The sequence below is a fragment of the Paenibacillus lemnae genome (genome assembly GCF_012933385.1).
Classification (GTDB): domain Bacteria; phylum Bacillota; class Bacilli; order Paenibacillales; family Paenibacillaceae; genus Paenibacillus_AQ; species Paenibacillus_AQ lemnae.
On sequence record NZ_JABBPN010000001.1, the window covers coordinates 230,687 to 288,357 of the forward strand.

Genomic DNA, 57,671 nt, shown 5'->3' on the forward strand with positions numbered 1-57,671 from the left:
GTTGCAGCGTCTGCCGCTTCAATCGATACGTTGACATCGCTGTTGTTCCACCCTTCACTGTTCGGCTGAGGATTAACCGTCGCTCTCGATACCGGAGCAGCTTCTTCTTTAATATTGACGAAGAAATCATCATAATAAGCGGTTGCCATGTTGTAGCGGCTGGTTACGGCGATCAGCCGGGCATGTGTCGCATTCTCAGGCGCAGTTCCCGTAAGCTTCACCGTCTGCCATTGACCCAGTCTGGTTTCATCCAGATGCTTCTCCCAGGTCGTGATGGTGGCATTGTTTTCGTCATAGAATCGGAACATAAATCCAGGCTGACCGGATTCAATGTATACCTGCACACCGGCTTCCGTCTCCAAGCCGCCTTGGACCGGTATCTTGTCACTTTGCAGGGCTACAGAACCTGTGCGGATCCGATCTACGGTTTTCAAGCTCTGGCTGCCCTTGTAAACTTTCTCGCTGCTGATGCTGTAGAAGGTGTCGGCACCCGCTGCGAAGAGAGGGCTCCATCCCGGAATCGAAGTGCCGGATCCTTCCTCAAAACCGCTGTTTGGGACCGGCTGCGGTGTGCCGGGTTCCTCCGGAATGTACTCGCCATCAATTTGGATGCGGTACAGAATCGTGTTCGTGGCGGAGTCTGTAAAATACAGATGTCCGTCCATACCCAGGTCGAATCTCGACGTATCAGCCAGTGTACGGAAATCCAGCGTTTCCGGATCGATGACCGTTAGCTTATTGTTGAACAGTACATAAAGCAGTCCATCTTCAGACCAGCGCATCGGGTGATGATGCCAGTACGTGTAATACAGTTTTGGATAGATTTTTTTGCTTTTTACAACTTCATACGTATCCGGGTCAATCGCGAAAATGTACTCATATGAAGCGCCCCAGATCAAACCGTCAGGTCCCAGGGAGAGGTCCCCGATAAAGATCGGCTTCTCAGTCATGCCTGGCAGGTTCAACGAGAACTCCGTAACTTTCTCTTCATTCTCTACATCCCAGACAAAAATTTTGGCTTCTTCTTCAACTGGCTCGGAACCCAGTCCGCCGCGAATGGTGGTAGAGCCGAACAGTTTTCCGTCTGTATAGGCAGTGCTCAATACACTTTGATTCTCTACAATATTGCGGTGCACTTTCGTCTCGCCGGTAGAAGGATCATAGACGGTAACCGATCCGCCAAGTGCGCCATACCCGGAGATAGTCGAGATGAACAGCTTGCCTTCTCCTTCGGACATATGAACCAGACGTTCCTGCTGGTTACCAAGAACGGACAGCTTCTTCGGATTTCCGTCACCCGGCTGTTTGGTCAGGTCATACTCGAACAGGGCACCTTCAGGGTAAACACCCATGTACACCTTATCGCCGATCGCATACACGCTGTCCGCCTGGCCAATGCTGAACGGCTGTGCCGTCATGGTGTTCAGATCCACAAGGGACGAACGCGCCTGCGATCCAGTCGTGATCAGCTGGGTCTCGGATACACTCTGCACGCGGTTTACAACACCCGGGAGTCCAGGAATGACCGGCGGCTTTACATGTACCTGTTTGGTTTCGATATTCAGCATAGCTACTCCGCCGTCATAGCGGACAGTTACCAGTGTTTTGCCCGGAAACTCCGGATCATCCAGCTCAATCCAGTCTGCGCCGCGGAATCCGCTGCCGTAGGTCATACCCGTTTCCTCGACAGCATAAGTCGTCAGATCAAATGTCTTCAGCTTCTGGTCAGACATATAGTAGAGCTTACCGTCCACGGAATCCGTCGCATGCAGACCTGTGACGTTCTGCAGCTCGACATCCAGCCAGGCTTCAGTCTGGGTGTCATAGATATATCCTTCGCCCGGAATACCGCTGCCGTCTGTGTAACGGGCAAACAGGTAGCGGTCATCAATCGTACTGAGATCGTATACCGTATCCTCCTGCACCGTCAGCGATCCTGCGATATTGGTTTTTTCACCCGTTTCAAGATTGACCCGGACTATCTGCTTGTGGGCGGTTCCTGCGTAAACATTGCCGCCCTGGTATGCGATCGACCGGACGTATTCTTTGTCCTGTACACCGATCACACGCCCATAATCCCGGGTTTCCTGAGTAGCCGGATCATATTGAAATACTTTGCCGTCCGGGTAGGTACCGACATAGACCCGGCCCTGCTCATCGGTTGTAATACTGTTAGGTACGGACTGCCCCTCAAACTGGGTAACCTGTACCGGTGTTTTGGTTTCCGGAGAGTATGCCCACAGGCGTGCCCCTCCGCCGTCAGCGGCCAGGAACAGTGTGCCGTCAGGAGCTACGGTATGCGCCCAGGAGCTCTCGGAAGGCCCGATCGGAATACTCCGCAGGAGCTTGTAATCTTCCAGGTCAATGACATTCAAATGTCCGGGCTTGCCTTTACTTGTAGCGTACATCACATACGTGCCATCTTCTTTACCTACAGCTCCGTTAAATACAGCAACGGTATAATTATTAGGTACAAGCAGTTCTTCTGGAGTGCCAAAAACTTTTTGATCCAATCGGCTGCCGTCGGCGGCAGCGGAAACGCTTCCAAAAGCAGATGCAATCATCATTAAAGTCAGGATGGTAATCAGGACTTTATGGCGGCGTGAACCTGGTTTCATAAGGTACCTCCTGGTCTGTTTTCGATTTTTGACCTATTCTTAATAGGGAAGTGACATAACACAGCGCTTTTCTGCAAGTCCTCCTTTCTATAAGTTCCTGAAATGGGTAAATAGAACAAGACGTCATACGTTAGAGCTCAATCTTTCTTCTGGTATCTTTCTGGTTACTATATTAAGAAGTTTAGGCAGCTATGTCAAAGGACTTTTGGCTTAATTTGGATTATTGGTATCCACATGGTTCATATAATAGATCGTATGGAGGTGACAAGGGTTATGAAACACTTCCCTGAAGGGATAACATTCCGCTATTCCTGGCGGTCCTATCAACAGCGGATCCTGGATCAACTGGATGATCATTTATCCAACCGTCATCTGCATCTTGTGGCACCTCCAGGCTCTGGCAAAACCGTGCTCGGGCTTGAGGTCATGCTCAGATTAAATCGTCCTGCGTTCATCATTGCGCCAACGCTTACGATCAAGAACCAGTGGGCTGACCGGTTCCGGGAGCTTTTTCTTCAAACCGGACAGCTGCCGGAGTGGGTGTCCACGGACATCAAAAATCCTGCTTTTGTGACGGTAACCACATATCAGGCACTTCACAGTCTATACAAAACAGCGGAACAGCCGGAGACAGATACGGAACTGGAGCTTACGCGGGAGACTGAAGAAGAAGATTCAGGCAATATGCTGGATGAAGAGGCAGTAAACGGGACAAGGGAAGCCCGCCGGATTCAGGAGAGCATTCGTTCGATGTCCTTTCAGACCCTGATCCTGGATGAAGCGCATCATCTGCGCTCTTCCTGGTGGAAGAGCGCCATGGCGTTCCGGGCTGAACTGCAGAATCCTGCTATTGTTGCGCTGACGGCTACGCCGCCATACGATGTGCACCAGGGAGAGTGGCAGCGTTATATGGAGCTGTGCGGGCCAATCGATGCCGAGATCAGCGTACCGGAGCTGGTGCGGGAGTCCGAGCTGTGTCCTCATCAGGATTATATCTGTCTGTCACTGCCGAATCAGGAAGAATTCGAGCCGCTGCGGGTATTTCGTCAACAGACAGGGACGCTGCGGCAGGAGCTGCTCCAGGATGAACAGCTAAAAAAAGCCATTGAAGAGCATCCGTGGATTGGCAGGACGGAGACCCACACAGAAGACATACTCACAAACCCTTCTTATTACTCCAGCATGGTCATTTATTTGAAGGCAGCGGCCTACCCGGCCTGGGAGCAGGCGGCCGCTGTCCTGGGCGTGAGCGGATCGGAAGTGCCCGAACTGACAGACGAGTGGCTGGAAGAGCTGCTGACCGGGCTGCTGTACCGTGATGAGGAAGCAGATCAACGTCACCATGCGTATTTTGACGCCCTTCGCCGAAGGTTAAGAGGAATAGGAGCGGCAGAGAAGAAAAAGGTGTATCTGCGATCCACACCGCAGTTTGATAAAATGCTGATTCAAAGTGCATCCAAACTGCGCAGCATTCGGGACATCGTATCTTTTGAGCACAGTAACCTGAAAGAAGAATTAAGGATGGTCATTCTCACGGACTACATCCGCAAAGAATCGTTTCCAGACGCCACAGGAAAGACTAAGCCGCTCACCCGGCTGGGTGTTGTGCCGATCTTTGAGACGCTCAGACAAGGTTTGCCGGAAGAGATGCCCCTGGCGATCCTGACCGGTTCGCTGGCAGTTTTTCCAAGGGACTGTGGAGCATTGATGGAGGAGGCCGCAGCAAGAAGAGGACTCTCTCTGGAGTACAAGCCGCTGCCTTTTGATGATCGCTATGTCAGTCTGGATATCCGCGATTCCAACCGGTCTGGACTGGTAGCGGTCATGACAGAGGTCTTTGCCCAAGGGGGGTTCCGGGTTATGGTGGGGACCGCTGCGCTGCTGGGCGAAGGGTGGGATGCTCCATGCATTAATTCTCTAATCATGGCTTCCTATGTGGGATCGTTTATGCTGTCCAATCAGATGAGAGGCCGGGCTATCCGTACACAAAAAGAAAATCAGGACAAAACCGCCGCAATCTGGCATCTGGCTTGTGTCGATACGGTTCTGCCGGAAGGAGGACGGGATCTGGAGATGCTGAGCCGGCGATTCCGCGCACTGGTTGGTCTGGCTGTGGACCGTAACACGATTGAAACCGGGATGCGCCGGATGAATATTCTGCAGGACCGCTATGAGCACCGGGATATTGAGTCTCTGAATCAGGAAACCTTTCTCCGGGCGTGTGAACGCCACAGGCTGAGCCAGCGCTGGATCGATGCCATCGCTCTGCATGACCATATGACAGAAGAACTGGCGTCAGATGGTGAACGGGTGCCAAGACCGCTGTATATGCAGCATACGATCCGGGGCTTGATCTATGCAGGGATTGTGGCCTTAATATTAACCGCTATAGAGATGTTTGTAAGTCCAGGAATGATCTATGGTGATATGCCCATTTTGATGAAGCTGGCTGTTTCTCTGATTGTGGGCCTGATTGCTGGAGCAGGACCTCTGTACAAGGGTATTCGGCTCTATATGAAGCATCAATCGCTGGAGTCGAGTATGGCAGAAGCGGGGCAGGTGGTGTATGAAACGCTGTATGGCATGAAGCTGCTTACACCCAAGCCCCACAAGCACCGTCTGCAGGCTTCTATGGAGGCGGGGATGGTCGTGTGCCGGATGGAGGGAGGAAGTACTCAGGAACAGCTCCTCTTTCTGGACTCCCTGCAGCAGCTGGTGGCTCCTATCAACAATCCGCGCTATCTGATTTACCGGGAATCACGTGCCGGCCTGCTCACAAGAAGGGATTATTATGCTGTGCCTGAAGCCATCGACCGCCGCAAGGAGGATGCCGAACGCTTTTATGCGCTTTGGATCCAGCGAATCGGTCCTGCAGAACTGATCTATACGCGGACCACCGAGGGCCGGAAGATGCTTCTTACCGCAAGACTGAAGGCTATGTCGGCTTCTTTTGTACCGAAATCAGAGCGGATCAGCGCGTGGAGGTAATTCGCCAGTTTGTACGTCATGCAGCATCGTGCTATCTTAGAGGATGGAAGGCAGGCCGCAAAGGGTCTGCCCAGCATCCCAAATTTTCGGAGGTGTACACATATGAAAGCGCTTTTTATTGGAGGAACAGGCACGATCAGCTCGGCGATCACCCGCTCGCTGCTGGAGCAGAACTGCGAGCTGTATCTGCTGAACCGGGGAAACCGGAATGACGAGCTGCCGGAGGGAGCACATCTGCTGACCGGTGATATCCACGATGAGAAAGCCGTGGCCGACCTGATTCGGGATCTCGATTTTGATGTAGTCTGCGATTTTATTGCTTTTCATCCATCTGATCTTGAGCGGGACTTCCGTCTCTTTCATGGCAAAACGAAGCAGTTTATATTTATCAGCTCGGCCTCGGCGTATCAGACCCCGCTGTCCCATTACCAGATTACCGAGGGTACGCCGCTGTCCAATCCATATTGGGAGTATTCCCGCAACAAAATCGCCTGTGAAGAGTATCTGATGACCCAGTATCGGGAACAGGGCTTTCCGGTTACGATTGTCAGACCCAGCCACACCTACGGTGAACGTTCTATACCACTGGGCGTACATGGCAGCAAAGGAAGCTGGCAGGTGGCCAAGCGGATGCTGGAAAACAAGCCGGTGATTATCCACGGGGATGGGACCTCATTGTGGACTATGACACATAACCGGGATTTTGCCCAAGGCTTTATCGGGCTGATGGGCAATATTCATGCGATCGGTGAAGCGGTGCATATTACATCGGACGAGAGTGTGACCTGGAATCAGATTTACGAGATCATCGCCGATGCGCTGGGCGTTAAGCTGAATGCAGTACACGTGTCCTCCGAGTTTCTGGATGCCTGCAGCCAAGAGGATTTCCGCGGATCACTGCTCGGTGACAAGGCCAACACGGTTGTCTTCGATAACAGCAAGCTGAAAAGACTGGTGCCCGGATTTACAGCGACAACGCGTCTGGATCAGGGAATCAAGGAAACGGTGCAGCATATATTGGCACATCCGGAGCTGCAGCAGGAAGATGCGGAGTTCGACGCCTGGTGCGACCAGATCATCAGTGCACTGAACGCTGCCGCACAGACGTTTCAGAGATAAGGCGAGAAATCAATTATATAAAATATGCAAATATAAAGACATGGCGCCAGCAGGGATGATTCCCATGGCTCCATGTCTTTTACTGTGTTCCAGCAGTCTATCGCCGCCTTGACCAGATCATTTTCTGCCAAAATAAAATATACCGAGACCTCCCCATAAAATCATCAGCACAGCTGCCGCGATCAGCACAGAAACAGGGCCAAAGGCTTGAATCAGCGGCAGAGAGGCCGCGGTGAACAGGCCTCCGCCGAGAAAAGGTTCAAAGATGACCTGTTTGTATCCAAAGCTGTCGAATGCAGGCGTCTTTTTATCAGGATCGACCATTTGCAGCAGCAGCATGCCCGTGGTCGTCATAGCCGTAGACTGACCATATTCCACGATGGAGCGCTCTGCCCAGTGGTTCGGCATCATCTTTTTGGCCAGTACGAGCGCGCCGAAGATATTCCAGGACATCCCGAAGAACAGCAAAATCAGAAAGACGTAAATATGCTGCCCGATTTCTGATAAGGAGATGGAGGCGATTGCAGCCACAATCAAGATGTCCAGTGCAAAGCCTTGGATCCGCAGGATCAGCCCCCGGTCAATCAGCTTATACGGAAGGAAGCGTCCATGCGCCCATTGGAGCAGTACGCCTCCGACAAGAGCCAGCGGAAACAGCGGGATATGCTTGATAATATAAACATCATAAGCGCTGCCCCAGGTTACTTCCTCCAGCCAAACCATACCCCACAGAAGGAGCATTCCGATCCCGATGGCCAAAAATACAGCAATCAGATTGGTTGTCAGAGAGTCCAGGGACTCTGAGCGGGTGGTTTTATGTCCGGCTGGGATATCATTATCATCAAACCGTCCTTCCTTTTCGGGACGGGAGCGGTCTTCGGGTTTTGCGGCCGAATTCGTCAGCCCTTTACGTACCGCCACATTCACAAATAATACGCCTGTCACAAGACCCAGAATAATGCTCGAAGCGGCAAGGCCCATAGCCAGATCGGCACCTTCAGGAAAGCCTACACTTTCGAAAGTGCTTCTTAAACCCGCGGCAGTGCCGGTCCCGCCCTGAAAGCTGATCTCAATCAACGCCCCTGCCATGGGGCTGATCTGAAAGAAAGGCCCCAGGATCAAAAGAAACAGGAGCAGCCCCACCACGTACTGTCCCCAGCCCATCGTCATCCCGTAAGAGACATGGGGGCCGGCATCCTTCCACATTTTTTTGACTGCCGGAATGGGGCTGCCCAGAAACAGGGCAGCAAAGATAACCGTGATCGCAATATCGGGAATTCCTTTCATCACCTGAAATACACTGTCTGTGTACACACCAGACGATAAACCATCTATGCCTAACCAGGATGCGGCCTGTCCCAGGATGTCTTTGCCGGCAAGCAGTCCGATCAACCCGCCGATCAAGGAAGCGGGAATAAAGAAATTTTGCAGCACCTTCCAGCGAATTCGCAAAGTTTTGCCAGCCGCCAGCAGGATTCCAACAAGCACGAGTGCCAGTAATACCGGATGAAGCTCCATAGAATGTGAAAACCTCCCTTAACAAACTGGGCAGCAACGACACAGTGTCCTCCCACTTGACCTATACCCGCTCTCTGACCATGCAAACAGAATAAATGGAATTGTGACTTATATATCCAGAGAAATGGAAAAAGCGTTTAAGACAGCAGCATCCCGGGTACAGAAAAGGCAAGGAAATCTTTAGGCAGAAAGGGAGCGATGATGATGGAAACACCGATTCAATCTTTTTTCATGAAGGATGACGGCGAGGTTCCGAACCACCCGGACCTGCCGGTCATTGTGTATAAAGGCGTGTTTAAGGATGGCCCTGGCGGGATCGAGTCTGCCTTTAACCGTCACGGGTGGACAGGCAGCTGGAGCGGCGGTGTGTACGACTACCATCACTATCATAGCAATACCCACGAAGTGCTTGGCGTAAGGTCAGGCAGCGCGACCGTGCTGGTCGGCGGAGATGCCGGGGAACGGCTTGAGCTGGCGCAGGGTGATGTGTTGGTCCTGCCCGCAGGCACAGCACATAAAAAACTGGAGAGCAGCCCCGACTTTGAGATAGTAGGCGCTTATCCAGGAGGCGGTACGCCAAATATGAGAGAACGTAATCCCACCGACCGGGCTCAGTCGATCGCAGAAATCCGGAGTGTCCCGGTTCCGGACAAAGATCCGGTATTCGGGGATGAAGGACCGCTGCGTCATAAATGGGTGAAATAAAATATGAAAAAGCCGGGTACAGAAGCTAATCAGCTTCTGTACCCGGCTTTTGTGTTGTGCGTCTGAGTCTGGGGCCAGACGATAAGGCTCAGACCGCGCAGGTCCGCCTTATTGCAGGCTGATCACTCCCGAGGCATGAAGCAGCACGAGGAGCACCAGTATTGGCGCGATAAAGCGCATCATGAACAGCCATACCTTGAACCATCTGGCTTTAAGCCCTGCAGCCTCGGCTGCATTCTTCCAGAAGTAGCCTACGAACACGGTCGTCGCCAGCCCGCCGAGCGGCAGCAGAATGTTGGAGGCGATGAAGTCCAGCCAGTCAAAGAAAGACTTGCCGCCCATCTTGGTAAGGCCTTCTACCAGTCCGAACGATAGCAAAGAAGGCAGGCTTACCAGGAACACCAGCACCGAAACAAGAATTACAGCTTTTGTTCGTGCCAGCCGCAGCCGTTCCATAACATAAGAAACCGGCACCTCAAGCAGCGATACCGTAGAGGTCAGGGCAGCAAATGCCAGCAGGACGAAGAACAGCCCGCCGAAGAAAGACCCGAGCGGCATGGCCGAGAAGGCTGCCGGGAGGGCCATAAAGACCAGGGAAGGCCCTGCATCGGGAGCAATGCCAAAGGATGCAATCGTAGGGAATACGATCAGCCCTGCAATAAAGGCATAGATCAGATCACCGACGCCGATGGCGACGCTTGCTGATCCCAGCGACTGACGCTTGTCCATATAAGCCCCGAAGGTCAGCATAATCCCCATGCCCAAAGACAGGGAGAAGAAGGCATGTCCCAGAGCAACGAGTGCGGACTCTGCGGACAGCTTGGAGAAGTCAGGGTTCAGGAAGAAAGAGATACCTTCTCCCGCGCCGGGCAGCGTCACGGCACGGATCATCAAAACGATCAGCAGCACGACAAGTGCCGGAATCAGCACCTTGTTAAATTTTTCAATGCCGCCGGAAATTCCTTTCAGGACCACAACCGCCGTAACCATGATAACAACGACCTGCCATACAAGCGGCATATAACCGGATGTCAGCGCGCTGAACTGCCCCTCAAAGTCTGTATTGCTGTACAGCTCACCGCTGAAGGACAGCACCGCATAATGCAGCGTCCAGCCCGCAATGATGAAGTAGAACGACAGAATGAGAAATGGTGCCAGAACCTGCATCAGACCGAACAGGCGGAATGCTTTCGGGCCGCCCGCTTTACTGTAGGAGGAGGCGGCACTGCCCCGTCCGCTGCGTCCGATTGCCAGCTCGGCTACCAGAACAGGCAGGCCAATCAGAATCAGACAGATGATGAACAGCAGGAAAAATGCCGCCCCGCCGTTCTCACCGGTAATGTACGGAAACTTCCACATGTTGCCCAGTCCGACGGAGCTGCCGATGGCCGCCAGAATGAAGCCCCTGGAGGAGAATCGTTCTGTCTTGTCAGATATAGTTGAATTTGGCTTCGAATTCATAAATAACCTCCAGTCTGTATTATTAAGTTTTATCATTATACTTCATATTATAAGTTGAAGTCATGAAGAAGAATCAGGCAGAAGCTTATCCGAACCGCTGCGTCTTGTACCAGGTGCTCTTGCGCCCTGTGATCCGGTCTCTCAACATGGAGTAAAAGGCTTTGATGGAGATGACCAGGAATAACTGCGCATAGGTGAAATAGGACACACAGGACAAGATAAAGTTTCGCGTGTTGCTCTGCCCGATATCACTGGCCAGCGCGAGATTGATCTGGAGCACATAAAGATAATACATCAGCGCCCAGGCAATAATCAGATATACATAGACATCCCCCTGGAACTGGAACGGCGAGACGATATCTGGATTAAAGAGGTTCAAAATCCAGTACACAATATTGGCTACAAAAATAATATCTGACACAATAATCGCAATCATGAACCAAAAATAACTGGAGGCATAATAGAGCACATGCAGCTTGATCCGCCAGGTGGACCGGTCAAACAAATGATGGAAATTATCGGTCACTACCCGGTAATTTCCCTTGGCCCAGCGTTCCCGCTGTTTCATATAGACGCCAACGTCCTCAGGTTCCTGCTGATAGGCTTCCGCCTGGGGAGCGAGGGCAATCAGCTGGCCGCGGGACAAGATCTCGAATGAGATGGCGGTATCCTCTGTAATGGCTTCTTCATCCCAGCCGCCGATGTCCCGCAGCAGTGAGCTTTTCACAATGAAATTAGTGCCGGGAATTGTACCCAGCTTAAACAGCTGCCATAGTCCGGTATGATGCACGCGTTGAATCGTGACCAGCTCCAGATTGATGCAGCGGGACAGGAAGTTCTGTCCTCGGTTGCGTGCTTTATTGCGTCCGAATACTGCGCCGTACTTCTCCGGCTGTTCCATCGCTTTTTGAGTCAGGAATAACAGCGCGTTCTTCTCTGGCGCAGCATCGGCATCATAGATGCAGATCCAATCCCCTGTGGCATGCTTCAGGGCATCATTCAGTGCGCCGGACTTGCCCCCGGTGCCTGTCCGCTCGAGGATAAAGAGATCCCGGTCTTCATAGCTGGTACGCGTCTTCAGCTCATGAAGTTTGGCGGCCGTTTGATCCGTACAATTGTCTGCCACCACAATGACCTGCAGCTTATGGGCAGGGTAGTTCATCTGCAAAATATGCTCCACCGTCGCTGTAATGACCAGCTCTTCGTTATGGGCCGGGACCATAACCGTAACTGTGGGGAACTCCTCCAGATTGACAGGCGATTTCAGTACTTTACGATTCTGTTTGCGAAGATACAAGATGGCTCCCGACATAATAATGATGGATTCAAACACCGAAATCCAGATACTGATAATCGAGACGACGAGCAGAATATCAGCCACTGAATTTCCCCCTGTCATATTTTTTGTTCACCTTTGAACGGAAGCTTAAAGCAGCTACGGTCAGGGCGATAATGGAAATGCCGAACAGGATGCTGATACCAATACATAAAGGGATAAACCAGGACAAGTAATTCATCGGCCAGCCTCCTTGGTTTAAGAGATTAACGATAAAAGATTAGATATACTCCCCGATCAGGTCAGTCTCCGTGTTGCGCTCCAGTGCAGCAATGACGGCATCAATATCACCGTATTTGCTGAACTGGTCTTTCTGGAATACGAGGGCGCCGGCGCGGATCACCAGCTTCAGGGGACGGCCCTTTTTATCGGCAAAAGTAAGCCCCATCATCGCCGCCTTAATCCGTTCCGTCAGGCTCTTGAAGTGTTCCGGCTTGGTCAGCGGACACAGGATAATGAAACGTCCCTTATCAATGGAAAATTTATAATCCTCGTAACGGATCTGTTTCTGGATTGTGTCTGACAATTCCAGCAGCAGCTGGGCATAGCGCCGGGATCCTAACGACTCCCGGACAAGCGGCAGGAAATCCAGCTTGAACATCGCCATACAAAACCCGTACTGATCACCATAGCGGTTCGCCAGGTTGGACTGCTTGACCACGGTTTCTGCCAGTGATTCTTTATTGCCGAGTGTGGTATCAAGATCAACGTCCGGATTTGTCTGCTTCAAGGCTTCCAGCCGTTCGATAAAACGTCTGCTGCGAACCAGCCCGCTCCTTATAAATGCCGCAATGATGATATTTGCCGGAATCATGAGGATCCAGGAGAAGGTCAGCACATTCAGCGGGGCATAGGCAGACAGCCACACAAAATAACTGACCAAGAAAACAAATACGATCACGGTTGAAATGCCAACTGGCAGAAAGAAACCTAGAAGCAGAGCGACAAGGGTCGACAGGCTGAGCCCAAGATCCAGCGCCGTGAAGGAAGAATCCAGGTATATTTTCAAATAGATGAGCAGCCTCTGGACCATGACCAGGACAATCAGAAGGAAGTACCCCAGTTCCACGTTCCGCATCGGCGTCTTGTGTTTCATAGCATCCATCCTTTTCCCATTCACCTTGCGTTATTGCGAATGATTTGAATATATTAGTATATTAGATCATTTTAGTCGACAAATTTTGCAAAATGTAGAACAGAATATTGCTATTTTTGTGAAGGATTGTGTGATTCCAGGGTCTTTTCTGCCAACAGAGGAAACAAATTATCAAACATATGCGTATTTCCACCCGATACATATCCACCGGGGTATGCAGGATCTCCATCTCGGAACATCATCATCCGGCTGTACAGCTGCTCAGCCCACACCGTATCCCCGGTTTTCAAAGACAGCAGTATCGCAAGTCCGTATACGGAAGGGGATTCATAGGATACATCCGGGGTGCGGTTTATTCGGTGATAACGGCCATACAATGTACCTTTAGAGCGAAATTCCTCTTTCAAAAAAGAAATGAGCGGCTCGGGCGTCTTGAGTTCAGCCAAGTGCATGCCGGTAATTAGTTGGTCGATTAGATTCACTGAATCGTCATACCGGTACTTGCCTGTTGTGACCAGCACGTCTTTGGGATAAAATACTCCGTCATTCGGCATGTCCAGTAGTAGCTTTTTGTGCAGGTTGTAGTTATGCGGTGTCAGTAGTCCATGGTCTACCATGGCCTGCATCGCTGAAATATCCACATATACGAGACTCAGCCGGTCCGGGGACTGTCCATGCTCAAAGTCGTGAAAGTCCACGAAATAATCGTTCACTGTAACAGAATCCTGCAGCGTACGGCTGATCTGTTCCGCCAGCTTCATATAACCCGGATTGTCCCATATCTCATGGGCATCCAGGAGCGCTTTGATGATCCGAAGGTCATCCCCCAGGGCATTCGTGCTTACTTTGGATTGACCGTCTGCCTGCAGCTTCCAGCGCACATATCCTTCAGGGGCCATAAAGTAGGTGTTAAGGTGCCCCACACTTTTATCCACCTCAGGCCTGTCCTGCGCCAGAACCGCAAACTGCATCCACAGTCCGAGCGATTCCGACAAGGCCTCTCTGCCTGAGACGATATCAGGATCTGTCGAAGCGGCATCCCTCAGGTATGTAGCCAGTGTACCGTTTTCGTTGCGCATGAATTGTTCGATGAACTGATCGGTCATGGTGTGATGCTCCTTGAGAGGTTTGGAAAGCATGATTTTTGCCAAAACGACAGCTAACAATAGCGATAATACGACAATAATTATGAATATATACCAGTTTTTAACCAGTTTTTGCATGTTTGCACCCCCGTTTTACAGAATGATGACGACTTGCCGCGACAATAAAGCTTCTGTTACGATAGGGCCAGCAAAATGAACAAAGAGCCTTGTACCTGTCATGGGGATACCTTTAGCCATCCTTTTTTTGGTATAACCCATATCGCATCTGTAATGAAACGGCAGAGCTTGTACTGCAATTCATGTATATCCAGAAGATGAGCTGGAGCAAGCGAAGTAGCTTTGTTATCAAGGCCGTACCCCAGTCTGCATGTACCTGCAGGCAAAAGGGTACGGTCTTTTTGAGATCAAGAAGGGGTAATCCGGGAAGAGAGGGTCAGCTTTTTGGAAGCGCCAGGCACCACCATCGCATCTTCCGCCCGGATTTCACGCTGAATGTCAGCGGCCGCCCGGCTGATTTCGGGAAACAGATCATGTTGTGTAAGTCCGTAGTGTCTCAGCTGTTCGTTGATGGTGACACGGGCTTCTTTCTCCAGCACGATTTTGTACAGATACTTGTTGGCATCCGGCAAGAGGTTCAAAGCTACCGTTCTTCGGGTCACCGGGTAGACGGTGAAGGTGCCGGCCTGTTTGATAATACGCGGGTTATTCAGTGGACCGATCGCAGCGGCAGCTTTGACGTTGTCCGTCTTGGCGTCTGGACCGAAGCGGGTGTTGAAAGCAGGTTCCGTTGCATTCGGAATATATCCCGGCTCCAGAAAGTCGTAAAACTGAAACGCCTTGTTCAGCTCTACGGGATTCAGAAACCATACAGCCGGATCATTCTCCGCTTCTTCCTCCGTAGTATCTGGATCCACAGCGAACAGCAGACCGATGAGCGCTTCACGCGACCAGTCCAGCAGACGTGTCGGTACACCGTAATGCTGCATCATAAAAAGCCATCCCCAATATGAATCCCGGTCCTCGGAAAATGGGAAATACGGCACGTCGCCCACGTAAGGATAGGCAAGGGAGCGGAACTTGGATAAGTATACAATTTCAGCCTGGACACCAAGACCTCGGGCGATCGTCGGCTCCAGGTTATAGTTGGTGTTCTTGACGCCGCGGAACCAGAGCTCATGCTTCAGCGGCTGGCCCGGCGGACAGATCAACGCATATATTTCATCCACGGCACGCAGATACTGCTCCACCGTACGGACGCCTGTGATTTCCATAATTCCATTCGGACTGGAGATACAGGCTTTGGCAGCCTTCGTCATTGGCGTAATCTCCTCTCGTATTGGCTCTTGATATCAGGGTATGTGCCTATGCCCGGCTTTGTTCCTGTCTATCAAGAACATTTGCCTATGCCCAAGCATACGGTATAGCACCACGTTTCAATGATGAGAGGGTGTGGTCTTACAATGGGCATTTCATTAATGGGAATTCATTATGTGTATCTGGCGTTTATCGTGTTGATTCTGGCGCTGATGATCCGGCGGCGGGATACTACGATGATCTGTGTGACCGGCATTTTTGCTCTGGGCCTGCTGGCTGCACAGACCCTGGTCGGGTCGGTTTCGGGTGTGTTTAACTCTTTCATCTATGCTACAAAAGAGCTCATGGGCACGATCATGATCATCTCCATCATTGTCGCCATGAGCCGGGTGCTGATCAATACAGGCATCAATGAGACGATGGTGGCTCCCCTGACCCGGTTCATCAAAACACCGGCCATGGCTTTCTGGGGAATCGGCCTGATTATGATGCTGACGTCCTTCTTCTTCTGGCCCTCTCCTGCGGTCGCTTTGATCGGCGCTGTGCTGCTGCCGGTAGCGGCGCGTGTTGGGCTGCCGGCTCTGGGTGCAGCGGTGGCGATGAATCTGTTCGGCCACGGAATTGCCCTATCCGGGGACTACATCATTCAGGGCGCACCGAAGCTGACTGCGGATGCTGCCGGTATCCCGGTGGCCAGTGTCATGCAGGCGAGCCTGCCGCTGGTTGTCATTATGGGCCTGGTCACGACGGTGGCCGCATTCTGGATGATGCGCCGGGATATGAAGAACGGAACCTGGCGGGATGGTCTGCTGGCCGAACGGTCAGCAGCAGGAGCACTTCGGGGAAGTGACAGCGAAGAGGGTACGCCGCCTGCCTTGTCCCCGGCCGTACGGCGCTGGCTGGCCGTTATTATTCCGCTTCTGTTTCTGGCCGATGTGGCCGCCATGTCGGCCCTTAAGCTTCAGGGCGGGGATGCGACAGCATTGGTGGGCGGAACCGCGGTCCTTATTCTGGTGGTCGTCACGCTGTTGGCACACCGGAATCAGGGGCTTGAAAAGGTGACGTCCTATATGATCGACGGGTTTGTATTCGGGTTTAAGGTGTTCGGGCCCGTCATTCCCATTGCGGCCTTCTTCTACCTTGGCGATGCGGCGTTTACCGAGTTGTATGGTGCTGTGCTGCCGGAAACTTCGCATGGTATCGTGAACGATCTTGGTGTCGCTCTCGCCGGTATCGTGCCGCTTAATGGTGCGGTTGGCGCGGTGACGCTGACGATCACCGGAGCAATCACCGGCCTGGACGGCTCCGGATTCTCCGGCATTTCCCTGGCCGGGTCGATCGCCCAGCTCTTTGCGACAGCCACCGGTTCGGATGCGGCGACATTGACGGCATTAGGCCAGGTAGCCGCCATCTGGGTCGGAGGCGGAACGCTCGTCCCGTGGGCGCTGATCCCTGCGGCTGCCATCTGCGGCGTCAGTCCCTTCGAGCTGGCACGCCGCAATCTCAAGCCGGTGCTGATCGGGCTGCTGGTCACCACAGCGGCTGCGGTATTTCTCATCTAAAAAAACCCGCAGGATGTTCTCCAAGAAGGAGACGTCCTGCGGGTTTTACTTGGCTCTTTTACCGCTCGTATAAAGCAGTCAGCATACTGCTGATGATGACCGCGGCCTGTGCCCGCGTTGCGTGCTCTTTGGGAGCGAAGGTGCCGTTACCCATGCCTGCGATAATACCTGCACGCTGGATCGTGGAAACCGCATCCGACGCATAAAGGGAGATCTGCCCGGCATCTTTGAATACAGCAGGTTCGGCAGTCTGATCATCAAGGGTCAGTCCTGTCATGGTGACCGCCTTGTTCAGCATGACAGCCATGTCCTGCCGGGTAATGGGCTCCTGGCCCGAAAAGCTTCCATCCGGCTTACCTTGTACAATACCCAATTGCTGTGCACTTGCAGCGGCGTCGTGGTACCAGATATCAGCCTGAACGTCAGTGAAGCTGCTTGCTGCGCCAGTCTGCACAAGGCCCAGAGCATGCATGAGCATCTGAATGAATTGGGCGCGGCTCACCTGTTTCTGAGGTGCAAACTCGGTGGTGCTCATGCCTTGGATAATGCCTTTGGCCACCAATCCTTCGATCTGGTCTTCAGCCCATGCGTACCGGGCGATATCAGTGAAGCGGACAGGCTCGTAAAGGGCTGTATACATGCTGAAATGTGGTGCCTTGAAAGAAACCGTCTTGACCTGTGCATCATAGCGGACGTGGTTGATTGCTTTAAACTGTCCATCTGCTGTCACATGGTAGATGACGATGCCGCTGGCCTTCTGTCCCGGCTGCAGTGTAAATGGCATGGATACTTCCACCTGGCTGCCCTGCCACTCGAGATTACGGCCATCGAGTGTCATCTGGAAATCATAGGCCGCCTGACGGGCGAGCTTGCGCTGAGCCGCTGCCGGCAGGTCTGCATGGTTAACCTTCCCTAGGATCAGATTCAGCTGTGAAGCTGCCGTCACTTGGCCGTGAATCAGATCTGCTGACAACCGGATGCTGACCTCCGGAGTCTGAATCCGTACAAACTTTACATTTACGTGATTCTTCAGTTCCTTCAGCCAAGCAGCCGGAATCTGAACAGCCACGTTGGCAGCCCCCGCTGGTGGAGCGATCAGCAGCTTCACTTCCTCGTCTGTGGCAGCCTCAGCCGCTGCGGAAAGAGATGCGAGGGATGCTGCAGCACGGTACGTTCCGCTTTCCAGCGTGCCGGTCAGTGTTACGGTTGAACCGGAGTCCCCTGGTGATGGAGAGGGAGGCGCTGCGGTTACAGGCGGAATTGAGGGTACCGCCGGTGTGGAAGGACCAGGCTGTGGTCCCGGCACTGGCTCAGGTCCAGGTATCGGACCGGGATCTGGTGCTGGTTCCTCGGTGTCAGGCTGCTCACTGCGCCGTGTCAGTCCATCCAATGCTGCCGTTAGTGCCGCCGCGGCAGCTTCAATGTCGGAAGTGGAGGCTTCGCCGTCTTCCATAATGATCCCGGCATGGCTCCATGCCGTCTGAAACGCTTCCCAGCTGGATGATGTATAGTCTGAGACTTTCAGATTTTGTCGCTCTGCATCAGTTATCTTCTCAGACAGTGCGGTTTTATCTGCTGGGAATACTCCTTGCGCTGAGAAGTCCATCATACCGACCCAGATGGTCTGTGCTTCTGTTATAGTCACTTTGATATAACGTGCGGTAACCGGTGAAGGAAACACGATTTTAGGATCGGTCGATACGATGACATCGGAAGTTGTGTCTGCGACTTCAACATAGTGCTGATCGTCATCTGAAACCTCGATCTTGAACTTGATGCCTCCGGACCACATTTTCATTTGAATTTTGCGGATCAGAGCAGGGTCGCCAAGGTCTACCTTCCACCAGCTGCCTGCCCCTTGATCCGTACCCCAGGATGTATTGGGATTGTCGTCTACAGCACCTGCCGGAGCATTGCTCTTCCCTCCGCCTGTGCCGGCACTGGTAGAGGCTTCGGCCGTCTTGCCCGCGGCCAGCTGCTGGAGCTGTACCAGGCTTCTAAGAGCTGTCTGGAGCTCGGCCAGCGCCAGCTCCACCTGCTCCTGATCTACAGTTTGCCGGTCATTGACCTCAATGGCCGCAACCAGGGCAGCCTGCACATAGGCCCAGCTTCTCTGCGTGTAGGACGAATCATCCATGACACGTACGCTGGCGATCAGGTTTGCCAATTCGGTCTTATCGATATTGGACAAAGCCTCCAGCGCTGTCCTCAGGGCGGACAGCGTGTGATCTACTTCGGCCTGAGGCGCCTGTGCATCATTGAGCACATCCAATGCTGCTTGAAGGGCTTTCTGCAGCTGGGTCCATGTATATGCCGACCAGTCTGACTGCTGTTTGCCCTGCGCTTCAGCGATCGCTGCCTGAAGAGACTCCTTATTTACCGATATAATCTGCAGTCCTGCAATAATCGCAGAAAGATCAGCAACAGCCGTATCTATATCGGATTGGGTGACACGATTCTGTGTGTACACGCTGTTGTAAGATATTTGGGCAGCTGCAATTCCATCCTGCAGGAGCTGCCAGCTTGAGGCATCTACATCAGAGGCTGTATACAGCTTCGCTTTATTCAGCCATTTCTCCAGCTCCATCCGGTTTGCCGGTGCGTAGGTCATCCCGACCTTGAACGCATCCAGAGACGGGAGGGCATAGCCTTTATAGGAGTATCCTCCATTCCCTGGGAACTCGTCGTAATTAAACATAGCCTGATTCTCCCAGGCATCCCCCTCGGAATCTATCCAGCCTACATTGGCCGCAATCCACGCCGGCTCCCAGTAGAAGAATCCCAGGCCTTTGCCGTCCGGCACGTCCGCTAAAGCATCCATCACTGCTTTAGTCGCATCGAACTGTCCTTGTACGGTTGCGGGGAAGGTCGCTCCGCCGATGAGCTGGGCTGTCGAGCCGAGTACATTGGCATGAGCATCCCCGTTTTTGAAGCTGAAAGGATAGGAAGTTTCAGCGATGATAACTTCTTTTCCGTATTCTGAAGACATGCGGTCCATCGTGTTCTGGATATCAGCAAAGGTGCCGTGCCAGAACGGATAATAGGACAGACCAATAATGTCGTACTCTACATGCCGGCTCTTCAGCTCACTGAAAAACCAGTTAAAGGTGTCATACCGGCCTCCTTCGGCAAGGTGAATCATAATTTTGACATCTTCACTGCCGGAAACCGCACGTACACCTGCAACACCGCTCGTAATATAGTCAGCGGTTTTGTCAAAGTCAGGTACGCTGTTCTTGTCATTGAGCAAGCCGCTGTTAATTTCGTTGCCGATCTGCACCATATCCGGCATTGCCCCGGCGTCCTTCAGTCCTTGAATGACTTCAGTCGTATAGGCCTGAAGGGCATCCTTCAGCTCATCATGGGTAAAGTTTTTCCAAGCCTTCGGTTTGATCTGTTGTCCGGGATGCGCCCATTCATCGGAATAGTGGAAATCCACAAGGAGATTCATTCCTTTTTGCTTGACGCGTTTCCCCAAACGGATGACATCATCCTTATTGTTATAGTACTGGTCTCCATGGAAATTCGTCATGTTCGGATCGTTCCAGACTCTAAGACGTACATAATTCACGCCACGGTCCTTCAAAATATCCAGCAGATCCCGCTCAACCCCGTTGCTGTCATAGTAGCGCCCGCCATTATCTTCGATCGCTGTGAGCGTAGAAATATCTACACCGCGGATGAAATCCTCACGATAACCTTGAACCTCCACAGTGGCAGAAGGCTGGACGGATGCCCCTTCCACCGTACCCTGTACAGCAAAGCTGACGCCGGCTGTCGAGTACTGGGCAGGATCTATAGGGCTCCACACGACATCCACCTGTTCCGGAGTATATGTGGAGTAGGTTGCCGTTACTTGTGCCGGCAGCACGGGTGGAATGCCTGCAGGTGTAGTCACTTGTACCGGGTTGTACGAGATGATGTCGGACGGCGGTTTGACGACGGCCTCTCCCCACACCTTCAGTTCTTGGATGGCCGGCCACCAGGTTGTGCCGATATAGAACGGAATGGAGATCCGTACATATCGCACATCCGTTTCCTCGAATGTATTTCGGGCTGTCTGTTCCAGCAGGGTATTGCTGCTCTGGTCCGAAGCCACACGCCAATCGCTGCCATCAGCGGATACTTCAACACGGTACTTGACCGGCCCGGAATCCCATTTTCCAGGCTGATTTCCCCATGTGATTTCCGTACCGGACAAGCGGGTTAACTTGCCCAAATCAACCATCAGCCATGCGTCCGAGCCATTAATGGCACCGGAAGCTTCCCAACGGGTATCCGTCTTGCCGTCCACCGCATGCTGTTCAGGATGCGATGTATTGACCGAACTGGCAGTAACCGTTTTCAAATAAGCCAGGTTTACCACTTCTGCTGCAGCTGCAGGTGCCGGGTACCCTATGAATTGGGACACAAGCAGCACCATAACGAGCAGTGCGCTCATGGTTCTTTTTCTGCTGTGCATCAAATGAAATTCCTCCCTTTTTATGTATACTTGATCTTGCTATCTTCATTATCAGGAGGTCTCACCCAAGAAAACATAGTACAATGCCAACATTTCAGCAGTTTTAACAACGGCTGCTTGTTTGGCATTGCGGCGGCAGGTGCTTCCATCGATCCATGCCTGCTGAGCAGTCTGATTTACCAGGATTGTCTGTGGGATAACTTGCGGTTGTTGGGGTATATCTCTTTATAGAGATTCAGAATATGAGGAGATGTCCTGAAGACTTTTGGTACATATAAAAGGAGGATAAAGTTATGCAGTGGAAAGGCAGAAGGGCCAGTTCCAACGTCGAGGACCGGCGGGGCCGCAGAGGACCCGGACTGGTCGGCGGCGGAATCGGCGGGATCATTCTGGTACTGGTTATCACGCTGCTTGGCGGCAATCCCGGTGATCTGCTCGGGGGCCTTGGCGGTGATTCCTCCGGCAGTAAGGCTCCTTACACGGAGACGGCAGATGAGCAGGAGCTGGCCCAGTTTGTGTCGGTTGTGCTTGCTGATACGGAAGATGTCTGGACAGAGGTGTTCAAGAAAGAAGGGATGACTTACCAAAATCCGACCCTCGTTCTGTATACGGGCAGTGTTCAATCCGCTTGCGGCACAGCGGGGGCCTCGGTAGGGCCGTTCTACTGTCCGGGCGACCAGAAGCTGTACATCGACCTCAGTTTCTATGATGAGCTCCGGCGGGAGTTTGACGCACCGGGCGATTTTGCGATGGCTTATGTCGTAGCCCACGAGGTCGGACATCATGTGCAGACGCTGATGGGCACCTCGGAGGAGCTGGCGCAGAAACGCCAGCAGCTGAGCGAGGCAGAGTACAACAAGTATCAGGTCCGGTTCGAGCTGCAGGCCGATTATTTGGCAGGCGTCTGGGCCCACCATGTCCAAGGCGAGAACTTGCTGGAAGAGGGCGATCTGGAGGAGGCGCTGACCGCAGCCAGTGCGGTCGGGGATGATACCATTCAGAAGAAAGCCCGGGGGTACGCCGTGCCGGAATCTTTCACACACGGCACCTCTGAGCAGCGGAAAAGCTGGTTTTACAAAGGTTTTGAGAGCGGTACGCTGAAGGGAGGAGATACGTTCAGCGCCTCAAATCTGTAGTGTCAGTCGGCTGTTCGCCGCAGCATAGGGGTACGTAAAAAAAGATGGTCCCGATTCGGAAGCTGTTCTTCCAGGGGCCATCTTTTTTATATATGCAGCGTTCTTAAGCTCCGGCGCTGACGGGAATGCGTTCCTCAGGTACAGCGTGGAGTACGGTTGATTCGTCTTTGACGAGATTATACGTCAGGCACATCGGTTTGCCGGTACGAGGATCCTTGCCAATGGCTGCATCAATATGAAACACTTCGCGCAGCACGTCAGGGGTAATCACGCTCTCGCAGCTGCCAGCCCGCACAATCTCGCCGTCCTTCATCGCAATAATATGATCTGCAAACCGCGCGGCCTGATTCAGATCATGCAGAACCATAACGATGGTGCGGCCCTGTTCCTGATTCAGCTTCTGCAGCAGTTCCAGCACTTCCAGCTGATGGGCCAGATCCAGATAGGTCGTCGGCTCATCCAGAAAAATAATTTCAGTTTCCTGAGCCAGTGCCATCGCAATCCACACCCGCTGCCGCTGTCCGCCGGACAAGGCATCAACCGGGCGCTGCTTGAATTCCAGCGTGCCGGTGACCTCCATGGCCCAGTCGATCACGTCATGATCGCGGGACGTGAGACGGCCGAAGCCCTTCTGATAAGGGAACCGCCCGTAGGATACCAGTTCGCCCACGGTCAAGCCGCTGGCGCTTTCAGGGGATTGGGGAAGAATGGCCATTTTGCGGGCGAGCGCTTTGGTATCTTCTTTTATGATCTGCTTGCCATCCAGAAGGATCGTGCCCTCCTGATGGGCGATAATACGGGTCATTGCTTTCAGCAGTGTAGATTTGCCGCAGCCGTTGGCACCAATAATGGTTGTAATTTGTTGATCCGGGATGTCGGCACTCAGCTGCTTTACAATCCGTCGTTCACCATAGCCGACGCTCAGGTTTTCCGTGTACAGGCGAGACATGGGTACCCTCCAATGGAATTGAATGTATTTTTGTATGAATTCGTTATATGGACTTTTCGTTATATGGACGATATGGATTATCGTATCAATCACCGGACCGATCATCATGGATCGTCTCCACAGTGATAATCATTCTCAAATATCTACTGTCTTTACTTTAAAGGCAAATTCATTCCCATGTCAACCATATTTATGTTGTAAAACAGGAAGAAAGAGAGTATATTTTAATGAGAATGATAATCATTTACTGTATATTCCAAGGAGTTGAATAACGTGGAACGTCAGGATTTGTTTGATGTAACGATTATTGGCGGAGGCCCTGCAGGGCTTTACTCCGCATTTTATAGCGGCCTTCGGGAAATGAAGACCAAGATTATCGAGTTTCAGCCGCAGCTCGGCGGCAAGATTCATGTGTATCCGGAGAAAATGATCTGGGATGTCGGCGGCCTGGCTCCCCTCCCGGGTGCCAAGCTGATTGAACAGCTGGTTCAGCAGGGACTGACCTTTTCACCGGAAGTGGTGCTGAATGAGAAAGTGACCTCGATCGAGAAGAACGAGGAGGGTATCTTCGTGCTGGAGACAGCCTCTGGTGTCACTCATTACTCCAAGACCGTAATCGCGGCTTTTGGACGGGGTATTCTGACTCCGCAGAAGCTGAAGATTGAAGGTGCAGAACGCTTTGAGGTGTCCAACCTGAACTATACCGTCAAATCGCTCAAGCAATTCAAGGACAAAACCGTGCTGGTCTCGGGCGGAGGGCATTCTGCGGTGGACTGGGCGAATGAGCTGTGCCCGGTGGCAAAGCAGGTGTACGTGGTATGCCGCAAAGACACCATGACCGGCCATGAGGCACAGGTCGCCCAGCTGATGAGCTGCGATCAGGCGAACTGCATGCTGCAGCAATCCATCAGCAAGCTGATCGCTTCGGACAATCATGAGATGATCGAACGCGTAGAGCTGACTTGTCTGAAGACAGGCGAAGTCACAGAGATCGCTGTTGATGAAGTGGTCATCAATCATGGCTACGATTGGGATAAGGAGCTGATTGCGAACAGCAAGCTCGACATTCAACTGGACGAGGAGAGCTATATTGCCGGAACGGTAATGGGCGCATCCTCTGTACCGGGGCTATTCGCCGCGGGTGATGTATTAAGGCATGAAGGCAAGCTTCGTTTAATTGCGGGCGCTTTTCAGGATGCTGCCAATGCCGTCAATCAGGCGAAGCAGTATATTCAGCCGGATGCCGCGAAGACGGCGATGGTGTCCTCCCACAACGAGCAGTTCAAGCAGCGCAACCGCGAGCTGGTGAAGCAGATGCTGTCCTAAAGACACCGCTTGTGTTCCGCTGACCGGCTCATCATGACGGATATAGAGAGGGTGCAGCGAATTGGGAGATTATGAACGTGAGGAGCAACTTTCACCGCAGCTGCGTAATTGGATGATTCAATCGCTGCAGGAGCGCGGAATAAGCGGTCCGGAGCTGATCGATAGTGCGCGGCTGAAAGGCGGGATTTCTTCTATCTTACACCGTGTGTCTGTTGAGGCTGGCGGCGATAGGTCAGAATGGGTGTTGCGCCAGTTTCACGATGAGCAATGGCTCAGCATGGAGCGTGATCTGGCTCTGCACGAAGGCGAGAGCCTGCAGCAGGCGGCATCGGCGGGTCTTCCCGCTCCGCGTCTTGTGTCATGGGATGAAGACGGACGCCTGGCTGGAAGACCCGCCGTGTTGATGACGAAGCTGGAAGGTTCGGTCGTGCTTGTCCCCAGTGACACAGAGGCTTGGCTCGATGGGCTTGCAGCATCTCTGGCTGATGTTCACCGGTTTGAAGCACCAGATTTTCAGCGGGAGTATTTCTCGTATCAGGATGCTTCGCAGCTGGGCACACAGCATTGGTCATCGGTTCCAGAGGCGTGGGACCAAGCCATTGCATATGTGCGGGACCAGCCCAGGCCCGAATTCAGGCGACACCTGATTCACCGGGATTACCATCCGGCCAATGTGCTGTGGGATGGGGGAGTAGTGAGTGGCATCGTCGATTGGGTGAATGCCTGCCGCGGTCCGGCCGGCGTCGATCTCGGCCACTGCCGGATTAATCTCGCCATGCTGCATGATGCAGAGACTGCAGATGCTTTTTTAGCCCGGTATGAGCAGCATGCGGGGAAGGACTTTCAGTACGACCCCTATTGGGATCTTCGGTCCCTGATCGACATTCTGTTCGGGCCCCCGCAGGTATATGAGGGCTGGACCGATCTGGGCGTAACCGGACTGAGCGATGCCTTGATGGCAGAGCGGCTGGATCGATATGTGCAGCGGATATTGGAGAAAATATAGAAGAAGATACAGAAGCGTGAAGGGCTCTTTTTACATAGATCAAGGACAGTGTGCATCATGCGCGCTGTTTTTTTATGGCTTTGGATAAAATAAATATAAAAAAATTACATGTTTAACGTAGAGTGAGAACCAATCTGCAGAAGCGAAGCGTTCGCCTTTATCCCCGGATTTATCCTTATGTGAGTAAAAATTCAAAAAATCCGGGGATAACAGCGATCGGAAGATGGTTCTCAATCGAAGTGGACCTGTGTGTAATTTATAACTTCATTCCAGATGCAGGGACAACACAATAAACAGCGCGTAAAGCACAATTGGAATGAGCAGGCCGACAGCAAGGATGACCCAGGAGGAAGGTGTTTTTATCAGGCAAGCTATTTTTGTCCGGATAGGAACCGTCTCTTTTTTGAGAATGTGTTTTATTTTGTGCAGTTTTCTACCGTCTGTCTCTTGCAGGATCGCTGTCATGAGATCTTTTTGAAGAGCTTCGATTCCGTTGGATCCGCTGTTATTCATGATATGGAGCACCTCACTTTTGAGATTTTTTATAGGCAGCCGGAGATTGGCCAATGACGGATTTGAAATCTTTAATGAAATGGGCCTGGTCAAAATAACCCAGCTGCACCGCCAGCTCCGCCCATGGCAAAGCTTCATCCTGCTCCAGGCGTTCTGCGGCTTCCTGAAGCCGGAACCGCTTGATGACCCATTTGGGCGTGACGCCGACATAACGGCCAAACAGCCGCTGCAGCTGACGTATGGTAAGCCCGCTTATTTCACACATGTGCTCCACCTTGATGATCGACCTGTCGTTCATCGTTTCACTCACAATGGAGGCTGCAAGTTCTGCCTGTGCATCACGTTCCGGCAGCCAGTTCAACATGGCGAGCTCGGCTAGTCTGGCCATGGCCGCATCATCAGCTGCGTTTAGTACGAGATCCCTCCAGGGATGGATGTCATGTCCGAACACATGGGACGCTTCGACCGTCATACCGGTCAGTCTGGACACATTTTGCTGCCAAAACGGAAAGAACCCTCCCGCTTTGAACTTGACGCCCAGCACTGTTCCAGATCCGGATAACGTACGTTCAAACGGACGTGCCGGAATGCCGTACAGCAGCACCCGGCGCCCATTGATCATGCTCGAAGGCCAGATTTACATTGGGATATGACAACACCTTTTGGGAATAGGGAGGATCATCCTGCTGTACGTAGCGGATCGCCCAGAAGTGCTCCACAAAGGGCTTAAGCGGAGGTCCCGGCTCGAAACGGGATAGTGAAAATTTATTTCTTCCTGCCGCTGCGCGCAGAATTCCGCGGTTTGAGCTGTTGATGTCCGTCATTTTGGCAATCCGCCTCCCTTTGAGGAACCTGTCCCAATGTCGCTTTTTTACAATACATGGGGTTTGCTTTTCTATAATAATACTAGAAGACGATGAGTAGATGCGCAACACGTTAGCAGGTTGTTTGGAGAAATAAAATCAAATTTTAGGAGGATCCAAATGGACAATAAGCAGGCTCATGCAGGAGTAACCGGGACGCACACCCATAACGGAATGCCCAAAACGTACACTTCCATTACGCCATTTATCGTGGTGAATAACCCTGGACAAGCCATTGAATTTTACGAAACCACATTTGGAGCTGTGGCTAAAAGTGTCACAGAGGTCGGAGAGGGAGACCGCAAAATGATCATCCACGCAGACATTGACTTTGGAACTGGTTATCTGCAGCTGGGAGCGGTCAACCCGGATTATCATCTTGTTTCGCCACCTGGCGAAGGAAATGCTTGCTACTCCTTGGGCATCTATGTGCCGGATGTCGATCAGACCCTGGCTGTGGCAGTGGCGAACGGCGCTGTGGTCAGAGAACCGGCTGCCGATTTTGTCTCGGGTGATCGGTTCTGCAGCATTTTGGATCCGTTCGGCATCCGGTGGTCGATCATGACACGCACCCAGGATATTTCGGAAGAAGAGAGCTTCCGCAGGGTGGCTGAATGGAGCAGCAGCTTGGGGCAGTGAGAACTGAGGTTATTATGAACAGGCAACGATTAATAGAGTTGTATCAGAGGCTTGCTGCAGCTGAGACACAAAGCGGTTCCGGGATCGAAAGGAAAACTCATGCTGATGCGATGAAAAGTCTGAGGAGTCAAATCCATGAACAAGGAAAATATATCGTGAACCCGAAGCTCCCTTGAAATAGGGGGCTTTTTTATTCCCTGGAAATGCCCTTGTGTTCCCTGCGGAATTTTGGGACAATGAAGGTTGATTCGGATCATGAAGACTGGAAAGGATGCAATAATGAATACACCATCCATTTATGGATTAACTTTAGAACAGCTGACGGCATGGCTTCAGGAGCGGGGACACAAGAAATCACGGGCAGCCGGCGTATGGAACGCACTGTACCGCGAACGTGTCACCAATTTCGGGGATATGAAAGACGTCCATTCGGAATGTGTAAAGCTGCTTCAGGAGCATTTCTCTATTTTGACGCTGCAAGAACATACCAAACAGGAGTCGGTGGACGGAACCGTCAAATTCCTGCTTACCTTGAAAGACGGCAATCTGATTGAAACGGTGCTCATGCGCCACAAGTTTGGTCTGTCGGTCTGCGTGACGACGCAGGTGGGCTGCAACATCGGGTGCAGCTTTTGTGCCAGCGGTTTGTTGAAGAAAAGCCGGGACCTCACGAGCGGCGAGATTGTGGAGCAGGTTATGAAAGTACAGCACCATCTTGACCGTGAAGGACGCGGGGAGCGGGTCAGCCATATCGTCGTGATGGGCATTGGCGAGCCGTTTGACAATTTTGAGCACATGTCCAATTTTATCCGTGTCATCAAGGACCATAAGGGTCTGGCGATCGGTCCGAGACATATCACCGTCTCCACCAGCGGGCTCGCCCCCAAAATCATCGAGTTTGCCGACAGTGATCTTCAGGTTAACCTGGCCCTCTCGCTGCATGCGCCGAACAATGAGCTTAGGACCCGCATCATGATGATTAACCGGGCTTATCCGCTGGAAGTGCTGATGCCGGCGATCGACTATTATCTGGAGAAAAGCAACCGCCGCATTACGCTGGAGTATATATTGCTCAAGGACGTCAATGATCAAAAGGAACATGCCCTGGAGCTGGCTGAGCTGATAGGACACCGCCGGAGTATGGCAAACGTGAATTTGATCCCTTACAACCCTGTGGATGAGCACAGCCAGTATCAGCGCAGCACGCAGGAGTCTATCACGGTCTTTTACGATACGCTCAAAAAGCAGGGTGTCAGCGTCAGTGTCCGGCTGGAGCACGGCACCGATATCGACGCCGCCTGCGGACAGCTGCGCAGCAAGCAGATCAAGAAGGCCCAATAAGGGAACCTAATTAGGGAAAATTATAAATTTATAGCAGGGAGCTGTTGCAACATGGCCCATGAAGAAGAGGTAATTGTTACCGCGGAAGGATATGCGAAGCTGGAAGAAGAGATGCAGTATCTGAAAGAGGTCAAGCGCAAGGAGCTGGCGGAGCGGCTGAAGGTGGCCATCAGCTACGGTGATCTGAAGGAGAACAGTGAATACCATTCGGCCAAGGATGACCAGGCCTTTATGGAGACTCGTATTCTCATACTGGAGAAAATGCTGCGCAAAGCGAAGGTCGTGGACGCCGGCAAGATTGATCTCAACCGGGTCAGCGTAGGATCCATTGCCGTGTTGAAGGATATTGAGTTTAACGAGACGGTCGAATACCGAATTGTCGGCCCGGCTGAAGCGGATGTGATGGACAATAAAATCTCCTATGAAAGCCCGCTCGGCAAAGAACTGATGGGCAAAGAAGTCGGCAGTGTCGTGCACGTAACCGCACCTATGGGTGTCATTCAGTATAAGCTGCTTGAAATTAAAATGAACTAGAGCTGGCGGCAGTGCCGCTATGAAGAAACAGGCCTCCCTTCTGTAGAAGGGGGGCCTGTTTTGGGTGCGTTCGGCTTGGGCGATCACCTGGTGGTGAAAGTCTGGCTGCGGGAGAAATTTTGTTTCTTAGGGGTAACTATATCCATTTTTTAACGGCTTGTACTACCATATCCTGATTTCTGGCGGATGCAGCAGCTAATACAGAATAATTGGCCACCTCCATTACTAGCAACGGTAATATTGGAATTTCTAACGGACACTGAGTCCGTTAGACGTCCAAAATGAGTGCTTTATCATTTCTAACGGACCCTCAGTCCGTTAGAGCGTTTAGAACGCTATTATTAGCGCGGATTTGTGCTCTAACGGACTGTATGTCCGTTAAAAATTGAATATCCCCGTATTTATAGCTCTAACGGACTGTATGTCCGTTAGAGCAGCTTCCGCTTTTGATAGCCTACGCATTTTGTTCTTCGCACCGTAATACACCTTGTTGTCGTCATATTCAGCTTATTCATCGCACCTCGCACTTCGCGTTTCGCACCGTAATGACCCATATTGTCGCCAGAGGCGCTTTCGGCGCATTCCCGCGGCCAGGGCTTGCAATCAGGATCCATCATTCCCGATTCATGAGCCCGGATCCATCACCTTATAAACTGCAGCAGCCCCTGATTGAGCTCCGTCATCTGGTCGATGACCGACCCGTGGCCGCTGTTCTGGAGAATGTACAGATGCGAGCCACGGATGCCCTGCTGCAGCGCACGGCCGCTCTGGATGGGTACGATCTGGTCATGAAGTCCATGGAAAATCACGGTAGGCACCTGGATCCAGGCAAGGTCGCCCCGCAGGTCGCTGTCCCTAAGCGTAACCAGCTGCTGAATGGTGGCGTACGAGGCCCCCTCCAGGCCCATATCTACGAACCAGTTCAGCATGCCTTGGCCCAGGTTGCGATTAAAGAACTGCAGGCTTAAATCCTCCAGCATTTTGGGACGGTTATGTGCGGTCTGCTGGATCAGGTCATTCACCTGGGCTAGCGGCAGGCCATACGGATAGTCAGGACGCTGGGTAAACAGCGGAGCGGCGGCATCAATCAGGACCAGCTTAGATATCCGGTCGCCGCTGTAACGTGACATATACCGGATGGAGATCGCACCGCCGATCGAAAAGCCGACCAGTACGGCATTCCGGATATCCAGCTGCTGCAACACTTCATGAAGATCATCTGCCAGCCGGTCATACGAGTAGCCGTGCCAAGGCTTGTCGGATTGCCCGAAGCCCCGCTGATCCAGTGCAATGCATCGGAAGTCGTACTGGGGCAGCACGTTAAGCTGGTACTCAAACATATTGTGATTCAGCGGCCAGCCGTGTACAAATACGACGGGAGAGCTTCCTGCTCCTGTCCCCGCTCCCGTTTCCGTTCCTGTTTCAGTTCCCGGTTCCGGGCGGATATCCTGAACAAAGAGCCGGACCCCGGGTTCAACCTCAATATACATCGGTACGAAACCACCTTTCCTTGAATCCAGAAATGCGGGTAAAGGTTAAAGCGTATCTTTCGATGTATATGCGGTCAGGGGTTGTCTGCAGCTCTTTTTTTAGAAGAAACCGCTTGAATGGAGCAGCGGTCATCCCCTACCGTGTCACAGCATCCCCGCGCCAAGCGGCAGCATCTCCTACTCTGCCGCAGCATCTCCGCGCCAAGCCGATTCCAGCTGCTCCGACAGCGTAATCAGATGACGGATATAGGTGCCAGCCTGGCTGTTCGCCAGCGCTTCAGAAGGAGAGCCGTACGCCTTGCGGAGCTCTTCATTCATCTCCTGAAGCAGTGCAGACACTTGCGGGCGGCGTTCTTCCTGCTCTGATATGCGGGCGGTATCCACCACCCTGCCCGGGAACAGCGGGATGTTCCAGGCCGTAACGCTGGTCACATGTCGCTCTATGGCCTGCATCCAGGTCTGGGCCAGATCTCGATCTTCCTCCTGATAATAAAGATAGTAGTCATCCAGGATGTGCGCCAGATCATCGCCCCACACGGCCCGGCTGAACACGTAGCTGTTCATGCCAGTCGCCCACTTCCACGGATAGTCGGGATAACCGGGACAAGGGACGATGAGGTTCGTCATGCCATCAACGCCTATGCTCTGATAGAAGGTAATGTCCGCCGCAATTGTGGACGGGATACTTGGGAAGAGGGGCGAGAACATAAAATGATCGCTGTAATATTCGAACACCGTCAGCGTTCTTTCATGACGGTGCACCTCCTGCAGCCAATCCTGCAGGGCCCCTATTGCCCGCTGGTCATCTCCTGCCGGAGCGGAGTCAATTGGATGACGGTAATCACGGCCCCAGTAGGCCAGCAGGGTATCCGCCTGCTTCGCTCCTGACACATGGCTGCGCTCCAGCATATCCCATGCCAGGCCGGCATTATAGGCGATATGCTCTACTTCCAGCTGTGGCAGTGCAAGGCGCAGGTGGTTGGCTAGCCGGTCGGTAAAGGCCAGATACTGCTCCAGAAAGGCGCCGTCCTGCTTGGCAGGAAGATCCTCAGGCCAGAGGGATACGCGGGTCAGCCCCGGTACTTCCCGGCAGTAGGCAGCAATCTGGTCGAACACGGTTTCCTGCCAGCTGAGATCGGCATAATCAAGCTGCTGTTTGGCGGTATAGGGATGATCGGCAGACAGGCTGGTGTCTGCTTCCTGCGGCTTCAGGAAAAATTTCATGCTGTGCCCGCCCAGGGTCAGCTCAAGTCCTCTTTTGACAATTTCAGGCCCGGCCACATCCTTGATCTTGTCCCAAAGCGTAAAGGTAAAGAAAATCTCATTCGCCCGGTTCTTGGCCATCCAATCCACCATATCCACAATGTATGCCGGATCATAGAGGTTCTCAATGACAAATCCACGGCGTTTGAACAGCGGGGTAACCAGGCTTCGGCTCTTGGTGGGGTTCCCGGATTCATTCTCAGAAGCGCTGGGCTCGCTCTCCATCACCTGTGCTTTCTCTGGTGCAGAGACAGCCGGATTTTCACCCGGATAAATCCAGTGAATGCCAAGGGCCTGGCGGTAAGTCTCGTAAACGGCATACAGCACAGCCCGCGGAGAGGCTCCGCTCAGAATAATCCGCTCTGGAAGGATCTCGATATAATAGCTGTCCTGCATAAGGCCGGGTTTGGAGAGAGCTTCCTGCATGTGCGGCGCATCGGTTTGCAGGGTGATGGCATCCCAAATATCAATATGTATCGGAGTTTCCGGATGCTGCCCTGGAATCAGCCCAAAGCGCTCTTGCAGCGCGGTCCACTCCTGGGATGCAAATGTGATAACGGGATCCTTCGAGTGGCTGACGAGGTTGACATTGTTCACGGATATAGCCTCCTGTAGCTGCTACCGTTACGACAGCGCTTGTCTGGTTCGTGTATGGTTCATATTTTGACACCATTATAGCATGCCTGCTTCTTCCGAAGGGAGTTCTTTGGCCGATGTCCTCAAAGCCGCATGCTTGGTGTATAATAAGGGATAGAGCTTTTGATGAAAGGATGGTACCATGCTGGAAATTACCGAATATACGGCCGAATATATTAAAGATCCTTTTGGAATCCTGACCGGAAAAAGGTATGAGTTTGTGCTGGATCTGAGCGTCCCGGAGGACGACGAGCTGCACCAGGAGCACGGTGTGTATCTTCGCGTCATCTACCTTGCGGACGAGGAACGGATTGTGAAATATGATTTTTACGAACGGGTGACTGATCAATATTTGGATTTTGACATGGAGCCTGAGGAAGAGGAACAGCTGACGGCGTTTTGCAAGGAGCATTTGCCGGAGTAAGGGTTCAAGCAGGGGTAAACTAAAGAGACACCACAGTGGTGTCTCTTTAGTTTTTATGGAATTAGAATGGTCTTGTTATAATTATGCTCCTGCTGGGCTTCATCGGTTACACGTACATCCATGGTCCATGAACCATGGTCGATGATAAAGTTACCGTCAGCTTCATAAGTGTATTTATCGAATCCTTCGAATCCGTAAGGATCTGGCCCGCCTTCCATGTAAATCATAGGCGCCTCCCTCTTGTTTTGGTCATGCTGAAAGACAACTTCGGTTGAGTTTGGTTGTCCCATGCCACTTGGCAGCCAGATGCTTAAAGTGACATTCTGTTTTCCATCGCTGTGATCTCGAACTCTAAGCGTCATGTGCGCATCCTCTCCCATGACATGCCAGTAAATCGGCTCTTTGAGCATAGTGCTGCTAATAACAGGAGAGGGGCTGGTGACGGATATCAGAAGCACGAATATCATTAAACTTAATGTAAGTAGAAGACTTTGTTTATATTGTGAAAACCTGCTTGCCTCGTGATCGCCCGTCTCCTTCCAACGTCGGTAATCTTTTGCTGCGGTATAGACAATAAAGAGGCTTAAAGACATTTTGATCAAAAACATAATGCCATTCTGCCCGCTGATCCATTCTATCGACGTATTTGAGCTGAGTACTAATTCCAATAGGCCTGATAAAACAATGCAGCATAAAGCTGCAGTAGACCAGATCATGAATCTGTAGCTGTAGGATGCAATTCCGGGATGTGGAGGCTCAGTTTTCCATGATAATGCTGCATGGGTCGAGAGGGCTCCACCAAACCAGATAGCACTCGCTGTGATCTGAATACTGGCAGCCAGCACTGAGATCAAGCCCTCTAGTGACATGGAAGCTTGAATACTCTCTTCGTGCAAAAATATTACAAGGATTAATGCGCACAAAGCCCTCATGTAGTTCAGAAATTTAGAGTAAGGCTTCTCCTCCCATACAATTAAAAGCCATATGATTGCAAACGTTATTTTCACCAGGGTGAGTGTATTATTGGATGCTGTGAGCATGATGATATACAATGCCGCAATGGCCGCAGCCCGCTCGATTTTTAAAATCACGGACCTGGCTTTGTGTCCACCAGAAGCATTAGAGACAGGAGATATAGCAGCACGAAATATATTAATCCCTATAAGAATTATAATGGAGCCTATTTCTATCAAATCTACTAATTTTCCGAATAAATCCATCCATGCTAAGCTTCCTTCCGCATGAATATGCTCATGTCCGTGTGCGGACACTTGTCGTCCTGCAGCCAGTCCTCTGATGAAAACAAACATATTAGTCTCTCCCAAATATATAAGTTGTAAAAAAATAAGCGCCTGCCATGAGTCAGGCAGCGCTTATAATCAATGATGAATGCTCCATACCCGGCAAGCAGTTCTTTAAAGGAACCTTCACCTAAGCAGTACAGGCAGCCCGCATTCTCCCTTTGCAGTATTGCTATGATTGATGCGTACCATCACTGCGAAGTGCTAGTTCAAGTACAGCGTAGAAATCCCGCGCGAGGTCAGTGAGCCCCCGTCCGGCTTGGTCCGGGCTCCCGGCTCCTAGCGGCGGCTGCGGCACGTACTCTGCTCCGAGCTCGAGGAATCGGGCATACTCGTCGCCACGAAGCCTTGCCACCAGCAGCAGAGCGAGGTCCATCCCCGCAGTGACTCCAGCGGCCGTCATGAGATCCCCGTCGATGACAACCCGCTCATCCACGGCTTCAGCACCATATCCTTCTAGTAAATGGTGCATCGACCAGTGAGTGGTCGCCCGCCGTCCGGCGAGCAGTCCTGCCGCTCCGAGGGCAAATGCGCCGGTGCACACGCTAGAGACGATGTCGGACTTGGAAGCTAGCCGGCGAATATTTGCCATGGCAGCATGATCGGCAATGAGGACAGGGGTGTCACCGCCTGGGACAAGCAGGACCGTGGGAGAAGCCGGAGCGTTGTCCAACGTGGTAGTGGGGATTAGCGGCAGTCCACCGGCGCTGATCACCGGCACGCCCTTGTCACCGGTCGTCGCCAGGTGCACCGTCGCTCCCAGCATGGAGGCGAGGAAGTAATGTGGTCCGATGACGTCAAGCGTGTCAAAGCCCGGATGCAGGACGATGACGATATCCTCGTTTGAGGTGAATGTTACGCCCGGCCTTGCCGCAAGCGCATCATGTGCCGCGACAGAGCGGTCCCACGCCGCTTGAGCCGCCGGATTATCAGAAAGTCCTGCCGGTTGACCGTGGGTTGCTCCATCCAGGGCTGGTTTGATGTTATCTGTTCCTGTCATGATTTCAACTCCGTTTCGTGACCGTAGGCTAGCTGCATGCGTCCGGTAAGTGGATTGGTGATGCTTTGAGCCCGGATCCCGAAGACCTTAAGCAATAAATCCGGTGTCAAGGTTTCGCCAGGCGTTCCTGAGGCGACTACCTGACCTTTTGAAAGGATGACGAGGCGGTCGCAATATGCCGCGGCCAGATTGAGATCGTGAAGGGTTACCAAAGTCGTCACTCCCAGTGTTCGAACTAATGTCATCAGTTCAAGCTGGTGACGAATGTCCAGATGGTTTGTCGGCTCGTCGAGCACGAGAATACGCGGCTCTTGTGCGAGGGCGCGAGCGAGCTGAACTCTCTGCCGCTCTCCACCAGACAGCGAACTCATGTCTCGATTAGCCAAATCGTTGACACCTGCCCGCATCATCGCTCGTTCGATCGCGAGGGTGTCTTCCGGTTGGACGGAGGAGCCGAAGAGTGGACCGTGTGCAATACGTCCCGTTGCGACACACTCCGCTACCGTTAGTTCGAGATCGCTGGGTCCGTCCTGCACGACGGCTGCTGTCACGCGGGCCGCCTCACGCGGACGTGACTTCCAGACGTCGCGATCTGCTGCCAGCACGCGTCCAGAGGCTGGACGAAGCATCCGGTAGATGGCACGCAATACCGTCGATTTTCCGCTGCCATTAGGGCCGATGAGTCCGACAACGTTTCTCTCGGCGGACAAAGAGATTTCCTCGACGATCGTGCGTCCTGCGATCTCGACCGTGATCTTGTCGACGTAGAGTGCAGCGGCTTCCATACCCCCTTGAGTGCTCATGCTTCTCCTCTGCTGGATCGCTTCAGCATCCAGAGAAAGAACGGTGCGCCGATGGCGGCGGTGAGCAGCCCGACTGGCAGCTCAGATGGGGCAATGATCAGTCGTGCTGCAATATCGACCACGACGAGCAGCAGACCGCCGGCTAAAGCAGATATAGGCAATACCCACCTGTGGTCTGAGCCGACGAACATCCGGACGGCGTGTGGTACTACGAGGCCGACGAAACCGATCGCGCCGCTCACCGCAACGACGACGCCGACGAGAAGCGATGTGATTATAAACATCACCAGCCGGAAATGTCCGACATCCACGCCGAGACTTGCAGCGGTCTCATCGCCAATGAGGAGGGCATTGAGTATTCTGGACAGCAGAACGAGAACCAAGGTAGCGACGCCGAGAACGAGAGCAGGGATACCCAGGTCGTCCCAGTCTGCGGCAGCCAGGCTCCCGGAGAGCCAGGAGAGCACCTGGCTCACACCTTGGCCGGGTGCACTTGCACGCAGGACGAGGTAGCTGGTGACGGAGCTAAGCAGGTATGACATTGCAACGCCTGCCAGAATCAACCGTCCGGGAGTGACACGACCTCGCCTTTGCGCGAGCAAGAACACGGTCAAGGTTGCAGCGAGTGCGCCGCCAAAGGCCGCGATCGGGACGGTGACAGTGGTCAGAACGCCTATACCCAGCGTGAGCATCGCAACCGCTGCGACAGATGCGCCGGAGGAAATTCCGAACACAAAAGGGTCGGCGAGCGGATTGCGTACGACGGACTGAAGCACTGCACCGGCGACGGCGAGAGAGGCTCCGACGATGAGCCCAAGCAGGGCACGCGGCAGCCGGAACTCCCAGATGATTCGTGTCTCTACATCCGTCGCGGCGGTGGAGACGCTCCACGGGAGGATGTGCTCAGCGATCACCGATAATACCCGGTTCGGAGCGATCGGTACTGATCCTGTCGATACAGAGAGCACGACGGCGACGGCACATGCGATCATCAGGACGACGATGGTGTTCCGCCTTCGAACGGTGCCATTCGTGGGTGGCGCCATGTTCGGGACCAAGGTCACGACGCAGGCACCTCCAGATTCAAGTCAGAATGGATGCCATTTGCGATCTCCGTAAGACCTCGCATTACCGAGATAGACGCGTCGGTGTCAGCGACAGGGATCTCCACGAGTCTGCCATCCTTCACAGCAGGCAGATTGGGGAAATTCGTTGTAATATAATCGCTCAGGGTCGCGAAGTCCTGACCCTCAAAGGTTCCAATCAGAATTACGTCAGCGTTGGACGCTGCGAAATCCTCTTTACTGATATAGACGGAGTCGGCTGGAAATACGTTCTGTCCGCCGGCCTTTGCGATTGCATCGTCGTAAATGCCGCCAGCAAGTACGATCAGCGGTCCATCGCCTCCATTGTAAAAAGCGACCTTTTGAACGGGCAAGTCTTTCACCGCGTCGATAACCTTCTGCTTTTTCTCTTCCATCTGGGTAATGAATTCCTCCGCCCGCTCCGAAACGCCGAAAATCATCCCGAAGTCCCGCAAGGTGCGGTACGGTGTCTCAATCGTCATATTGAGAGCATCTGCCGAGCTGCACAAGTTGGACCCGTAGACCTGGGAGCCGCCCTCTTCGATCTGCTCGACCGAGGCATAGCCCTGCGAGGTATCAAAGGCGAAGCCTTCCAGGGACTGGCCGACTACGAGATCGGGAGCTTGACTGAGCAGAACCTCTTTTGAGGGCCAGCTCATGGAATTGCCGATCACGGGCAGTGCCTCGGCAGCTTTAGCGATGCTGTTGGGATAGGCGGCATAGTTACCCGCTACAGCGGTGATGCGGTCGTCAAGTCCAAGGGCGAGCATCATCTCGGTGGGCGCCTGCCACAGGCTGACTATCGACTCCGGCGCCGCATCGAACGTCAGCGTGCGTCCACAGTTCTCAATTGACACTGGGTACGCCGAAGCCGGTGAGGCCGTATTGGAGGATCCTGCGGAATTTGAAGCACTGTTTGCAGGAGCGGTTGTCTCCGGAGCGGGGCCGCCGGAGGAGCCGCATCCGGATAAGGCGATGACCGCAATGAATGCTAAAATAGGCAAATTGAACTTAAATCTAATCATGAAATAATCCTCCCAATACTCTGTTTCTATAATCTGCGCAGGATATGTATGACAACGAATCAACCGCTGACGCAGCTGTTGTCCTGTCTTCGAATATAGTATCTGAATTAATAATATAGATCTGATCGAATGGTAAAAATGACTAATAAGAGCTACCTTCTTTAACTAAGTGAATGATTTGTGACTAAATATTCATTAACGACGTGCTAACCATAAAGACAAAGCGATCATCAAAAAAGCTGTCAAGGCCAGCATGGGGATCGTTAACCATCCGAACCAGTTCAGATAGTCATCAGCACAGGATACTGCTCCACAAGCGGCGATGCCTGTATCGTGTGGAATTTTCTGAATAATGATATGATAAATAGATATACTTGCACCTACGAGTGGCAGGGGCATTATATAAGGAACAATGTGCGTTTTTCTTCGATGTGCAGCGATTCCTAAAATGATAACGAGTGGATACATGAAGATACGTTGATACCAGCATAGTTCACATGGTGTAAAATGCCATATTTCACTGAGAAATAAACTTGCACCTGTCGCGATAACGGCTGCCGTCCATGCTACATATAACCATGCGACTTTTCTTTTCATTATGCGAAATCTCCTTTTTATTGTTGATCTGACAACCATTCAGCTATAGATAAAATCTCATTTTCCTCTAGTCTTTTTTCAAAAGCGGGCATCCGCCCTTGTCCATTGGTAATAACGTTAATAATATCTTCTTGAGTGAGTTTGCTTCCGATTGTTTGCAGACCTGGGCCAAATCCACCCTCAAGCTGCCCCCCATGACAGGATAGACAGTTCTGCTTGTACGTTGCTGGTAAGGCTGAATCTTCTATACCAGCGTTTTCATTCGGCTTATCACCACCACAAGCCGTCGATAGTCCACACAGGATCAAAATACTGCAGTATTTCATAAATTTCTTTTTCATCGTTACCTCCAGTTTATATGGCTGTCCTTCTTGTTATAGATACAGTTTACGGATTATTAATTGTATTGGAATGACTCTATTGTGCTATATATGTGGAATAACTCATGAATGCGGGTACCCGCGTGAAATATTTATAATCATTTCATAAAAGGGGGAAAAGATATGTTTGTGGAAGCGAGGCCGGATGAGTTGTTCACGCAAGAGGACCGGTTTGGTGAGGACGAAGTGCCTTACAATCTGTTCTATCTGATTGCAGACCTGCCCGGTTCCCGCGCCGTCCGGTCACTGGACCATCGTATGTTCTATGCGCAGTCTTCAAACGGCGTGCCGTGGCTGTGGCTGGATCGGAATGTGCCGGATGCGGAGAAGCCGGAGATGATCCGGCAGCTGATACATTTTGTGGATGATGATGGACTGAAAGGGATCTGCAGCGGACCGGATAGTGCAGCTCTGTTCTCGGCCCTCTATGGAGAGCGCTATGGTGTTCGGAAGCAGCGGAGCATGAGCATGGAAGCCTATGCCTGCAGGGAACTGCAGGCGCCGAAGAGGGTGGAGGGCAGCATCCGGCCAGCCGTCTTGGATGATCAGATGACCATTGCCCGTTTTTTGGCGGATTTCTCGGAAGACGGCTATGGCCGCAGTGTGGATGCTAAAGCCCAGCTGGAGGCCGCGGAGGGACTGATCCAGAAGGGCGGACTGCACGTGTGGGAGGTAGAGGGCCGGGTGCTCTCCATGGCACAAATTGCGCACCGTTCTCCCCGTCATGGTCGGATTAATGCGGTATTTACGGAGCGGAGTGAGCGGGGAAAAGGATACGCTGCTGCCATCGTTGCAGACCTGTGCAGGATGCTCATGAAGGAATCTCTGATGCCGATGCTGTACGCGGATCTGGTAAACCCTTCATCCAACCGCTTGTACCGGAAGATTGGCTTTGTGCCGTCCGGGCGTATTGATGATATCCGCTTTTCTTCGGTATAAAACTGGTCAAGCGGGGTTTGCTTCGGTAACATAGTAGCAACTAGGAAAGTAAACAAGGAGGAGCCATGCTTCTACAATTCGGATATTCGCAGTATGAGAGCAAGGTATACGAAACGCTTGTCACCCAAGGGGAGGCGATGGATGCTTCCAGTATCGTGAAGCGGTCCGGCGTGCCTAAAGCGAAAATTTACGAGGTTCTGGACCGGCTGGTCGATAAAGGCATTGTCATGGACACCGTATCCGGCAAAAAAAGGACGTACACCGCGCTGCCGCTCGAAGCCGTCATCGATAAACTGACCCATGAATTTCAGGAAGATATCCGTCAGCTTCGGGATGTGAGTCTCAGGAAGACGGTGGTGGACGATCAGGTATGGAGCCTGAAGTCACACAGCTCGATTCAGGCTTTCTGCAGGCAGATGATTGAAGAAGCCCGCGAGTCGGTGCTGGTGTCGATGTGGAGTGATGAGTTTACAGAGTTTACGGAGCTGCTCAACCGGAAAGAACGGGAGGGTGTTCGGGTGGAGGCGCTGGTGACCGGGCATGATCATCCCGAGGTCACCCTGTCCAAGCTGTATGTGCTGAAGCCGACGGCAGCTCATGACAAGCTGGAACGGTTCATGCTGCTCGTGACGGATACGCAGCAGCTGCTGTTCGCCGGGGTAGAAGGAGGAAGCTGGCAGGCGATCCGAACGGGGGCACAGCCGTTTGTGAAGGTGTTCGCTGAGTTTTTCTATCACGACATGGCCCTGACGGCATTCAGCCGCAAGTACCCGGAGGAAATGTTCAAGGATGAGGAGATCAAGTCACTGCTGCTGCGGCTGCGTTATTAAAGGATTCTTAAGGGTGACGATAATAAAAAGACTTCCGCATGATCCGGAAGTCTTTTTAATTTGATCTATCCCAGGTAATGATGAAAACACCACACAACAAGAAACATACTTGCGACTCCCCAGGCTGTAGCACCCGCAATCCACCGAATGATGGATTTCGCTCGCGTTGAACTTTCCTCGCCTTCCGTAGATGCCGTTATAAAAGCGAGTTTGCGTTCCATCCCTTTTTTCATCGAAATGAGCACAATAAATCCCAAAAGTATGAAACCAACAGTCATCCAAAGTAATAAGTCCACCTTGTATACCTCTCTTTATCTGTGAATAACCCAAGCTTAACATACATTGTGATTTCTACGATACCGTTTGGCGGGAGATCCGAAGTCGCGCGCCGCCCAAACCCCGCCGCGTGGCGAGATGTATGTGGTTTTCCGCATACAATGGGGGCAAATCCCGCGCGTGCGCCGGAATGTATGTGGTTTTCCACATACACCTCTTGCAATGGCAAAAAGGGGCTGTCTCACAAAGATCAATGATCTTGTGAGACAGCCCTTTTTGAGATTCACAGCTGGGTGGTCGACATTTGCACGGCAGGCCTACACCTGCTCTGCCGGGACCGCAGCGGCGATCTCCTTCTGTACGTCACTGCGGCTTTTGCGGCTGAGTGAGAAGGCGGCTGTGCCGAACGCCAGGGCAGCGATCAGGCCGCCGACCCAAGGATTATTAGATACCGAGCTGTTTTCCATAACCGCCCCGCCGATCACGGAGCCGGCTGCGATGCCCAGATGGGTCATCGAGGAGTTCAGGCTGAACTGGGTTTCGGCTTGATCCGGCGCCAGCTCCAGCAGATAGGTCTGCATCGCAGGAGATATGGACCAGCTCAGGCCGCTCCACAGCATCATAAAGGGCAGGAATACCCAGAACGACACCTGTGAGGTCAGCAGCACCAGGAACATGGAAGCCGAGAAGCAGGCCGTGATCACAAGAATGGCCCGCTTGGTGCCGAATCGGTCAGAAATCCAGCCGCCAGCTCCGCCGCCGAACACAGCGGCAAGCCCGAACAGAAAGTACACGGCACTCATCACGTCAGGCGTGACCTGGAACGTGGTATCGACAAAAGGCTGCAGATACCCGTACAGCGTCAGATGGCCTGTAAGCATAAGCAGTGCAATCAGCTGTGCGGTAATGATCTTGCTGTTCTTCAGCGAAGACAGCAGCTGCCGCAGCGGCACGACAGGGCCGGGCGCCATGCGATTGGTGAACAGCGCCACACCGCCCATGGACACCAGTGTCAGCGCAGCAATGACCAGAAACGGTGTGCGCCAGCCGAAGGCATTGCCAATCATCATGCCAACCGGTACGCCAAGCACGAGCGATCCGCTAATCCCCATGTAGATCATGCCGATTGCGCGTCCCTTATGGGAAGCCGGCACCAGCGCAGCAGCCATGGAAACGGACAGCACCACAATGACCGATCCGCTCATCGCAGACAGGGCGCGTGCTGCCACGATGGCGGCATAGCTTGAAGTCAGCGCAACAATCACGTTGCTGATGAAGAAGACAGCGAGCATGTACAGATACAGCTTTTTGCGCTCCATGCGGGCTGTCAGGTTGATCAGAATCGGACCTGTAACCGCGAAGGCTACAGAGAAGATTGTAATAAACTGGCCTGCGGCGCTGACCGAAATGTTCAGGTCTTCTGCAATAAGATTCAGAATCCCGCCGACAAGCAGCTCCACCATCCCGACTACGAACGCAGCGATGGCGAGTATATAAACACGAAAATTCAACATGACACATCCTATCTATATATCAAAAAATAAAGTTACCACCATTATAGTAACCACCACCGAGTAAAGCAACCTTTTTCAGTCAACGGGGGAGTATAAGCACATATCCAGCAGGTTATACACCCTATGCCATTCCCCGCAAAAACGCCTCCCCTGTGATCTTTAGGATCATGTCCTGTTGGACCCGATCCGTCCGATCATGAGGGAGGCGCTCATTAATGCTTCTACAACTAAAATGTAACGAAACCCATAGCACGCTTGGCGGCAAGGAGCGTCTCATTCGCTTTTTCTGCTGCACGGTCCGCGCCGTTCTTGAGAATTCGGTCAAGCTCTTCAGAGTGGACCAGCTCATGATAGGTCTTCTGAATCGGCTCCAGCTTGGTAACGACAGCTTCGGCCAGCTCTTTTTTGAACGTTCCGTAGCCCTGGCCTTCATAGCGTTTCTCAATCTGCTCGATGGAGTCGCCGGAGAATACAGAATAAATCTCAATCAGGTTGCTCACCGCAGGCTTGCTCTCCCAATCATAGCGCACGCTCATATCAGAGTCGGTGACGGCACGGGAAAATTTCTTGCGGATGACCGCCGGATCGTCCAGCAGAGATACATAGCTGCTTTGGTTCGGGTTGCTCTTGCTCATTTTGCGGGAAGGATCGTCCAGGCCCATGACGCGCGCGCCAGTTTCCTGAATGATCGGTTCAGGCAGTGTAAAGGTTTCCCCGTATTTGTGATTAAACCGCGCCGCCAAATCCCGCGTCAGCTCCAGATGCTGCTTCTGGTCTTCACCGACCGGCACATGGGTGGTTTGATAGAGCAGGATGTCGGCCGCCATCAGCACTGGGTACGTGAACAGACCCGAACTGACCGTATCCTTGCCATCGGATTTGTCCTTGAACTGGGTCATCCGGCTGAGCTCACCGAAATGGGCCTGGGTTTCCAGCAGCCAGCTCAGCTCAGCATGCTGATGCACCTGGGACTGAAGGAAAATCACTGCTTTGTTCGGGTCTACCCCGGCAGCAATGTACAGAGCTGCGACATCACGCGAGCGCTGGTGCAGCTCCTTTGGATCCTGATAAACGGTGACCGCATGCAGATCCGGGATGAAGAAATAACAGTCATAATCGTGCTGCTGCGCCACGTACTGGCTTAATGCCCCGCTGTACCCCCCGATGTTCAGATCGCCGCTGGGCTTGATGCCGGACAGCATAATTTTGCTCATAACAATAACCTCCCTGAAATTAAAATAAAAAAACACTCCGCCCCTGTATTACAGGGACGAAGTGCTGACTCCGCGGTACCACCACCATTCGGCTTGTTACAGCCGCGCTTCACATGACGGGAATAGCCAGTCTCCCTAAAAGTGAGATAGGATTCCGATCACTTCTCCCATGATAACGGGGGAGTGCCGTCAAAGCCTACTGGGCGTAACAAGCAGCCGTTCGGTTTGAAGCGAAGGGACCCATTCATCTGCCGCATGGTACCGGACCTTTCACCAACCGCCGGCTCGCTAGGACCATAACGCATTCAGACTACTCTCTTCCCTTCATGGCTTTAGAGGTATGTCGATTACTTTCTATATAAGATGCCACAATATTGACGGTGAAGTCAAGATGCCGATGGCCTTAAACGCCGGAATACGCCATAAATCCGCCGTCGACAGGAACGACCGTGCCGGTGACAAAACCGGATGTCTGATGGTCCAGCAGCCAGAGCACGGTTCCCAGCAGATCTTCCGGTACGCCGAAGCGGCGCATCGGGGTATGGGCGATGATTTTGTGGGAGCGGTCTGTCAAGGAGCCATCCTCATGGGTCAGCAGCTTGCGGTTCTGGTCGGTCAGGAAAAACCCCGGCGCAATCGCGTTCACACGAATGCCTGATTCGGCAAGATGGACAGCGAGCCATTGTGTGAAGTTGTTGACCGCAGCCTTGGCAGCGCTGTATGCAGGCACCTTGGTCATGGGCGACGGGGCGCTCATGGAGGAGACATTCAGTACGACAGCGCCAGGACGGCCGATCATGCTTTTGGCAAAGACCTGCGTCGGAATCAGCGTGCCTACAAAATTCAGATCGAACACGCTCCGGAACCCGGGTACACTGAGATCGAAAAAGGTAGAAATACCGTCTTGATCGAGATCCTCCGTCCGAAAAATCTCATTACTCGTATTGGCATCCTTATGATTGCCGCCGGCCCCGTTAATGAGGATGTCACAGGGACCGAGCTGGCCGCGGACGGTCTGCTCCGCCTGTGCGACACTTTCGGCATCGGTGACATCACAGGTCACAGCAATAGCTGTACCGCCTGCAGCGATAATCTCCTCTGCAACCTCCTGGCCTTTGGACAGTGTGCGGTTCAGCACGGCTACCTTGGCGCCCTGGCGTCCAAGTTCCAGCGCCATGGCCCGGCATAGAACACCGGAACCGCCGGTGATGGCAGCGACTTTGCCTTTCAGGGATAGATGCTGTGGAAGCTGTTCATCGTTATCGTTGTGCTGCTGAGTCATGAGCGGCCAGCCTCCTTTTCTATGGCGGCTTTGGCTTGTTCGAGCGCGTCCCAGACACCCCACAGGTACATGATGCCCAGTGCGCGGTCATACAGACCGTATCCCGGGCGGCACTGCTCGCCCCAGATGTGGCGCCCGTGATCCGGACGGCAGTATCCGGTAAAACCATGCTCATGATAAGCCCTGACCACACCGGCAATATTGACCGAGCCGTCCTGGGTGCGGTGGGAGGTCTCGATAAAGTCGCCATTTTCAAATATTTTTACATTGCGGATATGGGCAAACGGAATCTGTTCATGGAACTCGCCGATCATGGCGATCAGGTCATTGTCCGGGTTCGCCCCAAAGGAGCCGCTGCACAGTGTGACACTGTTGGAGGGACTGTCGTTTAGGCTCAGCAGCCTGCGGATGCTCTCCGCTCCCGTCATGATGCGCGGCAGGCCGAAGATAGACCAAGGCGGATCGTCCGGGTGAATGGCCATTCGGATGCCGTGCTTTTCAGCCACGGGCACGACAGCTTCCAGGAAGTAAGCGAGATTGTCCCAAAGGTGTTCTACCGTTACACCGCTGTAAGCTTCGAACAGGGAGGTCAGGTGGACCAGCCGTTCCGGCTCCCAGCCCGGCATAGTGAGAGCACTGTTCTTGGTAATGCCAAGGACGAGTTCCATCGGATCGACCCCGTTGATTTTTGCTTTTTCAAAAAACAGGGCCGTGGATCCATCCTCCATCTCTTTATGAAGTTCAGTCCGCGCCCAATCGAAAATCGGCATGAAATTGTAGCAGATAACCTTGACGCCCACCTGTGCCAGCTTCTCAATCGTACGAATGTAGTTCTGTATGTAGAGCTCACGCGTGGGAAGTCCCAGCTTGATATCTTCGTGCACATTGACACTCTCGACAACGTCCAGATGAAGCCCGTACTTGTTCGCCTGATCACGAACCTCAATGATCCGATCCATGGGCCATTCTTCACCGGCCGGAACATCGTGCAGCGCCCACACAATGCCCTCCACACCGGGAATTTGCCTGATCTGGTCCAGCGTGACTGTATCATTGCCTTCGCCGAACCAGCGGAATACCATACGCATCTTATTACACCGCCTTTGTCGTTAAGTGGTTTATAAATGTCCTGCTGAATGATGGTTTATTTAAAATAATCCGGGTGTCTGTCTTGAAGTACCGATAGATTGGAAATAATCAGACTCAGGTGTTCATGCATGATGTTGTCCGCATAGTCACTGTCTTTTCGGCGGATCGCATCCACCATCTCCTGGTGCTGCCGTGCGAGGGAATCCCAACCGGGATCCAGAGACAGCCAGAGCATCCGGCTGCGGTTCAGGTGGGCATTCATCTGCTGAATAACATTCCACGTTCCCTGCTTGCGGCACCCTTCGAACAGGATCCGGTGAAAAGCTTCGTCCAGCTCAAACATCTCTTTGCCATCATGGCGCTCGATGCTTTCATGCTGCCGGTGCAGATTATCTTCAAGCTGCTCCAGCTTGTCGTCCGGAAAGCTTTCACAGGCCAGGCGGATCACAGCTCTTTCGAGCTGCTCACGCATAAACCGGGCCTCTTCGACTAACTCGGGATCGATCAGGGATACTCTTGTGCCCCGCTGCGGGAGCACGACCAGCAGACCTTCCTGAGCGAGCCGGACAAAGCTTTCACGGACGGGGGTGCGGCTGACCTGGAACGCCGTAGACATCTCCTTCTCGGACAGGGCCGTGCCGGGAGGAAGCTCCAGACTCACAATTTGCTGTTTGAGCAATTGGTATACGGCATTGCCAGCAGAGAGAGAAGCGGGCTGTGGCGGATATGACACGATATCACCTCCTGTTTTTCATACTACCATACTTGTATGGTAGTATGGTACTGGTTTTTATGGCTGAAGTGAAGACGATGGATGGAGGTTCCCTGATTTATATATGGATAGGGTGGGGGGCTATGTGCTACAATAAGTCATATCATAGTAAATAATAGGTGGGGATCAGACGATGTCTACAGAGAATCATCTGCATGATGACTGTGCGGTTCAGGATGGCCGGAAGAGCCATCATTCCGATAAAACCAAGAGCAACCTCATCAGCCGGCTCAACCGGATCGAAGGACAGATCCGGGGCGTTAAGGGACTAATTGAGAAAGACACGTATTGTGATGATGTACTGAATCAGATTTCCTCCATTCAGTCCGCGTTAAACGGTGTTGGAAAGCTGCTGCTGGAGCATCATATGAAGAGCTGTGTTGTTGAACGAATCCAGGAGGGCGACGAAGAGGTCATTTCGGAGCTGCTGGTGACGATGCATAAATTGATGAAGTAAGGATGAGTACTGCTTCCTGCTGTCTGTGATTTATAGCGGCAGGGAGCAGGGGTATGAGCGGTATAGTGTAGGGCAAGGTGCTCAGGATCATACAGCAGTGTATTTAGTGTATCTAGGGTATCTGGACGCAGTACCGAAACCATGGAATGGATCAAGGATAGTGGATGTACAAGGGATTAGTTGAAGGCGTAGGGACATCGTGATGCTGTTGTTATCCCGTTGACTTTTATAGGGTAGGGGGGTATTCTAATATTAGATATGTGAAGTGTTGGAGCAGCATACAAGAGATAATCTGAGCATAAATGAGGTGTGAAATCATGGGCAACCTGGATCAAGATCATCAGCGCAAACTGGAGAAAAAAACGATGCAGCTGTCGGGGATGACCTGCGCGGCATGTGCGAACCGGATTGAAAAAGGGTTGAGCCGTATGGAGGGCGTGCAGGAGGCCTCGGTCAATTTTGCGTTGGAGCGGGCCTCTGTGGTGTATGATCCGCAGTCGGTATCCGTTGAAGATATGGAGCAAAAAATTGAAAAATTAGGTTATGGCACGGTGAGTGAGAACGCAGATTTGACGCTCACCGGCATGACCTGTGCGGCATGTGCGGCCCGGATTGAAAAAATGGTCGGCAAAATGCCCGGTGTGGGGCGTTCCTCTGTCAATTTTGCGATGGAGACCCTGAGCGTAACCTACAATCCCGGTGAGGTCAGCATTCCGGACATTCAGCAGAGAGTTCAGAAGCTGGGTTATGGGGCAGCGCCCAAGGAAGAGAAGGGAGATGCTTCAGCGCACCGGGAACAGGCTGTCAAAAAGCAGAAGCAAAGGCTGATCATCTCGGCACTGCTCTCGCTTCCACTGCTGTGGGCGATGGTGAGCCACTTTTCGTTTACCTCCTGGATCTGGATGCCGGAGGTGTTCATGAACCCATGGTTCCAGCTGGTGCTGGCTGCACCCGTTCAATTTTATATCGGCGGTCCTTTTTATGTTGGAGCGTATAAAGCTTTACGGAACAAAAGTGCGAATATGGATGTGCTGGTTGCGCTGGGTACGTCGGCTGCTTTTTTCTATAGTCTGTATCTGACCCTGGAGTGGGCGTTGGCGGGAACGGAGCAGCATCACAGCCCGGACATGTACTATGAGACGAGTGCGGTTCTGATTACACTGGTGCTGCTGGGCAAGCTTTTTGAAACCCTCGCCAAGGGACGGACCTCGGAAGCGATCAAAAGCCTGATGAACCTGCAGGCCAAGACGGCGGTGGTTATACGGGATGGCAGCGAGGTGTCGATCCCGGCAGATCAGGTGCTGGTGGGAGACCGGGTAATCGTGAAGCCGGGTGAGAAGATACCGGTGGACGGAAACGTCGTGGAAGGGAATTCGTCGGTAGACGAATCCATGCTGACAGGCGAAAGTCTTCCGGTGGAGAAGCATACAGGGGATAACGTCATCGGGGCTACGGTGAATAAGAACGGGAGGCTGGTCATTAACGCTTCCAAAATCGGGAGAGATACGGCGCTGGCTCAGATTATTAAGGTGGTCGAGGAAGCCCAGGGCTCCAAAGCTCCCATTCAGAGGATTGCAGACGTCATTTCAGGCATATTTGTGCCAATTGTGGTAGGGATCGCGGCGGCGGCTTTTCTCGTATGGTATTTTGCGGTGACGCCAGGCCAGTTTGCTGGAAGTCTTGAGGTGGCGATTGCCATCCTGGTTATTGCGTGTCCCTGTGCGCTGGGGCTGGCCACACCGACGTCCATTATGGCCGGTTCGGGCCGTGCCGCTGAGCTGGGTGTTTTGTTCAAGGGCGGGGAGCATCTGGAGTCGACGCACAAAGTCGATATCGTCATCCTGGACAAAACGGGCACGGTAACCAAAGGAAAGCCGGAGCTTACCGAGGTTGAGGCACAGACGTGGATTGATGAGGCGACGCTGATGAGGCTGACAGGTGCTGCAGAACGCGGTTCCGAGCATCCGCTGGCGGAAGCGATCACAGCAGGCATCACCTCACGCGGCATCTCTTTGCCGGAAGCGGAGTCGTTTGAAGCCATTCCGGGATATGGGATTACGGCCGTGGTGGAGGGGCGGCAGGTGCTGGTCGGCACCCGCAGGCTGATGCTTCAGCACAGCGTGGAGATCGGCGGTGCCGAAGCACGGATGGCGCTGCTGGAGAGCGAGGGCAAAACAGTGATGCTGGCCGCAGTAGACGGCCGGTATGCCGGGCTGGTCGCTGCGGCGGATACGATCAAAGAAACGTCGCGGGAAGCCATTTCCCGTCTGAAAGGGATGGGCATTGACGTCATCATGATGACCGGGGACAATGAGCGCACCGCACAAGCCATAGCGAAGCAGGCCGGAATTGATACGGTGCGTGCCGAGGTGCTGCCGGAGGGCAAGGCTGAGGAAGTGAAGAGGCTGCAGCAGCAGGGCAGAATCGTCGCGATGGTCGGTGATGGCATCAACGATGCACCGGCTCTGGCGGTGGCGGATATCGGCATGGCCATCGGTACTGGAACCGATGTCGCGATGGAGGCTGCGGATGTCACGCTGATGCGGGGCGACCTGAACAGCATCCCGGATGCGATTGTGATGAGCCGGAAGACGATGAACAACATCCGTCAGAACCTGTTCTGGGCGCTGGGCTATAACACGCTTGGCATACCGATCGCGGCATTGGGCCTACTGGCCCCATGGGTCGCCGGCGCAGCCATGGCGCTAAGCTCGGTGTCGGTCGTGCTGAATGCACTGCGTCTGCAGCACATGAAGGTGTAAGTCTCTGCGGCCTCTGTGAGCGGAAGGAGCAACGCATGAAGGTGTAAGCTTGCAGTATGTGCGGTCAGCAGTGGTTGAAGCGCAGCTGAGTAGTATGAAGAGGCAGCAACGCTGTAGTATGTGCAGACAGTCGGGCGCTGAGGCAGCGAGCGTTAGTTGCAGCAGCGTGTGGTCGGAACCCGCAGGCTGATGCTTCAGCACGGCGTGGAGATCGGCCGTGCACAAGCACGGATGGCGCTGCATTATGCCGCGCATTGCTAAATTTGGGGGTGCAGCTTGTACATCTTCAAACGAACTGCATGTTCGTTTGAATTTGAGTCGGGTCATATCTACAGCTTCCTTGCATAAGATTGTTTTTCAAGCTTATTTCTTTAAAAAATAAGGCCATCGTCTCAATAAGCCTGATTTCCAAGCTTATTTGTGCACTTTACGTCCATTTTCTCATTCGCAGTCACATTTTCAGCTAGTTTAAGACTGTTTTTCAATCTTAAATATTACTTATAAGGTAAAACATGAGAAATAAGATTGTTTTTCAAGCTTATTTCTCATGTCCCTCGTGCCTGCCACATCTCCCGCTCTCAGACACAGCAAAATGCGGCCGCCCCAAAGACTCTTATGGGGGACAGCCCTTTGAGATCTGCTGCTCAGCGTGAGTATGGGGGTTGTTACATACGCCGGAATTGACGAGCGAGCTGCATGACAAGGGAGGCGCCCAACTACAGAGCCAGGGTAAATCATGTGCAAACAGTGTGACTACGGCAGCAATGTAAGGCACAGCAAAACTACGGCGCAGCAAAAAAACTGCCGGGAAGCTGGATCCCGGCAGTTTGATGAGGTGCGGATTGCGGACCTCTTATATATAGCACGACTATATAGCACGACGCAGCAGCTCTACTTAAGCTTACAGCACAGCGCTCCCCCGCCCGCCTATGGCGAACAGGCTAGCAACACTAACCCTTTACAATCTCCGACAGCAGTTCATAGGAGCGCAGGCGTGCCTGATGATCATAAATGGCGGAGGCGACGATAATCTCGTCAGCTTCGGTCGTCTCCATAATCTCATCTAGCTTCGCACGAACCGTTGCGGGGCTGCCGATGGCGGAGTAAGACAGTGTCCGGTTGACGATAGCCTGCTCCTGCAGGTTCCACTGATCTTCCATGCTGTCTACCGGCGGTTTGAGCTGGCCAGTCCGTCCTCGAATAATATTGAGAAACTGCTGCTGTGCCGAGGTGGACAAATACCGCGCTTGCTCATCCGTATCGGCACAGATCACGTTGACCCCAACCATGGCATACGGTTTGTCCAGCTCTTCCGAAGGGCGGAACTGACTCCGATACAGATCCAGCGCAGGGAGCAGATAATCGGGAGCAAAATGGCTTGCAAATGCAAAAGGCAGACCGAGCTGTGCCGAAAGCTGCGCACTGAAGCCGCTGGATCCCAGCAGCCAGATCGGAACGTCCAGCCCTTCGCCAGGTATCGCCCGGACCCGCATGGAAGAGCCCGAAGTTGGTTTAAAATAAGTCCGAAGCTCGCCCAGCCGGTCAGGGAAATCCTGACCGTCACTGGCTGCACCCCGGCGCAGGGCGCGGGAGGTCAGCTGGTCAGATCCCGGCGCCCGGCCCAGACCGAGGTCGATCCGTCCCGGAAACAGCGACTCCAGCGTGCCGAACTGCTCCGCGATGACCAGCGGCGAATGGTTTGGCAGCATGATGCCGCCTGCGCCGACACGGATTTTTTGGGTGCCGGCAGCGATATGGCCAATAACGACGGATGTGGCCGAGCTGGCGACACCCGGCATGTTGTGGTGCTCTGCCAGCCAGTAGCGGTTATACCCCCACTGCTCGGCATGCTGAGCCAGATCCAGCGAGTTGCGCAGAGAGATCGCTGCCGTGCTGCCTTCGGTAATCATGGATAGATCCAGGATGGAAACCGGTATATGTTGAAGCGAACTTGATGATGAAGATGGTGATGTATGATGTTCTTGTTCGTTCATGTTGAACCTCCTAACAGACAGATGCTGTATTGTAATACCTTAAACAATTATATACCTTGTTATGCAATAACCCAAAACCGACCCAGGCACAACACCATACATCATGACAAAAACCCGAGTGCCGCTGCTGGGCATTCGGGTTTCGCGTTATATTTTGATACAGTTCATCGATACATGAAAAGAGAGCTCGCACGGATTTACATCTTACCAAATGCTTACCCGCGCTGCATGACCTGCTCTCTGATTTGTTCAATATAAGCTTTGGAAGCCTGCATTTGCTCCGGTTTAGCCTCTTCCATAATAATCTGCACGTGTGGTTTATATTCGTGCAGCCGTTTCAGATACAGCTCGTAATTCATAATCCCGAGGCCGGCAGGCACCGTAACGAGCGAGCCATCCTCCGAGAGCAGCCGGTCTTTGGCATGGCCGGCGATAATACGGCTGCCCAGCAGTTCAAAAGCATGCTCAATGACCTCATCCTGGGCATGAATGTTGGATTCGTTCAGTAAATTGCCGGGATCGATCACAACACCGACGTTGGTGGATGGCACTTCGGACAATAACTGGTGGAGACTGTCAGCCGAGCCAATCAGATGACCATCAGCGGCTTCCATTCCAACAAACACGCCCCATTTCTCAGCTTCTTCTGCAAGCTCAGATAGGGTATCCCTCATGGCACTCCAGTCTTCGTAGGTATAATCCCCGCCTGGATTGACACCGCTTTCAGCTGCGACAATTCGGCATCCAAGCTGAGGCGCATACCGGAGCAGTTCTTTAAAGCGCTCGATATTCTCACGGCGAATTTCTTCATCACGATGAAACAGGTGCACATAACAGCCAAGGACCGATACCGACACACCATGCTGCCGGAATGCATCACCCATATCTTGAGCCAGACCGGGACTGAATGTACCCGCTTTACTAAAGTCCACATCGCTGACCGCTTTCCACAAAGCCAGCTGTACATGGCTGAATCCTGCAGCGGCCGTAGTTTCCGCCAGCTGCCGATACGGCAGACTCCCAAACAGATGGGCAAGAACGCCTACAGACATTTCCTCATCATCTCCTTTTAAGTAACCGTTGCTGCGTGGTTAAGCATTATCTAACCATTCCCTAACCATTGTACACGGTGAAGACCGAAAAAAGATATTGCCAGGGCAGAAACTTTTTCCTTATAATACATATAATCAAATCATTTGATTATAGGGGTGTCATATTCGTTTTATGACCATAAGGGGCCGGAGGGGATATGGGCTGCGCGAGTCCCGGCACGCCTTGCCTTGAAGCGAGCATGGCTGGCTGTATCGATTTTCATCTGGTCAGCCCAGCCAGTCAGCCAGCCATGCTGTTTACTGTGACACTAGGAATGAAGCCGGACCTGAAGTACAGGGTCGAACATATGCTTAATGACCAGACCCACAGCCAGCTCCGTCTCCTCCGGCATCTCACGCAGATGAATGAGGTTCACATTTCGGCAGGTTTCAGGAACCAGAGACGGAATGGATGAGAATAGATCCGGCACCAGCGTATCGGAAAAAGCCTCCATGTAACGCCCCGTAATCATCACATGGTCCGGATTGAGGAACGTGATCAAATTTCCGACTGCAAGCCGGATGGCATCCTGCACCTTGTTGAAGATCTCCCGGTAACTAGGATCCTCGCTGAAACAGTCGGCTTCAAAAGCTTCAAGGCTCATACCGAGGTTTGAACTCAATCCGCTGATCGAAGCCAGGGTGGTCAGACAACCTGCAGCTCCGCAGTGGCATGTATACAAATCCTCACCGGAAAAGGATTTGTAATGGCCGAACTCCCCGGCGACGAAGGTACTGCCTGTAATCAGGCGGTTATCCGCCATAATGGCACCACCGATACCCCAGTCGAATTTGAGTGTGATGTTGTTGGAAGAGCCGGCCAGGCAGCCGTTCATATTCTCATACAGAGAGAGCAGATTGACATCATTTTCTGTATACACGGGAAGACCGTAGCGGCTCTCCAACGGCTTGCGAAGAGATAGCGGCGTCCAGCCTAAGCCAGGAGGACGAAGAACCACCCCCTGACCGGAATCCACGAGTCCCTGTACACTGAGCCCGATTCCTTTCAACCGTTCTGGGTCCGGTGCCTGTTCTAACAGCTCATCAATGACGGACTGAATCAGTTCCAGGGCATGGCTGCCGTCCTGGAGCTTCTGAATTCGGCGCTCTGCCCGTCCAAGGCGATGATAATGGAAATTATGAAGGGCACCGCGAATGTATTTTCCGGCGACTTCGATACCAATAGCGTAGAGGGAAGAGGCGTTTACGGTTAAAGGTACCCGTTTTCGTCCTACAGGGCTCTCTGCAGGTTCACCTTCCTTGACGATATCGTCCTGGAGCAGCCGGTTCACAATGTTGGTGACCGTCTGCTGGGTGAGACCGGATTTCTCGGCGAGTTCCACGCGTGAGATCGGCCCTTCCGAAAAAATGAGATGAAGCACTTTTTGCTGATTGGCAGATTTCATCATTTTGCTGCTTGGTGTTCGTTCACGCGTCATATTGGATCAACCTCGGATATTGGACTTTTACAATGGTCTTAGTACGAGCGCAAAAGGTCGGTTAGGACCGGCTGGTTTCAACGCTAGTGTACCACGTTCGAGCAGGGTTTTAAAATGAGTCAATATTCGATTTATCAAATGGATAAACCAAGAAAGGACGACGAGGTTTGCTGAATATCTTTATAACCGGACTTTCTTTGATACTCCTCGGTCCACTGCTGTATATGATCTGGATGCATACGGCACGCCGGAATGAAGATAGCGCAGATGTTCTGATCGTGCTGGGTTATCGCTGTGACCGGGGCGAGATTCATCCCTTGCTGAAGGAGAGGCTGGATACGGCCATCCGGCTGTACAGAAAGAAAACATATCGCGCCATTATTGTGTCGGGCGGCGCTGTCACCTGGGATCGTTCCGAAGCCGAGATTATGCGTGACTATCTGCTGGCACAACACATTCCCCCGGAAGCGGTGCTAATCGAGGACTGGTCGAGAAACACTGTGCATAATGTCGTCAACTGCAGGGTGCTGATGGAAAGGCACGGGTACAAGAGCTGTGTGCTTATCTCGAACTCTTTTCATATCCGTCGGATGAAGTATATTATGCGCAGGCTGGGTATACCGGCAGGTTTTTACTACAGCCGCAGGCTCTCCTCGATTGTGAAAGATCAGCTGAAGCTCACGTTTCAGGAGGTGCGGGCATTCCGTTTAACTCTGCCGTGGCTGGATCGTGCCAAGATAACGGCTCCCGGTGAGATGATGGGGAGATAATCAAATCATTATATAAAAGGTGAGGTGTACAGCATTCATGAAGAAGATTAAATTACTCGCACTGGATTTGGATGGAACGGTACTGAATGACGAAGGCAAGGTACCTGCCGAGAATCGGGAATGGATTCTAAAAGCGGTGGATGCAGGGGTGACCGTGATGTTTTCTACTGGCCGGGGTATGCAGACGGTAACAGGCATTTTATCCGAGATTCCGCTTGTTGGACCGATGGTCCTTTTGAATGGAGCGGAGGTTTGGGGAGGCAAGGATGAGCTGGTCGAACGGCACTATCTGGATGCTGACGAAATCCGCAGGCTGCACAGCATAGCGCACCAAGCGGATGCCCACTTCTGGGGCTACTGTGAGGAGAGCCTGACGGGTAAAGCCGACTGGACCGAAGAGATGTTCGGAAGAAGCTGGATGAAGTTTGGAATGTATCATAAGGACAACGACGTGATCGAGGAGCTGCGGCGGCTGGCGGCCGAAAGCGATACGATAGAAATATCGCGTTCGGCGGCAATCAATATGGAGATTTCCCCGAAGGGCATTTCCAAGGAATCCGGCGTACGTACCATATGCACCCGCCTTGGCATCGGAATGGATGAAGTGATGGCGATCGGAGATAACCTGAATGATTACCGGCTGATCAAAGCCGCGGGGCTCGGGGTGGCGATGGGGAACGGGGATGATGAATTAAAAGCAGCAGCCGATGCCGTGACCGAAACCAACAATAATGCGGGTGTGGCCAAAGCGATACAGCGCTATATTTTTGAAGTGGCGTGACACGCTTGCGCTAATAGTATTCCTAATTAAAAATGAAGTTGATAAGCCCAGGCTGCCATCGGAAGCGGCATGGGCTTTTTGGCATGGAGGCAAGACCATCTGCATTGCTGAGCAGGTAATAACTTGCTAATTCGATGCTGAACATGTTCAGATACAATAAATAAGTTGAATTTGAAAAATTCCTGTAACGTTTTCGCAGTTCACGAGTTATTGAGGTGAAGGGGGGAAGATATGGACGTTGAGGACATCTATCGAACGTATTTTCATGATGTGTTTTTGTATACAAGAACATTGACGCAGAGTGAACATATTGCGGAAGAGATCACACAAGAAACTTTTTTCAAAGCGCTGAAGTCCATTGGCCAGTTTGACGGCAAAAAAGATATCCGGGCATGGCTGTTTACTATCGCAAAACATACCTACTTCACCCATTACAAACAGCAGCAGCGTCACGTCCATGATGAGATGGATCAGATGGAGGATTCCGTCCTGGATGTACATATGGTGGAGCAGCTCATGAATGAAGAAGAGGCTTTCCTGATTCATCGTTATTTGCATGACATGGAAGAGCCCTATAAAGAAGTGTTTTCACTTCGAACATTTGGGGAGCTGTCTTTTGCAAAAATCGGTCAATTGTTTGGGAAAAGTGACGGGTGGGCGAGAGTGACCTTTTACCGTGCAAAGAAGAAAATCGCAGCGTATATGGAGGAGAGAACAGATGGAAAAAGCTAGTTGTGCCGTGATTCAAGATCTGCTGCCGCTGTATGTGGATCAGGTGGTCAGTGAAGATACTAAGAAGCTGGTGAACCAGCATTTACAAACCTGCAGGGCCTGCCAAAAAGAGTACGAGCAGATGTCTCAGACG

The 57,671-nt window shown here is 52.6% G+C and carries 52 protein-coding genes (2 of these 52 running past the window's edge); 20 read left to right on the plus strand and 32 right to left on the minus strand.

Annotated features, from left to right (window positions below; genetic code table 11):
* Positions 1-2,618: the 5' portion of a PQQ-binding-like beta-propeller repeat protein gene (locus tag HII30_RS01065; RefSeq protein ID WP_169503069.1), read on the minus strand. 628 nt of this gene lie to the left of the window's left edge; 2,618 of the gene's 3,246 nt are visible here — the first part of the coding sequence; its start codon is at positions 2,616-2,618; its stop codon lies beyond the left edge, outside the window.
* Between the two features lie 273 nt (positions 2,619-2,891).
* Between HII30_RS01065 and HII30_RS01070 the strand changes: the two genes are divergently transcribed.
* Together HII30_RS01070 and HII30_RS01075 are read left to right on the plus strand one after the other, a co-directional pair.
* On the plus strand, positions 2,892-5,606 hold the full coding sequence (locus tag HII30_RS01070; protein WP_169503070.1) for a DEAD/DEAH box helicase family protein: 2,715 nt from the start codon (positions 2,892-2,894) through the stop codon (positions 5,604-5,606).
* A 102-nt stretch (positions 5,607-5,708) separates the two neighbouring features.
* Positions 5,709-6,725: an SDR family oxidoreductase gene (locus HII30_RS01075; protein ID WP_169503071.1), complete on the plus strand. Its 1,017-nt coding sequence runs from the start codon at positions 5,709-5,711 to the stop codon at positions 6,723-6,725.
* Positions 6,726-6,842: 117 nt separating this feature from the next.
* Here HII30_RS01075 and HII30_RS01080 read toward each other — a convergent pair whose 3' ends face one another.
* Complete coding sequence (locus HII30_RS01080) at positions 6,843-8,243, minus strand: sodium/glutamate symporter (protein ID WP_169503072.1); 1,401 nt, start codon at positions 8,241-8,243, stop codon at positions 6,843-6,845.
* Between the two features lie 204 nt (positions 8,244-8,447).
* Between HII30_RS01080 and HII30_RS01085 the strand changes: the two genes are divergently transcribed.
* A complete protein-coding gene (locus HII30_RS01085; protein ID WP_169503073.1) occupies positions 8,448-8,948 on the plus strand; it encodes a cupin domain-containing protein in 501 nt (166 codons plus the stop codon).
* Positions 8,949-9,056: 108 nt separating this feature from the next.
* Here the strand turns inward: HII30_RS01085 and HII30_RS01090 are convergent, their stop codons facing one another.
* The 6 genes from HII30_RS01090 to HII30_RS01115 all read right to left on the minus strand — a co-directional run bounded on the left by HII30_RS01090 (position 9,057) and on the right by HII30_RS01115 (position 15,263).
* Positions 9,057-10,409: a sodium-dependent transporter gene (locus HII30_RS01090; RefSeq protein WP_169503074.1), complete on the minus strand. Its 1,353-nt coding sequence runs from the start codon at positions 10,407-10,409 to the stop codon at positions 9,057-9,059.
* An 85-nt stretch (positions 10,410-10,494) separates the two neighbouring features.
* Entirely contained in the window at positions 10,495-11,790 is a 1,296-nt protein-coding gene (locus tag HII30_RS01095) for a glycosyltransferase (protein WP_169503075.1), read from the minus strand.
* On the minus strand, positions 11,783-11,926 hold the full coding sequence (locus HII30_RS01100) for a hypothetical protein (RefSeq protein ID WP_169503076.1): 144 nt from the start codon (positions 11,924-11,926) through the stop codon (positions 11,783-11,785). Before HII30_RS01100 ends, HII30_RS01095 begins: the two co-directional genes overlap by 8 nt.
* A 39-nt stretch (positions 11,927-11,965) precedes the next feature.
* On the minus strand, positions 11,966-12,841 hold the full coding sequence (locus HII30_RS01105) for a GGDEF domain-containing protein (RefSeq protein ID WP_169503077.1): 876 nt from the start codon (positions 12,839-12,841) through the stop codon (positions 11,966-11,968).
* A gap of 110 nt (positions 12,842-12,951) precedes the next feature.
* Positions 12,952-14,064 carry a glycosyl hydrolase gene (locus HII30_RS01110; protein WP_169503078.1) on the minus strand — a complete coding sequence of 371 codons (1,113 nt, stop codon included), beginning with the start codon at positions 14,062-14,064 and terminating at the stop codon, positions 12,952-12,954.
* Between the two features lie 287 nt (positions 14,065-14,351).
* A complete protein-coding gene (locus HII30_RS01115; protein ID WP_211184356.1) occupies positions 14,352-15,263 on the minus strand; it encodes an FRG domain-containing protein in 912 nt (303 codons plus the stop codon).
* A gap of 144 nt (positions 15,264-15,407) precedes the next feature.
* On the opposite strand from HII30_RS01115, the gene HII30_RS01120 reads away from it, so the two are divergent.
* The gene (locus tag HII30_RS01120; RefSeq protein WP_169503079.1) at positions 15,408-16,823 is read left to right on the plus strand and encodes a hypothetical protein; all 1,416 of its coding nucleotides are present in this window, start codon (positions 15,408-15,410) and stop codon (positions 16,821-16,823) included.
* Between the two features lie 58 nt (positions 16,824-16,881).
* Here the strand turns inward: HII30_RS01120 and HII30_RS01125 are convergent, their stop codons facing one another.
* On the minus strand, positions 16,882-21,285 hold the full coding sequence (locus tag HII30_RS01125) for a glycosyl hydrolase 53 family protein (RefSeq protein WP_246245936.1): 4,404 nt from the start codon (positions 21,283-21,285) through the stop codon (positions 16,882-16,884).
* 293 nt (positions 21,286-21,578) lie between these two features.
* Here HII30_RS01125 and ypfJ point away from each other — a divergent pair, with 293 nt between their 5' ends.
* Positions 21,579-22,421, plus strand: a complete 843-nt coding sequence (ypfJ, locus tag HII30_RS01130; protein ID WP_169503081.1) for a KPN_02809 family neutral zinc metallopeptidase — start codon at positions 21,579-21,581, stop codon at positions 22,419-22,421.
* 103 nt (positions 22,422-22,524) lie between these two features.
* Here ypfJ and HII30_RS01135 read toward each other — a convergent pair whose 3' ends face one another.
* Positions 22,525-23,370 (minus strand): ABC transporter ATP-binding protein, encoded by an 846-nt coding sequence (locus tag HII30_RS01135; RefSeq protein WP_169503082.1) that lies wholly within the window; start codon positions 23,368-23,370, stop codon positions 22,525-22,527.
* 273 nt (positions 23,371-23,643) lie between these two features.
* On the opposite strand from HII30_RS01135, the gene HII30_RS01140 reads away from it, so the two are divergent.
* Together HII30_RS01140 and HII30_RS01145 are read left to right on the plus strand one after the other, a co-directional pair.
* A complete protein-coding gene (locus HII30_RS01140; RefSeq protein WP_169503083.1) occupies positions 23,644-24,696 on the plus strand; it encodes an FAD-dependent oxidoreductase in 1,053 nt (350 codons plus the stop codon).
* 112 nt (positions 24,697-24,808) lie between these two features.
* Entirely contained in the window at positions 24,809-25,702 is an 894-nt protein-coding gene (locus HII30_RS01145; RefSeq protein WP_246245908.1) for an aminoglycoside phosphotransferase family protein, read from the plus strand.
* 264 nt (positions 25,703-25,966) lie between these two features.
* On the opposite strand, the gene HII30_RS01150 is transcribed toward HII30_RS01145, so the two are convergent.
* From HII30_RS01150 to HII30_RS21510, 3 genes are read right to left on the minus strand one after another with little or no spacing between them, the layout of a single operon-like run.
* On the minus strand, positions 25,967-26,215 hold the full coding sequence (locus HII30_RS01150; protein WP_169503085.1) for a hypothetical protein: 249 nt from the start codon (positions 26,213-26,215) through the stop codon (positions 25,967-25,969).
* Positions 26,216-26,228: 13 nt separating this feature from the next.
* Complete coding sequence (locus tag HII30_RS01155; RefSeq protein ID WP_246245910.1) at positions 26,229-26,837, minus strand: helix-turn-helix domain-containing protein; 609 nt, start codon at positions 26,835-26,837, stop codon at positions 26,229-26,231.
* Positions 26,785-27,039, minus strand: a complete 255-nt coding sequence (locus HII30_RS21510) for a DUF6597 domain-containing transcriptional factor (protein ID WP_246245912.1) — start codon at positions 27,037-27,039, stop codon at positions 26,785-26,787. The genes HII30_RS01155 and HII30_RS21510 overlap by 53 nt, the downstream gene beginning before the upstream one ends.
* Positions 27,040-27,198: 159 nt before the next feature.
* Between HII30_RS21510 and HII30_RS01160 the strand changes: the two genes are divergently transcribed.
* From HII30_RS01160 to greA, 3 genes are all read left to right on the plus strand, one after another.
* Positions 27,199-27,717, plus strand: a complete 519-nt coding sequence (locus HII30_RS01160) for a VOC family protein (RefSeq protein WP_169503086.1) — start codon at positions 27,199-27,201, stop codon at positions 27,715-27,717.
* A gap of 279 nt (positions 27,718-27,996) precedes the next feature.
* Positions 27,997-29,058, plus strand: a complete 1,062-nt coding sequence (rlmN, locus tag HII30_RS01165) for a dual-specificity RNA methyltransferase RlmN (RefSeq protein ID WP_169503259.1) — start codon at positions 27,997-27,999, stop codon at positions 29,056-29,058.
* A gap of 51 nt (positions 29,059-29,109) precedes the next feature.
* Positions 29,110-29,592 (plus strand): transcription elongation factor GreA, encoded by a 483-nt coding sequence (gene greA, locus HII30_RS01170; protein ID WP_169503087.1) that lies wholly within the window; start codon positions 29,110-29,112, stop codon positions 29,590-29,592.
* A gap of 428 nt (positions 29,593-30,020) precedes the next feature.
* On the opposite strand, the gene HII30_RS01175 is transcribed toward greA, so the two are convergent.
* The 3 genes from HII30_RS01175 to HII30_RS01185 all read right to left on the minus strand — a co-directional run bounded on the left by HII30_RS01175 (position 30,021) and on the right by HII30_RS01185 (position 32,942).
* Positions 30,021-30,209: a hypothetical protein gene (locus tag HII30_RS01175; RefSeq protein WP_169503088.1), complete on the minus strand. Its 189-nt coding sequence runs from the start codon at positions 30,207-30,209 to the stop codon at positions 30,021-30,023.
* Between the two features lie 24 nt (positions 30,210-30,233).
* Positions 30,234-31,082, minus strand: coding sequence for an alpha/beta fold hydrolase (locus HII30_RS01180; RefSeq protein ID WP_169503089.1), 849 nt, complete (start codon positions 31,080-31,082; stop codon positions 30,234-30,236).
* A gap of 177 nt (positions 31,083-31,259) precedes the next feature.
* Positions 31,260-32,942 carry a hypothetical protein gene (locus tag HII30_RS01185; RefSeq protein WP_169503090.1) on the minus strand — a complete coding sequence of 561 codons (1,683 nt, stop codon included), beginning with the start codon at positions 32,940-32,942 and terminating at the stop codon, positions 31,260-31,262.
* A 181-nt stretch (positions 32,943-33,123) separates the two neighbouring features.
* Between HII30_RS01185 and HII30_RS01190 the strand changes: the two genes are divergently transcribed.
* Positions 33,124-33,405 (plus strand): DUF6509 family protein, encoded by a 282-nt coding sequence (locus HII30_RS01190; protein WP_169503091.1) that lies wholly within the window; start codon positions 33,124-33,126, stop codon positions 33,403-33,405.
* Between the two features lie 53 nt (positions 33,406-33,458).
* Here the strand turns inward: HII30_RS01190 and HII30_RS01195 are convergent, their stop codons facing one another.
* The 5 genes from HII30_RS01195 to HII30_RS01215 all read right to left on the minus strand — a co-directional run bounded on the left by HII30_RS01195 (position 33,459) and on the right by HII30_RS01215 (position 38,367).
* Complete coding sequence (locus HII30_RS01195; RefSeq protein ID WP_169503092.1) at positions 33,459-34,715, minus strand: hypothetical protein; 1,257 nt, start codon at positions 34,713-34,715, stop codon at positions 33,459-33,461.
* Positions 34,716-34,878: 163 nt separating this feature from the next.
* Positions 34,879-35,706: a DJ-1/PfpI family protein gene (locus HII30_RS01200; protein WP_169503093.1), complete on the minus strand. Its 828-nt coding sequence runs from the start codon at positions 35,704-35,706 to the stop codon at positions 34,879-34,881.
* On the minus strand, positions 35,703-36,509 hold the full coding sequence (locus HII30_RS01205) for an ABC transporter ATP-binding protein (protein WP_211184358.1): 807 nt from the start codon (positions 36,507-36,509) through the stop codon (positions 35,703-35,705). Before HII30_RS01205 ends, HII30_RS01200 begins: the two co-directional genes overlap by 4 nt.
* The gene (locus HII30_RS01210) at positions 36,506-37,555 is read right to left on the minus strand and encodes a FecCD family ABC transporter permease (protein WP_169503094.1); all 1,050 of its coding nucleotides are present in this window, start codon (positions 37,553-37,555) and stop codon (positions 36,506-36,508) included. The genes HII30_RS01205 and HII30_RS01210 overlap by 4 nt, the downstream gene beginning before the upstream one ends.
* Before the next feature lie 14 nt (positions 37,556-37,569).
* Positions 37,570-38,367: an ABC transporter substrate-binding protein gene (locus HII30_RS01215; RefSeq protein WP_343045044.1), complete on the minus strand. Its 798-nt coding sequence runs from the start codon at positions 38,365-38,367 to the stop codon at positions 37,570-37,572.
* On the opposite strand from HII30_RS01215, the gene HII30_RS21515 reads away from it, so the two are divergent.
* Positions 38,333-38,626 (plus strand): hypothetical protein, encoded by a 294-nt coding sequence (locus tag HII30_RS21515; RefSeq protein ID WP_246245950.1) that lies wholly within the window; start codon positions 38,333-38,335, stop codon positions 38,624-38,626. The two genes, HII30_RS01215 and HII30_RS21515, sit on opposite strands and share 35 nt — an antisense overlap.
* A gap of 188 nt (positions 38,627-38,814) precedes the next feature.
* On the opposite strand, the gene HII30_RS01220 is transcribed toward HII30_RS21515, so the two are convergent.
* Both HII30_RS01220 and HII30_RS01225 read right to left on the minus strand, forming a co-directional pair.
* Positions 38,815-39,216 (minus strand): disulfide oxidoreductase, encoded by a 402-nt coding sequence (locus tag HII30_RS01220; RefSeq protein WP_169503096.1) that lies wholly within the window; start codon positions 39,214-39,216, stop codon positions 38,815-38,817.
* 17 nt (positions 39,217-39,233) lie between these two features.
* The gene (locus tag HII30_RS01225; protein WP_169503097.1) at positions 39,234-39,557 is read right to left on the minus strand and encodes a c-type cytochrome; all 324 of its coding nucleotides are present in this window, start codon (positions 39,555-39,557) and stop codon (positions 39,234-39,236) included.
* Positions 39,558-39,719: 162 nt separating this feature from the next.
* On the opposite strand from HII30_RS01225, the gene HII30_RS01230 reads away from it, so the two are divergent.
* Together HII30_RS01230 and HII30_RS01235 are read left to right on the plus strand one after the other, a co-directional pair.
* A complete protein-coding gene (locus HII30_RS01230) occupies positions 39,720-40,535 on the plus strand; it encodes a GNAT family N-acetyltransferase (RefSeq protein ID WP_169503098.1) in 816 nt (271 codons plus the stop codon).
* Positions 40,536-40,600: 65 nt separating this feature from the next.
* Positions 40,601-41,365 carry a TrmB family transcriptional regulator gene (locus HII30_RS01235; protein WP_169503099.1) on the plus strand — a complete coding sequence of 255 codons (765 nt, stop codon included), beginning with the start codon at positions 40,601-40,603 and terminating at the stop codon, positions 41,363-41,365.
* A 65-nt stretch (positions 41,366-41,430) separates the two neighbouring features.
* Here HII30_RS01235 and HII30_RS01240 read toward each other — a convergent pair whose 3' ends face one another.
* From HII30_RS01240 to HII30_RS01265, 6 genes are all read right to left on the minus strand, one after another.
* Positions 41,431-41,661, minus strand: a complete 231-nt coding sequence (locus HII30_RS01240; protein WP_169503100.1) for a hypothetical protein — start codon at positions 41,659-41,661, stop codon at positions 41,431-41,433.
* A gap of 297 nt (positions 41,662-41,958) precedes the next feature.
* Positions 41,959-43,155: an MFS transporter gene (locus tag HII30_RS01245; RefSeq protein WP_425495972.1), complete on the minus strand. Its 1,197-nt coding sequence runs from the start codon at positions 43,153-43,155 to the stop codon at positions 41,959-41,961.
* A 227-nt stretch (positions 43,156-43,382) separates the two neighbouring features.
* Positions 43,383-44,369, minus strand: coding sequence for a tryptophan--tRNA ligase (gene trpS, locus HII30_RS01250; protein WP_169503102.1), 987 nt, complete (start codon positions 44,367-44,369; stop codon positions 43,383-43,385).
* 403 nt (positions 44,370-44,772) lie between these two features.
* Positions 44,773-45,651 carry an SDR family oxidoreductase gene (locus HII30_RS01255; RefSeq protein ID WP_169503103.1) on the minus strand — a complete coding sequence of 293 codons (879 nt, stop codon included), beginning with the start codon at positions 45,649-45,651 and terminating at the stop codon, positions 44,773-44,775.
* On the minus strand, positions 45,648-46,739 hold the full coding sequence (gene uxuA / locus HII30_RS01260; protein ID WP_169503104.1) for a mannonate dehydratase: 1,092 nt from the start codon (positions 46,737-46,739) through the stop codon (positions 45,648-45,650). Before uxuA ends, HII30_RS01255 begins: the two co-directional genes overlap by 4 nt.
* A gap of 56 nt (positions 46,740-46,795) precedes the next feature.
* Positions 46,796-47,473 carry an FCD domain-containing protein gene (locus tag HII30_RS01265; protein WP_169503105.1) on the minus strand — a complete coding sequence of 226 codons (678 nt, stop codon included), beginning with the start codon at positions 47,471-47,473 and terminating at the stop codon, positions 46,796-46,798.
* Positions 47,474-47,645: 172 nt separating this feature from the next.
* Between HII30_RS01265 and HII30_RS01270 the strand changes: the two genes are divergently transcribed.
* Both HII30_RS01270 and HII30_RS01275 read left to right on the plus strand, forming a co-directional pair.
* On the plus strand, positions 47,646-47,969 hold the full coding sequence (locus tag HII30_RS01270) for a metal-sensitive transcriptional regulator (protein ID WP_169503106.1): 324 nt from the start codon (positions 47,646-47,648) through the stop codon (positions 47,967-47,969).
* Positions 47,970-48,286: 317 nt separating this feature from the next.
* Complete coding sequence (locus HII30_RS01275; protein WP_169503261.1) at positions 48,287-50,731, plus strand: heavy metal translocating P-type ATPase; 2,445 nt, start codon at positions 48,287-48,289, stop codon at positions 50,729-50,731.
* A 950-nt stretch (positions 50,732-51,681) separates the two neighbouring features.
* On the opposite strand, the gene HII30_RS01280 is transcribed toward HII30_RS01275, so the two are convergent.
* The 3 genes from HII30_RS01280 to HII30_RS01290 all read right to left on the minus strand — a co-directional run bounded on the left by HII30_RS01280 (position 51,682) and on the right by HII30_RS01290 (position 55,255).
* Entirely contained in the window at positions 51,682-52,725 is a 1,044-nt protein-coding gene (locus tag HII30_RS01280) for an LLM class flavin-dependent oxidoreductase (RefSeq protein ID WP_169503107.1), read from the minus strand.
* A gap of 215 nt (positions 52,726-52,940) precedes the next feature.
* On the minus strand, positions 52,941-53,777 hold the full coding sequence (locus HII30_RS01285; RefSeq protein WP_169503108.1) for a sugar phosphate isomerase/epimerase family protein: 837 nt from the start codon (positions 53,775-53,777) through the stop codon (positions 52,941-52,943).
* A 308-nt stretch (positions 53,778-54,085) separates the two neighbouring features.
* A complete protein-coding gene (locus HII30_RS01290) occupies positions 54,086-55,255 on the minus strand; it encodes an ROK family transcriptional regulator (RefSeq protein ID WP_169503109.1) in 1,170 nt (389 codons plus the stop codon).
* A gap of 167 nt (positions 55,256-55,422) precedes the next feature.
* Between HII30_RS01290 and HII30_RS01295 the strand changes: the two genes are divergently transcribed.
* The 4 genes from HII30_RS01295 to HII30_RS01310 form a co-directional block, all read left to right on the plus strand.
* Positions 55,423-56,025, plus strand: a complete 603-nt coding sequence (locus tag HII30_RS01295) for a YdcF family protein (protein WP_169503110.1) — start codon at positions 55,423-55,425, stop codon at positions 56,023-56,025.
* Positions 56,026-56,062: 37 nt separating this feature from the next.
* Complete coding sequence (locus HII30_RS01300; protein WP_169503111.1) at positions 56,063-56,806, plus strand: Cof-type HAD-IIB family hydrolase; 744 nt, start codon at positions 56,063-56,065, stop codon at positions 56,804-56,806.
* A gap of 231 nt (positions 56,807-57,037) precedes the next feature.
* Positions 57,038-57,538 carry an RNA polymerase sigma factor gene (locus HII30_RS01305; RefSeq protein WP_169503112.1) on the plus strand — a complete coding sequence of 167 codons (501 nt, stop codon included), beginning with the start codon at positions 57,038-57,040 and terminating at the stop codon, positions 57,536-57,538.
* On the plus strand, positions 57,525-57,671 hold the beginning of the coding sequence (locus HII30_RS01310; protein WP_169503113.1) for an anti-sigma factor family protein. Its footprint extends 510 nt past the window's final position; 147 of the gene's 657 nt are visible here — the first part of the coding sequence; its start codon is at positions 57,525-57,527; its stop codon lies beyond the right edge, outside the window. The genes HII30_RS01305 and HII30_RS01310 overlap by 14 nt, the downstream gene beginning before the upstream one ends.

Excerpts from the sequence above, each read along its gene's own strand:
- HII30_RS01160 (WP_169503086.1), top strand. The coding sequence starts at position 27,199 with ATGGACAATAAGCAGGCTCATGCAGGAGTAACCGGGACGCACACCCAT.
- HII30_RS01120 (WP_169503079.1), top strand. The coding sequence starts at position 15,408 with ATGGGCATTTCATTAATGGGAATTCATTATGTGTATCTGGCGTTTATC.
- HII30_RS01255 (WP_169503103.1), bottom strand. The coding sequence starts at position 45,651 with ATGACTCAGCAGCACAACGATAACGATGAACAGCTTCCACAGCATCTA.
- HII30_RS01125 (WP_246245936.1), bottom strand. The coding sequence starts at position 21,285 with ATGCACAGCAGAAAAAGAACCATGAGCGCACTGCTCGTTATGGTGCTG.
- HII30_RS01175 (WP_169503088.1), bottom strand. The coding sequence starts at position 30,209 with ATGATGGATCCTGATTGCAAGCCCTGGCCGCGGGAATGCGCCGAAAGC.
- HII30_RS01075 (WP_169503071.1), top strand. The coding sequence starts at position 5,709 with ATGAAAGCGCTTTTTATTGGAGGAACAGGCACGATCAGCTCGGCGATC.
- HII30_RS01275 (WP_169503261.1), top strand. The coding sequence starts at position 48,287 with ATGGGCAACCTGGATCAAGATCATCAGCGCAAACTGGAGAAAAAAACG.
- HII30_RS01155 (WP_246245910.1), bottom strand. The coding sequence starts at position 26,837 with ATGATCAATGGGCGCCGGGTGCTGCTGTACGGCATTCCGGCACGTCCG.
- HII30_RS01180 (WP_169503089.1), bottom strand. The coding sequence starts at position 31,082 with ATGTATATTGAGGTTGAACCCGGGGTCCGGCTCTTTGTTCAGGATATC.
- HII30_RS01070 (WP_169503070.1), top strand. The coding sequence starts at position 2,892 with ATGAAACACTTCCCTGAAGGGATAACATTCCGCTATTCCTGGCGGTCC.
- HII30_RS01290 (WP_169503109.1), bottom strand. The coding sequence starts at position 55,255 with ATGACGCGTGAACGAACACCAAGCAGCAAAATGATGAAATCTGCCAAT.
- HII30_RS01245 (WP_425495972.1), bottom strand. The coding sequence starts at position 43,155 with ATGTTGAATTTTCGTGTTTATATACTCGCCATCGCTGCGTTCGTAGTC.
- trpS (WP_169503102.1), bottom strand. The coding sequence starts at position 44,369 with ATGAGCAAAATTATGCTGTCCGGCATCAAGCCCAGCGGCGATCTGAAC.
- HII30_RS01220 (WP_169503096.1), bottom strand. The coding sequence starts at position 39,216 with ATGAAAAGAAAAGTCGCATGGTTATATGTAGCATGGACGGCAGCCGTT.
- HII30_RS01215 (WP_343045044.1), bottom strand. The coding sequence starts at position 38,367 with ATGATGCTCGCCCTTGGACTTGACGACCGCATCACCGCTGTAGCGGGT.
- HII30_RS01135 (WP_169503082.1), bottom strand. The coding sequence starts at position 23,370 with ATGTCTCGCCTGTACACGGAAAACCTGAGCGTCGGCTATGGTGAACGA.
- uxuA (WP_169503104.1), bottom strand. The coding sequence starts at position 46,739 with ATGCGTATGGTATTCCGCTGGTTCGGCGAAGGCAATGATACAGTCACG.
- HII30_RS01305 (WP_169503112.1), top strand. The coding sequence starts at position 57,038 with ATGGACGTTGAGGACATCTATCGAACGTATTTTCATGATGTGTTTTTG.
- HII30_RS01225 (WP_169503097.1), bottom strand. The coding sequence starts at position 39,557 with ATGAAAAAGAAATTTATGAAATACTGCAGTATTTTGATCCTGTGTGGA.
- ypfJ (WP_169503081.1), top strand. The coding sequence starts at position 21,579 with ATGCAGTGGAAAGGCAGAAGGGCCAGTTCCAACGTCGAGGACCGGCGG.
- HII30_RS01285 (WP_169503108.1), bottom strand. The coding sequence starts at position 53,777 with ATGTCTGTAGGCGTTCTTGCCCATCTGTTTGGGAGTCTGCCGTATCGG.
- HII30_RS01195 (WP_169503092.1), bottom strand. The coding sequence starts at position 34,715 with ATGTTTGTTTTCATCAGAGGACTGGCTGCAGGACGACAAGTGTCCGCA.
- HII30_RS01085 (WP_169503073.1), top strand. The coding sequence starts at position 8,448 with ATGGAAACACCGATTCAATCTTTTTTCATGAAGGATGACGGCGAGGTT.
- HII30_RS01110 (WP_169503078.1), bottom strand. The coding sequence starts at position 14,064 with ATGCAAAAACTGGTTAAAAACTGGTATATATTCATAATTATTGTCGTA.
- HII30_RS21510 (WP_246245912.1), bottom strand. The coding sequence starts at position 27,039 with ATGACGGACATCAACAGCTCAAACCGCGGAATTCTGCGCGCAGCGGCA.
- HII30_RS01270 (WP_169503106.1), top strand. The coding sequence starts at position 47,646 with ATGTCTACAGAGAATCATCTGCATGATGACTGTGCGGTTCAGGATGGC.
- HII30_RS01145 (WP_246245908.1), top strand. The coding sequence starts at position 24,809 with ATGATTCAATCGCTGCAGGAGCGCGGAATAAGCGGTCCGGAGCTGATC.
- HII30_RS01190 (WP_169503091.1), top strand. The coding sequence starts at position 33,124 with ATGCTGGAAATTACCGAATATACGGCCGAATATATTAAAGATCCTTTT.
- HII30_RS01280 (WP_169503107.1), bottom strand. The coding sequence starts at position 52,725 with ATGAACGAACAAGAACATCATACATCACCATCTTCATCATCAAGTTCG.
- HII30_RS01080 (WP_169503072.1), bottom strand. The coding sequence starts at position 8,243 with ATGGAGCTTCATCCGGTATTACTGGCACTCGTGCTTGTTGGAATCCTG.
- HII30_RS01100 (WP_169503076.1), bottom strand. The coding sequence starts at position 11,926 with ATGAATTACTTGTCCTGGTTTATCCCTTTATGTATTGGTATCAGCATC.
- HII30_RS01210 (WP_169503094.1), bottom strand. The coding sequence starts at position 37,555 with ATGGCGCCACCCACGAATGGCACCGTTCGAAGGCGGAACACCATCGTC.
- HII30_RS01105 (WP_169503077.1), bottom strand. The coding sequence starts at position 12,841 with ATGAAACACAAGACGCCGATGCGGAACGTGGAACTGGGGTACTTCCTT.
- HII30_RS01115 (WP_211184356.1), bottom strand. The coding sequence starts at position 15,263 with ATGACGAAGGCTGCCAAAGCCTGTATCTCCAGTCCGAATGGAATTATG.
- HII30_RS01300 (WP_169503111.1), top strand. The coding sequence starts at position 56,063 with ATGAAGAAGATTAAATTACTCGCACTGGATTTGGATGGAACGGTACTG.
- rlmN (WP_169503259.1), top strand. The coding sequence starts at position 27,997 with ATGAATACACCATCCATTTATGGATTAACTTTAGAACAGCTGACGGCA.
- greA (WP_169503087.1), top strand. The coding sequence starts at position 29,110 with ATGGCCCATGAAGAAGAGGTAATTGTTACCGCGGAAGGATATGCGAAG.
- HII30_RS01150 (WP_169503085.1), bottom strand. The coding sequence starts at position 26,215 with ATGAATAACAGCGGATCCAACGGAATCGAAGCTCTTCAAAAAGATCTC.
- HII30_RS01235 (WP_169503099.1), top strand. The coding sequence starts at position 40,601 with ATGCTTCTACAATTCGGATATTCGCAGTATGAGAGCAAGGTATACGAA.
- HII30_RS01090 (WP_169503074.1), bottom strand. The coding sequence starts at position 10,409 with ATGAATTCGAAGCCAAATTCAACTATATCTGACAAGACAGAACGATTC.
- HII30_RS01200 (WP_169503093.1), bottom strand. The coding sequence starts at position 35,706 with ATGACAGGAACAGATAACATCAAACCAGCCCTGGATGGAGCAACCCAC.
- HII30_RS01205 (WP_211184358.1), bottom strand. The coding sequence starts at position 36,509 with ATGAGCACTCAAGGGGGTATGGAAGCCGCTGCACTCTACGTCGACAAG.
- HII30_RS01230 (WP_169503098.1), top strand. The coding sequence starts at position 39,720 with ATGTTTGTGGAAGCGAGGCCGGATGAGTTGTTCACGCAAGAGGACCGG.